Annotated in this window: 57 protein-coding genes and 1 riboswitch (2 of these 58 only partly in view); of the genes, 28 read left to right on the forward strand and 29 right to left on the reverse strand. The window is 72.8% G+C overall.

Going from position 1 to position 54,185, the window contains the following annotated elements; genetic code table 11:
• The 3 genes from ACIHFE_RS25710 to ACIHFE_RS25720 form a co-directional block, all read left to right on the forward strand.
• Window positions 1-859 carry the 3' portion of a phosphotriesterase gene (locus ACIHFE_RS25710; protein ID WP_400110046.1) on the forward strand. It extends 41 nt beyond the left edge of the window, so only the last 859 of its 900 coding nucleotides appear in the window; the start codon falls outside the window, past its left edge; it ends in the stop codon at window positions 857-859.
• 380 nt (window positions 860-1,239) lie between these two features.
• Entirely contained in the window at window positions 1,240-1,824 is a 585-nt protein-coding gene (locus ACIHFE_RS25715; protein ID WP_400110048.1) for a hypothetical protein, read from the forward strand.
• 184 nt (window positions 1,825-2,008) lie between these two features.
• Window positions 2,009-2,539, forward strand: coding sequence for a DUF4142 domain-containing protein (locus ACIHFE_RS25720; RefSeq protein ID WP_400110050.1), 531 nt, complete (start codon window positions 2,009-2,011; stop codon window positions 2,537-2,539).
• Between the two features lie 223 nt (window positions 2,540-2,762).
• On the opposite strand, the gene ACIHFE_RS25725 is transcribed toward ACIHFE_RS25720, so the two are convergent.
• The gene (locus ACIHFE_RS25725; protein ID WP_400110052.1) at window positions 2,763-4,334 is read right to left on the reverse strand and encodes an LCP family protein; all 1,572 of its coding nucleotides are present in this window, start codon (window positions 4,332-4,334) and stop codon (window positions 2,763-2,765) included.
• Entirely contained in the window at window positions 4,327-4,731 is a 405-nt protein-coding gene (locus ACIHFE_RS25730; protein ID WP_400110054.1) for a DUF6542 domain-containing protein, read from the reverse strand. The genes ACIHFE_RS25725 and ACIHFE_RS25730 overlap by 8 nt, the downstream gene beginning before the upstream one ends.
• 426 nt (window positions 4,732-5,157) lie before the next feature.
• Here ACIHFE_RS25730 and ACIHFE_RS25735 point away from each other — a divergent pair, with 426 nt between their 5' ends.
• A complete protein-coding gene (locus ACIHFE_RS25735) occupies window positions 5,158-5,403 on the forward strand; it encodes a hypothetical protein (protein WP_400110056.1) in 246 nt (81 codons plus the stop codon).
• Between the two features lie 137 nt (window positions 5,404-5,540).
• Here ACIHFE_RS25735 and tatA read toward each other — a convergent pair whose 3' ends face one another.
• Together tatA and ACIHFE_RS25745 are read right to left on the reverse strand one after the other, a co-directional pair.
• Window positions 5,541-5,819, reverse strand: a complete 279-nt coding sequence (tatA, locus tag ACIHFE_RS25740; protein WP_400110058.1) for a Sec-independent protein translocase subunit TatA — start codon at window positions 5,817-5,819, stop codon at window positions 5,541-5,543.
• A 91-nt stretch (window positions 5,820-5,910) separates the two neighbouring features.
• The gene (locus ACIHFE_RS25745) at window positions 5,911-6,288 is read right to left on the reverse strand and encodes an RNA-binding S4 domain-containing protein (RefSeq protein ID WP_400110060.1); all 378 of its coding nucleotides are present in this window, start codon (window positions 6,286-6,288) and stop codon (window positions 5,911-5,913) included.
• Between the two features lie 108 nt (window positions 6,289-6,396).
• Between ACIHFE_RS25745 and ACIHFE_RS25750 the strand changes: the two genes are divergently transcribed.
• Together ACIHFE_RS25750 and ACIHFE_RS25755 are read left to right on the forward strand one after the other, a co-directional pair.
• The gene (locus tag ACIHFE_RS25750; protein WP_400110062.1) at window positions 6,397-6,945 is read left to right on the forward strand and encodes a hypothetical protein; all 549 of its coding nucleotides are present in this window, start codon (window positions 6,397-6,399) and stop codon (window positions 6,943-6,945) included.
• Window positions 6,946-7,061: 116 nt separating this feature from the next.
• Complete coding sequence (locus ACIHFE_RS25755; protein ID WP_400110064.1) at window positions 7,062-7,544, forward strand: DUF1453 domain-containing protein; 483 nt, start codon at window positions 7,062-7,064, stop codon at window positions 7,542-7,544.
• A 48-nt stretch (window positions 7,545-7,592) separates the two neighbouring features.
• Here the strand turns inward: ACIHFE_RS25755 and ACIHFE_RS25760 are convergent, their stop codons facing one another.
• Window positions 7,593-8,576, reverse strand: coding sequence for an AraC family transcriptional regulator (locus tag ACIHFE_RS25760; protein WP_400110066.1), 984 nt, complete (start codon window positions 8,574-8,576; stop codon window positions 7,593-7,595).
• A gap of 142 nt (window positions 8,577-8,718) precedes the next feature.
• On the opposite strand from ACIHFE_RS25760, the gene ACIHFE_RS25765 reads away from it, so the two are divergent.
• Complete coding sequence (locus ACIHFE_RS25765; protein ID WP_400110068.1) at window positions 8,719-9,819, forward strand: PP2C family protein-serine/threonine phosphatase; 1,101 nt, start codon at window positions 8,719-8,721, stop codon at window positions 9,817-9,819.
• 72 nt (window positions 9,820-9,891) lie between these two features.
• Here ACIHFE_RS25765 and ACIHFE_RS25770 read toward each other — a convergent pair whose 3' ends face one another.
• A complete protein-coding gene (locus ACIHFE_RS25770) occupies window positions 9,892-10,449 on the reverse strand; it encodes a DUF1772 domain-containing protein (RefSeq protein ID WP_400110070.1) in 558 nt (185 codons plus the stop codon).
• A 123-nt stretch (window positions 10,450-10,572) separates the two neighbouring features.
• Here ACIHFE_RS25770 and ACIHFE_RS25775 point away from each other — a divergent pair, with 123 nt between their 5' ends.
• Together ACIHFE_RS25775 and ACIHFE_RS25780 are read left to right on the forward strand one after the other, a co-directional pair.
• A complete protein-coding gene (locus tag ACIHFE_RS25775) occupies window positions 10,573-12,003 on the forward strand; it encodes an MFS transporter (protein WP_400110072.1) in 1,431 nt (476 codons plus the stop codon).
• A gap of 40 nt (window positions 12,004-12,043) precedes the next feature.
• Window positions 12,044-12,511 carry a MarR family winged helix-turn-helix transcriptional regulator gene (locus ACIHFE_RS25780; RefSeq protein ID WP_400110074.1) on the forward strand — a complete coding sequence of 156 codons (468 nt, stop codon included), beginning with the start codon at window positions 12,044-12,046 and terminating at the stop codon, window positions 12,509-12,511.
• Between the two features lie 17 nt (window positions 12,512-12,528).
• On the opposite strand, the gene ACIHFE_RS25785 is transcribed toward ACIHFE_RS25780, so the two are convergent.
• Window positions 12,529-12,927: a cupin domain-containing protein gene (locus tag ACIHFE_RS25785; RefSeq protein WP_400110076.1), complete on the reverse strand. Its 399-nt coding sequence runs from the start codon at window positions 12,925-12,927 to the stop codon at window positions 12,529-12,531.
• Between the two features lie 51 nt (window positions 12,928-12,978).
• Between ACIHFE_RS25785 and ACIHFE_RS25790 the strand changes: the two genes are divergently transcribed.
• Entirely contained in the window at window positions 12,979-13,968 is a 990-nt protein-coding gene (locus ACIHFE_RS25790) for a helix-turn-helix domain-containing protein (RefSeq protein ID WP_400110078.1), read from the forward strand.
• Window positions 13,969-14,062: 94 nt separating this feature from the next.
• Here the strand turns inward: ACIHFE_RS25790 and ACIHFE_RS25795 are convergent, their stop codons facing one another.
• Window positions 14,063-15,049, reverse strand: a complete 987-nt coding sequence (locus ACIHFE_RS25795; protein ID WP_400110080.1) for an NAD-dependent epimerase/dehydratase family protein — start codon at window positions 15,047-15,049, stop codon at window positions 14,063-14,065.
• Between the two features lie 535 nt (window positions 15,050-15,584).
• Here ACIHFE_RS25795 and ACIHFE_RS25800 point away from each other — a divergent pair.
• Window positions 15,585-16,364, forward strand: a complete 780-nt coding sequence (locus tag ACIHFE_RS25800) for a hypothetical protein (protein WP_400110082.1) — start codon at window positions 15,585-15,587, stop codon at window positions 16,362-16,364.
• An 89-nt stretch (window positions 16,365-16,453) separates the two neighbouring features.
• On the opposite strand, the gene ACIHFE_RS25805 is transcribed toward ACIHFE_RS25800, so the two are convergent.
• From ACIHFE_RS25805 to ACIHFE_RS25830, 6 genes are all read right to left on the reverse strand, one after another.
• Window positions 16,454-16,690, reverse strand: a complete 237-nt coding sequence (locus ACIHFE_RS25805) for a hypothetical protein (protein ID WP_400110083.1) — start codon at window positions 16,688-16,690, stop codon at window positions 16,454-16,456.
• A 73-nt stretch (window positions 16,691-16,763) separates the two neighbouring features.
• A complete protein-coding gene (locus ACIHFE_RS25810; protein WP_400110085.1) occupies window positions 16,764-18,296 on the reverse strand; it encodes an MFS transporter in 1,533 nt (510 codons plus the stop codon).
• Window positions 18,297-18,569: 273 nt separating this feature from the next.
• Window positions 18,570-18,719, reverse strand: a complete 150-nt coding sequence (locus ACIHFE_RS25815) for a hypothetical protein (RefSeq protein WP_400110087.1) — start codon at window positions 18,717-18,719, stop codon at window positions 18,570-18,572.
• A gap of 55 nt (window positions 18,720-18,774) precedes the next feature.
• Complete coding sequence (locus ACIHFE_RS25820) at window positions 18,775-20,829, reverse strand: FUSC family protein (protein WP_400110089.1); 2,055 nt, start codon at window positions 20,827-20,829, stop codon at window positions 18,775-18,777.
• Between the two features lie 365 nt (window positions 20,830-21,194).
• Window positions 21,195-23,714 (reverse strand): phosphatidylglycerol lysyltransferase domain-containing protein, encoded by a 2,520-nt coding sequence (locus tag ACIHFE_RS25825; RefSeq protein ID WP_400110090.1) that lies wholly within the window; start codon window positions 23,712-23,714, stop codon window positions 21,195-21,197.
• Entirely contained in the window at window positions 23,711-25,036 is a 1,326-nt protein-coding gene (locus ACIHFE_RS25830; protein WP_400110092.1) for an alpha/beta hydrolase, read from the reverse strand. Before ACIHFE_RS25830 ends, ACIHFE_RS25825 begins: the two co-directional genes overlap by 4 nt.
• Window positions 25,037-25,205: 169 nt before the next feature.
• On the opposite strand from ACIHFE_RS25830, the gene ACIHFE_RS25835 reads away from it, so the two are divergent.
• Window positions 25,206-25,595, forward strand: coding sequence for a YchJ family protein (locus tag ACIHFE_RS25835; protein ID WP_400110094.1), 390 nt, complete (start codon window positions 25,206-25,208; stop codon window positions 25,593-25,595).
• Here the strand turns inward: ACIHFE_RS25835 and ACIHFE_RS25840 are convergent.
• Window positions 25,588-26,061 carry a C40 family peptidase gene (locus tag ACIHFE_RS25840; RefSeq protein WP_400110096.1) on the reverse strand — a complete coding sequence of 158 codons (474 nt, stop codon included), beginning with the start codon at window positions 26,059-26,061 and terminating at the stop codon, window positions 25,588-25,590. The genes ACIHFE_RS25835 and ACIHFE_RS25840 overlap by 8 nt on opposite strands.
• Before the next feature lie 7 nt (window positions 26,062-26,068).
• Window positions 26,069-26,245, reverse strand: a riboswitch (cyclic di-AMP (ydaO/yuaA leader).
• A gap of 388 nt (window positions 26,246-26,633) precedes the next feature.
• On the opposite strand from ACIHFE_RS25840, the gene ACIHFE_RS25845 reads away from it, so the two are divergent.
• Window positions 26,634-27,545 carry a carbohydrate-binding protein gene (locus tag ACIHFE_RS25845; protein ID WP_400110098.1) on the forward strand — a complete coding sequence of 304 codons (912 nt, stop codon included), beginning with the start codon at window positions 26,634-26,636 and terminating at the stop codon, window positions 27,543-27,545.
• 34 nt (window positions 27,546-27,579) lie between these two features.
• Here ACIHFE_RS25845 and ACIHFE_RS25850 read toward each other — a convergent pair whose 3' ends face one another.
• The gene (locus ACIHFE_RS25850; RefSeq protein ID WP_400110100.1) at window positions 27,580-28,314 is read right to left on the reverse strand and encodes a 2OG-Fe dioxygenase family protein; all 735 of its coding nucleotides are present in this window, start codon (window positions 28,312-28,314) and stop codon (window positions 27,580-27,582) included.
• Window positions 28,315-28,519: 205 nt separating this feature from the next.
• Between ACIHFE_RS25850 and ACIHFE_RS25855 the strand changes: the two genes are divergently transcribed.
• From ACIHFE_RS25855 to ACIHFE_RS25875, 5 genes are all read left to right on the forward strand, one after another.
• Window positions 28,520-29,290 (forward strand): DUF2334 domain-containing protein, encoded by a 771-nt coding sequence (locus ACIHFE_RS25855; protein WP_400110102.1) that lies wholly within the window; start codon window positions 28,520-28,522, stop codon window positions 29,288-29,290.
• A gap of 52 nt (window positions 29,291-29,342) precedes the next feature.
• Window positions 29,343-30,443, forward strand: coding sequence for a glycosyltransferase (locus ACIHFE_RS25860; protein ID WP_400110104.1), 1,101 nt, complete (start codon window positions 29,343-29,345; stop codon window positions 30,441-30,443).
• Between the two features lie 102 nt (window positions 30,444-30,545).
• Window positions 30,546-31,673 carry an alpha/beta hydrolase gene (locus ACIHFE_RS25865; protein ID WP_400110106.1) on the forward strand — a complete coding sequence of 376 codons (1,128 nt, stop codon included), beginning with the start codon at window positions 30,546-30,548 and terminating at the stop codon, window positions 31,671-31,673.
• A 110-nt stretch (window positions 31,674-31,783) separates the two neighbouring features.
• Window positions 31,784-33,103 (forward strand): protein kinase, encoded by a 1,320-nt coding sequence (locus tag ACIHFE_RS25870; protein ID WP_400110108.1) that lies wholly within the window; start codon window positions 31,784-31,786, stop codon window positions 33,101-33,103.
• 42 nt (window positions 33,104-33,145) lie between these two features.
• On the forward strand, window positions 33,146-34,507 hold the full coding sequence (locus tag ACIHFE_RS25875; protein ID WP_400110109.1) for a DUF6777 domain-containing protein: 1,362 nt from the start codon (window positions 33,146-33,148) through the stop codon (window positions 34,505-34,507).
• Between the two features lie 93 nt (window positions 34,508-34,600).
• On the opposite strand, the gene ACIHFE_RS25880 is transcribed toward ACIHFE_RS25875, so the two are convergent.
• Complete coding sequence (locus ACIHFE_RS25880; RefSeq protein WP_400110111.1) at window positions 34,601-35,539, reverse strand: AraC family transcriptional regulator; 939 nt, start codon at window positions 35,537-35,539, stop codon at window positions 34,601-34,603.
• Window positions 35,540-35,642: 103 nt separating this feature from the next.
• Here ACIHFE_RS25880 and ACIHFE_RS25885 point away from each other — a divergent pair, with 103 nt between their 5' ends.
• Window positions 35,643-36,641: a zinc-dependent alcohol dehydrogenase family protein gene (locus ACIHFE_RS25885; protein ID WP_400110113.1), complete on the forward strand. Its 999-nt coding sequence runs from the start codon at window positions 35,643-35,645 to the stop codon at window positions 36,639-36,641.
• A gap of 31 nt (window positions 36,642-36,672) precedes the next feature.
• Here the strand turns inward: ACIHFE_RS25885 and ACIHFE_RS25890 are convergent, their stop codons facing one another.
• The gene (locus ACIHFE_RS25890; RefSeq protein ID WP_400110115.1) at window positions 36,673-36,969 is read right to left on the reverse strand and encodes a hypothetical protein; all 297 of its coding nucleotides are present in this window, start codon (window positions 36,967-36,969) and stop codon (window positions 36,673-36,675) included.
• Complete coding sequence (locus ACIHFE_RS25895; RefSeq protein ID WP_400110117.1) at window positions 36,953-37,534, reverse strand: TetR/AcrR family transcriptional regulator; 582 nt, start codon at window positions 37,532-37,534, stop codon at window positions 36,953-36,955. The genes ACIHFE_RS25890 and ACIHFE_RS25895 overlap by 17 nt, the downstream gene beginning before the upstream one ends.
• Before the next feature lie 97 nt (window positions 37,535-37,631).
• Here ACIHFE_RS25895 and ACIHFE_RS25900 point away from each other — a divergent pair, with 97 nt between their 5' ends.
• A complete protein-coding gene (locus ACIHFE_RS25900) occupies window positions 37,632-38,048 on the forward strand; it encodes a nuclear transport factor 2 family protein (RefSeq protein WP_400110118.1) in 417 nt (138 codons plus the stop codon).
• A gap of 121 nt (window positions 38,049-38,169) precedes the next feature.
• Window positions 38,170-39,159 (forward strand): DUF6528 family protein, encoded by a 990-nt coding sequence (locus ACIHFE_RS25905; protein WP_400110120.1) that lies wholly within the window; start codon window positions 38,170-38,172, stop codon window positions 39,157-39,159.
• Window positions 39,160-39,252: 93 nt separating this feature from the next.
• Here ACIHFE_RS25905 and ACIHFE_RS25910 read toward each other — a convergent pair whose 3' ends face one another.
• The 3 genes from ACIHFE_RS25910 to ligD form a co-directional block, all read right to left on the reverse strand.
• Window positions 39,253-40,464 (reverse strand): hypothetical protein, encoded by a 1,212-nt coding sequence (locus ACIHFE_RS25910; protein WP_400110121.1) that lies wholly within the window; start codon window positions 40,462-40,464, stop codon window positions 39,253-39,255.
• 153 nt (window positions 40,465-40,617) lie between these two features.
• Complete coding sequence (locus ACIHFE_RS25915; protein ID WP_400110122.1) at window positions 40,618-41,034, reverse strand: SH3 domain-containing protein; 417 nt, start codon at window positions 41,032-41,034, stop codon at window positions 40,618-40,620.
• A gap of 104 nt (window positions 41,035-41,138) precedes the next feature.
• Entirely contained in the window at window positions 41,139-42,161 is a 1,023-nt protein-coding gene (gene ligD / locus ACIHFE_RS25920) for a non-homologous end-joining DNA ligase (protein WP_400110123.1), read from the reverse strand.
• Window positions 42,162-42,238: 77 nt separating this feature from the next.
• Here ligD and ACIHFE_RS25925 point away from each other — a divergent pair, with 77 nt between their 5' ends.
• On the forward strand, window positions 42,239-43,303 hold the full coding sequence (locus tag ACIHFE_RS25925) for an ATP-dependent DNA ligase (RefSeq protein ID WP_400110124.1): 1,065 nt from the start codon (window positions 42,239-42,241) through the stop codon (window positions 43,301-43,303).
• Here ACIHFE_RS25925 and ACIHFE_RS25930 read toward each other — a convergent pair.
• Window positions 43,300-43,734: a hypothetical protein gene (locus tag ACIHFE_RS25930; protein ID WP_400110126.1), complete on the reverse strand. Its 435-nt coding sequence runs from the start codon at window positions 43,732-43,734 to the stop codon at window positions 43,300-43,302. The genes ACIHFE_RS25925 and ACIHFE_RS25930 overlap by 4 nt on opposite strands.
• Window positions 43,731-44,180 carry a MarR family winged helix-turn-helix transcriptional regulator gene (locus ACIHFE_RS25935; RefSeq protein WP_400110128.1) on the reverse strand — a complete coding sequence of 150 codons (450 nt, stop codon included), beginning with the start codon at window positions 44,178-44,180 and terminating at the stop codon, window positions 43,731-43,733. Before ACIHFE_RS25935 ends, ACIHFE_RS25930 begins: the two co-directional genes overlap by 4 nt.
• Before the next feature lie 166 nt (window positions 44,181-44,346).
• On the opposite strand from ACIHFE_RS25935, the gene ACIHFE_RS25940 reads away from it, so the two are divergent.
• On the forward strand, window positions 44,347-45,447 hold the full coding sequence (locus ACIHFE_RS25940) for a glycoside hydrolase family 6 protein (protein WP_400110130.1): 1,101 nt from the start codon (window positions 44,347-44,349) through the stop codon (window positions 45,445-45,447).
• A 30-nt stretch (window positions 45,448-45,477) separates the two neighbouring features.
• Here ACIHFE_RS25940 and ACIHFE_RS25945 read toward each other — a convergent pair whose 3' ends face one another.
• Complete coding sequence (locus tag ACIHFE_RS25945; protein ID WP_400110132.1) at window positions 45,478-47,340, reverse strand: glycosyltransferase family 2 protein; 1,863 nt, start codon at window positions 47,338-47,340, stop codon at window positions 45,478-45,480.
• A 281-nt stretch (window positions 47,341-47,621) separates the two neighbouring features.
• Here ACIHFE_RS25945 and ACIHFE_RS25950 point away from each other — a divergent pair, with 281 nt between their 5' ends.
• The 4 genes from ACIHFE_RS25950 (at window position 47,622) to ACIHFE_RS25965 (ending at window position 48,968) form a co-directional block, all read left to right on the forward strand.
• Window positions 47,622-47,810 carry a hypothetical protein gene (locus ACIHFE_RS25950; RefSeq protein ID WP_400110134.1) on the forward strand — a complete coding sequence of 63 codons (189 nt, stop codon included), beginning with the start codon at window positions 47,622-47,624 and terminating at the stop codon, window positions 47,808-47,810.
• A 5-nt stretch (window positions 47,811-47,815) separates the two neighbouring features.
• Window positions 47,816-48,178, forward strand: coding sequence for an ArsR/SmtB family transcription factor (locus ACIHFE_RS25955; protein ID WP_400110209.1), 363 nt, complete (start codon window positions 47,816-47,818; stop codon window positions 48,176-48,178).
• A complete protein-coding gene (locus ACIHFE_RS25960) occupies window positions 48,175-48,303 on the forward strand; it encodes a DUF6126 family protein (protein ID WP_400110135.1) in 129 nt (42 codons plus the stop codon). Before ACIHFE_RS25955 ends, ACIHFE_RS25960 begins: the two co-directional genes overlap by 4 nt.
• 302 nt (window positions 48,304-48,605) lie before the next feature.
• The gene (locus ACIHFE_RS25965) at window positions 48,606-48,968 is read left to right on the forward strand and encodes a DUF6233 domain-containing protein (RefSeq protein WP_400110137.1); all 363 of its coding nucleotides are present in this window, start codon (window positions 48,606-48,608) and stop codon (window positions 48,966-48,968) included.
• 69 nt (window positions 48,969-49,037) lie between these two features.
• Here ACIHFE_RS25965 and ACIHFE_RS25970 read toward each other — a convergent pair whose 3' ends face one another.
• The 3 genes from ACIHFE_RS25970 to ACIHFE_RS25980 form a co-directional block, all read right to left on the reverse strand.
• A complete protein-coding gene (locus ACIHFE_RS25970) occupies window positions 49,038-49,436 on the reverse strand; it encodes a hypothetical protein (protein ID WP_400110138.1) in 399 nt (132 codons plus the stop codon).
• A gap of 110 nt (window positions 49,437-49,546) precedes the next feature.
• Window positions 49,547-49,765 carry a DUF5302 domain-containing protein gene (locus tag ACIHFE_RS25975; RefSeq protein ID WP_400110140.1) on the reverse strand — a complete coding sequence of 73 codons (219 nt, stop codon included), beginning with the start codon at window positions 49,763-49,765 and terminating at the stop codon, window positions 49,547-49,549.
• A gap of 68 nt (window positions 49,766-49,833) precedes the next feature.
• Window positions 49,834-51,264, reverse strand: a complete 1,431-nt coding sequence (locus ACIHFE_RS25980; RefSeq protein WP_400110142.1) for a HEAT repeat domain-containing protein — start codon at window positions 51,262-51,264, stop codon at window positions 49,834-49,836.
• Between the two features lie 334 nt (window positions 51,265-51,598).
• Here ACIHFE_RS25980 and ACIHFE_RS25985 point away from each other — a divergent pair, with 334 nt between their 5' ends.
• The gene (locus tag ACIHFE_RS25985) at window positions 51,599-52,903 is read left to right on the forward strand and encodes a SpoIIE family protein phosphatase (protein WP_400110144.1); all 1,305 of its coding nucleotides are present in this window, start codon (window positions 51,599-51,601) and stop codon (window positions 52,901-52,903) included.
• A 77-nt stretch (window positions 52,904-52,980) separates the two neighbouring features.
• On the opposite strand, the gene ACIHFE_RS25990 is transcribed toward ACIHFE_RS25985, so the two are convergent.
• Window positions 52,981-54,185: the 3' portion of a hypothetical protein gene (locus ACIHFE_RS25990; protein WP_400110146.1), read on the reverse strand. It continues 286 nt past the right edge of the window; the window shows 1,205 of its 1,491 coding nt (coding positions 287-1,491); its start codon lies off the right edge, out of view — the gene reads right to left on this strand; it ends in the stop codon at window positions 52,981-52,983.

Below are 54,185 nucleotides of genomic sequence, written 5' to 3' on the forward strand. Positions count from 1 at the left end.
CGAGCTGGGCGTCACCAATGCCCATGACCACCTTTTCTTCCGCAGCCCGCTGCTGCCGGGACAGGAACTCGACGATCCCCGGGCCGCGTTGGACGAGCTGCGCGCCTTCCGGGAGCTGGGGGGCCGGACGGTCGTCCAGTGGACCCCGCGCGGACTGGGCCGGCGGCTGACCGAGGCCGCCGAGGCGTCCCGGGCCTCCGGAGTGCGGGTGGTGGCCGCCACCGGACTGCACCAGGCCGCGCACTATGCGCCGGAGCGGCTGGCCCGTGAACGGGACCGGCTGGCGGAGCTGTTCATCGCGGACCTGACCACGGCGCCGGTCCGGGCCGGACTGATCAAGGTCGCCGGGGACTTCCACGGTCTCAACACCCATGCCCGCCAGGTGATGACGGCGGCCGCGCAGGCCCATCACGCCACCGGCTCCCCCATCGCCGTCCATCTGGAGCTGGGCACGGGCGCGTTGGAGGTCCTCGAGCTCCTCTGCGGCCAACTGGCCGTGCCGGCGGACCGGGTGATCCTGGGCCACCTGGGCCGTTCACCCGACACCGGGGCCCAGCGGGAGGCCGCCGGATCCGGGGCGTTCCTCGCCTTCGACGGCCCGTCCCGCGCCCATCACGCCACAGACTGGCGGCTGTTGGACGAACTGACCGCACTGGCGGAGGCCGGTTACGCGGACCGGATCCTGCTCGGTGGCGACACCACCACGGCGGCGGCCCGGGCGGCCTCCGGCGGCGGCCCAGGAATGCCCCATCTGCTGCGCAGGCTGCGGCCGCGGCTGGCGGCGGAACTGGGGTCCGGGTTTGTGGAGCAGGTCTTCGTCGCCAACCCGGCCCGGGCCTTCGCGGCCGACTGGCGCTAGGCGCTGCCCGACAGCCCACGGCGCCCCGTCAGGGACGCGGGGAACCGCGCGACCGGCCACGAACGACCCGCACCCACAACACAACGACCAGCACAGCGGACCATGAAGCGTTATATCGACACATAGATCAACTCTTGAAGTCGTCAAATCGCCAGCCTGGACAGGTGATACCGGTATCCGCGCGGCCGGAACCCGTCCGGCGTACCGCGGGTGGTGAATCGCGCCCGGGTGCCCCCGGGGCCTTGTCTGACGGCCTTACAGCTCCGATTCCGGCGGCCGGACGGTGCGTCAGTTGGCCTGCCCCGGGCCCGCTTCCGATTGCGGGGCGCATCGGCAGGACGCAGGGTGACCGGCAAGATCCCCTCCGTGAAGGAGCAGTCATGGCATCCCCCCGCAGATCCGGCCTCCGTATCGCCGCCGCCCTGTGCGCCACGCTGGCCACCATCGCCCCGGCCGCCCCGGCCACCGCCGCCGGCCCGCAGCCGGCTCCCCTGACCGCCGCCGCCCCCGGCGGCAGCCCGGATGAGCTGCGCCGCAGTTCCGGTGACGCGCTCAAGGCCATTGAGCAGGACCGGATGACCCGCCTGGCCGCCGAGGTGGCCACGGAGTGCGCGGCCGCCCATAACCGCACCGAGGAGCAGGGCCGGCAGTGCCAGGCGGTCACCGACCGGGTGACCGTCCTGGACCGGGACCGGGCGCAGCTGCGTGCCCAGTCGACGGCGGCCCGGCCGGACCGGGCGGCGATCGACGCCAGCCGGGCGGAGTCCGACCGTGCCCGCGGCGACTTCGACCGGGACGGCGGCAGCGGGCTGCTGTCGCTGGTCGGCGGTCTGCTCAACACGGTGACCGGGCTGGCCTTCAACCTGCTGGGCAGCGTCACCGGGGTGGCGACCGGGCTGGTGGACACCGCCGGCGGGCTGCTGACCAGCCTGCTGCGCACCCAGTCCGGGCTGATCGGCCGCTGAGGCCGGCGCCGGACGCAATCGGTGCTGCTCCGTTGGAGGGACTGGGACTGCCCCACGGGCAGGCGGCACACCGCCCGGGGGCAGTCATCTGCCTGCGAGGGGCGCGATGGGCGCGCCCTTCACCGCACCGGCCCGGGCCTGAGGCAGGCGTGCCGCGGGCCGACGAGGAACGGAGCGATGAACGATGCGCATGCGACGCCGGGTCACCACAGCACTGGCGGCCATCGCCCTGGCCACAGCTTCCGCCGGGACCGCGCTGGCCACCAATGACGACCACGACGAGGTGTTCCTGACGACCGTTCACCGGGGCAATCTGGCCGAGATCGCAGCGGGCCGCGACGCCCAGAGCAATGCCGTCACCCGGTGCGTCAAGGACCTCGGCCAGGTCCTGGTACGCGACCACACCAAGCTGGACCAGGACGTCAAGGCACTGGCCGACAGGTTCCGGATCACGCTGCCGCGCTCGGCCGGTGCGGATCAGGAGCAGCAGCTGAAGGAGCTGCGGAAGAAGGCCCATACGCCGCGCTATGACGACGCCTGGCTGCGGGCCCAGGACACCGGGCACGTTCTGGCCCTGGACCTGGTGGACAACGAGAAGGACCACGGCCGGGACCCGGCGGTGCGGGATGCCGCCCGCAAGGCCCGGCCGGTCATCGCCAAGCATCTGGACATGATCCGGGACTGCATGTTCGGCCACCAGGCGCACCATAAGTAGCACGGGCCGCGCGGCCCCGCCGCCCCCTGTGGTTCCTGCCCGGGCGCACGACGGGCAGCCGGGAGGACCGGGCGCACCGTTGGCGTACCGTGCCGCTTCCGCCGGGCTCAGCGCCTGGCCGGGCGGAAGCGGCGGTACGTCCGCCGGTGCGCGGGCCGCCGGGGGTGCGGCGGGGCCGCGCCATGTCCGTCGGAGAGGTACAGCCGCCGGCCTGTGATGGCCGTCAGTCGACGCAGGGGACGCCGCCCATCTTCACGGTGGGGCCCTGGAAGTCGTCCGAGGAGACGGGTGAGGGCTCGGCGGACTTGGGTTTTTCGGCGGCCTCCGGCTTGGCGGGGGCGGGGGCCTTGAAGCCGGGGCCGAGGGTGACCACCACATGTCCCGGGGGGACCGCCCGGCCGGCGCCGGCATCGACTCCCAGGGCGGCGGCGATCTGCCGGGCCGCGGCCTGGGCTCCCGGTCCGTGCAGCACCGAAGTGTGGCCGGCCGTCGGGGCGTTGGCGATCATTCCGGGCCGGTAGCCCAGCGCGGACAGCGCCTTGGATTCGGCGGCCGCGGCTCCCGGGGTGCCCGAGGCGTTGCGTACGTCCACCACCATGGTGGCGGCGTCGGCCGGTACGGGGGGTGAGGAGGACGGGGAGGGCGAGGCGGCCGAGGCATGGGCCTGCCCGATCATCGACTGGACCAGCGCCCGTACCTTCACCGGATCGACCAGGTTGACCGCCTCCCCTTTGCGGTTGGCGAACCCGGCGATGGGCAGCGTGTGGAACTCGGCGTTGCCGCCGGTGAGGTTGGGGGCCTGCTGGGCGAAGTCCAGGATGTTCCACCGGTCGTCGATGACCACGTCCTTCTTCACCACGTCGAACAGGCCCTGCAGCTTGTCCAGGTCGCTCCACACGCCCTGGGACTTGAGCTTGTGCGTCACCGAGGAGATAAACGCCTGCTGACGGTGGGTGCGGTCCAGGTCCCCGTTGGTCAGCCCGTGCCGCTGCCGGACAAAGGCCAGGGCCTGACGGGCATTCAACTCCTGTGGCCCGGCGGGGAAGTCGGCGCCCGAGTAGTGGTCGTGGACCGGGTTCTTCAGGCAGACCGGGACCGGTTGCACCACCTTGGCGATGTCATAGAAGCCCAGCAGGTTGACTTCGGCGAAGTGGTCGATGGGCACCCCGAGGAAGTCCTGCACGGTCGCCAGGGTGGCCTCGCGTCCGGCCTCCCGGCTGCGGTGCTCCAGCTCGGCGCCCTTGACGCCCTGTGCGGAGAGGGTGTCCTGGGCCTCGGCCTTGGCGATGCCATAGGCCTCCTTGATCTTGTGCTCACCCCGGCCGCCGGCCACCTGGACATAATCATCGCGCGGAATGGAGAAGGCCGTGACCTTCCCGCCGTCCGCCGGAATATGCATCAGGATAAGGGTGTTGGTGTTGTAGCCGCCGATCTCGCTTGATCCGGCGTGCAGTTCCTGCTGGACAAACTCCTTGGGCAGGTCGTTGCCGTCCATGTCCTTGCGTGAATCCAGGCCGATCAGCAGGAGGTTGACCGAGTCGTCCAGCTTTCTGGGCGCCCCCTTGCGCAGGGCGTCCAGGGCGCTGGAGGTGATCAGTCCGTTGTTCAGCCAGTGGTAGGCCAGCCAGCCGGTGCCGCTGGTCACCATGATGGCCGCGGAGGACAGGCAGACCGCGATCCGGGCGGCGGCCCCCGGTCCGGGGCGGCGGCGGCGCTGCCGCTGGGCGCCCGCCGTGCGGTCGGGGGTACGGCCCGCGGCGGGGCGGGGGCGCTGGACGCGCGGGATGTCAGGCATGGCTGGTCCTCCTGTCCCGCCCCGCCCGGGCGGCCCGGGTCACCAGCACCGTCAGCACAATGGCCTCGGCCGTCGCCATGGCCGGGAAGCTGTCATTGGCCCAGCGCAGCGCGTCCGTCATGGCGGCCGCCGTGGCGGCCTTGCCCGAGGCGCTCGCCGCGTGGGAGCCGCCCGTCAGCAGTTGGGCGCACAGCGCCACCAGGGCGACCGCCGGGGGCGGCACCGCCGGCACCCACCAGCCGCCGGGGCGGGCGCAGGCCGAGGCCAGCAGGGCGGCGGCCGCGGCGGCCCCCAGGGCGTAGATCCAGCCCAGGCCGGGGCCGGTCGCCTCGTCCACCGCGGCGCCCACCGCCAGCAGCGCTCCCGCCAGCGCCAGCGCCTGCCCGGTGGCCAGCACCGGCTGGGGCTGGGGTGGCCTGGGCGCGGGTCTGCCGGTCCGGCTGCCGCCTGGCTCCCGGGATCTGACCGGCTGGTTCGGCAATCCGGCCGAACCACGGGTCACGGAGCCACGCCCCGCACCCTCCTGCCACATCCGGTTCCCCAGGGCACCGGGTGGGCTGCCCCCCATGCGCGCTCCCCTTCTGTAGGCGGCCGCATCGCAGGGCGGCCTTCGCGACTCTTCGGCGTGCGCCCGCGACTCTCCGGGCCTTATCAGGGCGCGCGGAAACAGACCGCCAGAACCATCCCTGACTTGCTCGGTTGCGCAATATAGCAAGTATCGAGGGGTCGTCCGCCTGCCGTCTTGACATCTGTCCGCCGCCCCGGTAGCCCGCCGGGACCTCTCGGTCAACGGCGACCGCCGACCGGATCAAGGAGCCGAACCGTGTTCTTGGACGTGGGTCCGCGCAAGGCGGCGGCGCCGGCACCGGTGGTGCTGCTCTTCGGCCCGGACCGGCTGCCCGGCCGGGTCCGCGAGCGTCTGGCGGCCGACCCGCTGGGGCTCAGGGAGCCGGGCGTCGATGGCTCCACGGTCTCCTCCGATGCACCGTCCAACGCCCCCGCTCCTCCTCGCGGATCAGCCTCGCTCGCGGCGGGCGGTCCCCCGCCGTTCGACCTCGACGCCGCCTGACCCATGGGCGCGGGCGGCGGCCCCGGGAGCCGGAGCAACTTTCAGCCCGTCAACGAGCCGCGGCCGGGTACGGTGACGGCCACGCACGGATGAGTGCGTGGCCGTACCGTCCCGGCCGGAACGGGGTGTGTCTGAGGTCAGCGAGACGAACTGGTGTCGTTCTCGTGCACCGGGCGGGCGGACGCCACATCGCCGGGCGCCGCCTGGATGGTGTGCGGCTTCGCCTCCGTCTGGGCCTGCCCCTGAGGGGCGGCCGACGAGCTCTCCTCCTTCATCGCCCGGGTCTCGCTCTTCAGGATCCGCAAGGACTTCCCCAGCGCCCTGGCCGTGTCCGGAAGGCGCTTCGAGCCGAAGACAACGAGCACCACGATGGCCACGACGAGCAGGTGCCAGGGCTCCAAGCCATTACGCAGCATGTCGTCTCACCTCTTCCCCTCGGTCGCCGTGGCCGCTGCCAGGCGAAGGTCTCCGGCCACCATACCTTCCCGGCTCAGTACCCGAACCCGCTTACGAACGACCGCGGAGCTCCTCGATCTCCCGGCGGTCCCGCTTGGTGGGCCGTCCGGCGCCCCGTTCGCGCAGGCCCACCGCAGCGAGCACCTCGCGCGGGGGCGGCGGGGGGCTGTTGTCGACATAGCACTCCGCGGCCACCGGCGCCCCCACCCGCTTATGGACCAGGCGCGAGATCACCACGATCCGCTCCCGCCCCGCATGGAACAGCCGTACCTCGTCACCCGGGCGTACCGCCTGGGCGGGCTTGACGCGCTCCCCGTTGACCCGGACATGCCCCGCCCGACAGGCCGTGGCAGCCAGCGAACGGGTCTTGGTCAGGCGTACGGACCAGATCCAGCTGTCCACCCGCACGCTCCCCTGTTCTGCAACCATGCCCCGACTGTAGGCCAGCGGGCAGTCGCTGTTGACTTCTTCGGCGCCGCATGCGATCCCATGACGTGTCCACATCAGGTCTGTATCGGGTCTGAAGGGAGAGCGGCGATGAACACCACCAAGAGGCCGAACCGCCGGCGGACGGCGGCGGGCGCCGCGGCCGTCGCCCTGCTGGCGACCGCGGGCATCGGGCTGGCCGCCCCGTCGGCCGTGGCCGGCGGCACGGACACCGTGTCCGTCGGCTACACCTGCACCGGTCCGGGCGCGCCCAGCGGCGTCAACCCCATCCAGCTCACCGTGACCGCGCCGGCCAGTGTCCCCCAGGCCGGCAGCGCGAACCTCACGGTGAGCGCCACCACCCAGATGACCGCGCCCATCGATCTGCCGGCGAACACCGTGACGGCCGAGATGAACCTGACGGTCGGCGGGGCGAACTCCGGCAGCGTCCAGGTAACCGGGGCCACCAATGACAGCGCGGTGTCCAGCGGCTCCACGGTGTCGGTGACCGGAGGCACCGCCTCGGTCGAACTGGACAGCGCGGGCACCACCACCTTCACCCCGGGTGACATAGCGGTGCACGTCTTCGGGGTGACGGTGAGCTGCTCGGTCTCCGGTGACTCTCCGGTCGCCGCGAGCACGGAGGTCACCGCGTCCTGACGGCACCGAGACCACCGCCCGCCCCGGTCCGGCCCGGGGCGGGCGGTGTTGTTCCGTCCGGCACCGGTGGGCTAACCTTTTTTTATCGCAAGGTGGTGCTAAATAAGGGGGATGCGATGAACGCGCTGCTGGTGGCGCTGGTGGTCCTGGTCGTGGTGGCGGTGATCGTCAAACGGCTCAAGGGGGAACCACTCAACCTCCGCGATCTGGCCGTGCCGCCCGTGGTCCTCACCGTCATCGGCGGCACGGCCCTGGCCAAGGCCCATGGTCTGACCGCCGCCGATCTCGGCTGGACGGCGGCCGGCGCCCTGCTGGCCGTCGCCCTGGGCGCCCTGCGCGGCACCACCGTGCGGATCTTCGCCAGGGACGGGGTGCTCTGGCAGCGCTACACCGGCCGGACCTTTCTGGTGCTGCTGGTGTCCCTGCTGCTCGGCGCCGGGTACGGGCTGCTCGCCGAGCGGCTGGGCATGCACCGCGCTGCCCGCCCGGCGCAGCTCTCCATCGGCCTGGGCTTTCTCGGCGAGGCCCTGGTCCTGGGCTGCCGGGGGCTGCGCAGCGGGCTGCCCTTCGCACCGGAGCGGGTCCGGCGGCGCGGGTGACGCTCCGGGCGCACGGCCGGCGGCCGGCACGTCCGGCGCGGTCCGCCGCTACCGCGCGAGACCGCCCGCGCCATCCGCGCCCGGCCGGCCGCCGTCGGCCGGCAGGGCGTCCCGGTACCGGCTGGGGCTCACGCCGCGGACCCGTTTGAAGGCGGCGCTCAGCGCGAAGGCGCTGCCGTAGCCGACCTGCCGGGCCACCGCCTCCAGGGTGGCGTCCGGCTCGCGCAGCAGGTCGGCGGCGAGGGCGAGGCGCCACTGGGTGAGATAGGCCATCGGCGGTTCGCCGACCAGGGTGGTGAAGCGGCGGGCCAGGGCGGCCCGGGAGACGCCCACCTCGGCCGCGAGCCCGGCCACCGTCCAGGGCCGGGCCGGGTGCGTATGCAGCAGCCGCATGGCCGGGCCGGCCACCGGGTCGTGCTGGGCTCGGTACCAGGCGGGCGCGCCGCTGCCCGCCTCGGCCAGCCAGGAGCGCACCACGCTGACCAGCAGCAGGTCCAGGATCCGGTCCAGTACCGCCGCCTGCCCGGGTTCCGCCCGGCCGATCTCCTCGGCGAGCAGCGTGACCAGGGTGGCGGGCGCGGTGTGCGCCGGACGGACCAGCAGGGCCGGCAAGGCGTCCAGCAGCCGGCGGCCGATCTCATGGCGCAGCTGATAGGTGCCGGTGAGCAGGACCACCGGACCGTCGGGGTGGTTGCCCCAGGTGCGGACGCCCAGCGCCATGCCCTCGGACACATCCTGGCCGTCACCGGTACTGCACATCTGCCCGGGCCCGATGATCACCTGGACCGGGGTCGTGGGATCGTCGGAGACGGTGTACGGCTCGGGGCCGCGGATCAGGGCGACCGCTCCTGGCTCCAGCCGCACCGGCTCGCCGTCGCCGGGAGTGATCCAGGCATGTCCGCGCACCACGGTGAGCAGGCACAGCGGCGCCCGGTCGGCTATCCGCAGCGACCAGGGCGGGCTCAGCACCGACCGCAGCAGAAAGGCCCCCCGGGCCTTGGGCCCGTCCAGCAGACCGGTCAAGGTGTCCACCGGGTGAGTGTAGGGGCGGGCGGCCGTTGCCGGGTTGCGGCCGCCGGGGCGGCCCCTAGGGTTGAGGTCGAGGGGGTCGGGACCGGCCCTGAAACCCCATGAAGTCCCCTGAAGTCTCCCGAAGCCAGATCCCGGCGGGACCATGAAGCGAGACCCCGGCGGAGAGAGCCTCTCCGGTCCGCCTGCCTCTCCCGGCCATGTGCGGGGGCTGGTGCTGACCGCCTATGGGCTGCTCACCATCGCGGTGGCCACCGATGTGGTCAGCAATCCCCGGCTGACCTTCTCCCCCGTGCTCTCCACCGCGCCGGCGCTGGCCGGCATCGGTGCCCGCAGGGCCCGGGTGCCGTTGCTGGCGGGTCTGGTGGCGCTGGCGGCGGTCCCGCTGCTGATCGCGGCCAATCCGGGCGTCTCCCTGGCCGTCCATCTGACGTCCGGCTTCGCCGTGCTGGCGGTGACCTGTGTCAGCACCGCCAATGTGGTGCTGATGGCCACCAGGGAGCGGGAACTGCTCAGTTCGCGCTCGGTGGCCGAGGCGGCGCAGCTGGCACTGCTGCGGCCGGTGCCGGAGCGGATCGGCGGGCTGCGGGTGGCGGTGCGGTATCTGGCGGCGGCCACCGACGCCCGGGTGGGCGGCGACCTCTATGAGGTGCTTGCCACCCCGTACGGGATCCGGGTGCTGCTCGGCGATGTCCGGGGCAAGGGCCTGTCCGCGGTGGAGACCGCGTCCGATGTGCTGGGCACCTTCCGGGAGGCGGCCCAGGTGGAGCCCGAGCTGGGGGCGGTGGCCGGGCGGCTGGACGCCACGGTGCGGCGGCGGGGCCTGGGCGAGGAGTTCGTCACCGCCGCCCTGCTCGGCCTGCCGCCGGACGGCGCCCGGGCCGAACTGGTCAACTGCGGCCATCTGCCACCGCTGTTGCGGCGTCCCGACGGGACGGTGTCCGAGATCGGGGTACCGGCAGAGGCGGCCGATCCGCCACTGGCCCTGCGGAACCTGGTCGGTGGCGAGTACCACACCGAGCGCTTCGCCTTCCGCCGGGGCGATCTCCTGCTGCTCTTCACGGATGGTGTGACGGAGGCCCGGGATGCCGCCGGCCGCTTCTACCCGCTGCAACAGCGGCTGCCCCGGCTGCCGGAGGGCCCTCCGGACGCGGTCCTGGACGGCCTGGTGGCGGACCTGCTGGCGTACGCGGGCGGGTCACTGTCCGACGACGCCGCACTGCTGGCGGTGCGCCGGGAGCGCTGACCGTACCCCTAAGGGGCGCGGGGCGGCTGCGTCATACGGCTCCGCCGTGTCCCCGCCGGCTGCCCCCGGCCCTCAAAGCGCCCGCGAACGGACGGCCCGCACCCGCTCCCCGGCGGGGGGTCGCGGGCATCCCCGCCCATGCAGCACCAGCGCCCTGCCCAGGCACCCCAGCGCGGCGGTGCAGGACAAGGTCCTTGCCGCGTTGGCCAGTTGCCAGGTGCCGGTGAACCGGTGGTGGATGTCGGCCAGTTGGGCGGCCGAGGCATGGTCGCCGAGCCGGGCCAGCTCATCGTTGAGCGGGATGTTGACGCCGAAGGTGACGGCCAGCGCCACGGCGTAGAGCACGGCCGAGGCCGCCGCCCAGCGGGCCGCGGAGCGGCGGCCGAGCCGGTGCTGCAGCACCGCGGCGGCCGCCGCGGCCGGCAGCGCACCGCAGAAGACAAGCCCGAACACCCCGTTCTGGATGGCCTGGTTGACGGCGCGCATGGCCTCGGCGAAGGCCCGGTCGTCGCCACGGTTCAGGCCGGGCATCACCGCCACATCGAAGGCGAAGAAGAGGCCCGCCATCAGTCCCGTTCCCACCGTGGCCGCCATCAGTACGGGCCCGGCCACTGTCCGCTGGTTTGTCATGCGTCCAGCCAACCGGAGGACCGGTGCGCGGAGCCATGATCCAGCGGCTCGCCTCCATATGTGAGCGTCCAAGAAATGCAGGCAATCTTGCAAGGCTTCCTGTTTAACAGTTAGCCTTCCTTTATGGGGTTTCTTTCGCAAGGCACAGGAGAAGAAGAGACATCATCCGGCGGAGCGTCCCCACCGACGGGACCGGGCGATGGCTTCGGCGCCCGGTTTGTGGCCCCGGTGGTGATCGGCTCCATGCTCAACCCGGTCAACTCCACGATGATCTCCACCGCTCTGGTGCCCATCGGCCGGTCCTTCCAGGCCGGCGCCTCGGCCACCGTCTGGCTGATCGCCGGGCTGTATATGGCCAGTTCGGTGGCCCAGCCGGCCATGGGCCGGGTGGCCGACCGGCTGGGCGCCCGGCGGGTCTACCTGGCCGGACTGGTCATGGTGGGCCTGGCCGGCGCCGCCGGACTGCTGGCCCGCTCGCTGGGCGAGCTGATCGCCGTCCGGGTACTGATAGGCATCGGCACCTCGGCCGCCCACCCGGCCGCCATGGCCATGATCCGCGCCCAGTCGGTCCGGCTGGGAGGCGAGACGCCGGGCCGGGTGCTGGGCGCGCTGACCATCGCCGGGCTCTCCAGCGCCGCCCTCGGCCCGGTACTGGGCGGGCTGCTGGTGGGGCTGGCCGGCTGGCGGGCGGTCTTCGGGGTGAACCTGCCACTGGCGGCCACCGGACTGGCCCTCACCCTGCTCTGGCTGCCCAAGGATGAACCCAGGCGCGCGGAACCCGGCCGGGGCGGCACCTGGACCGCGTTGGATCCACTGGGCCTGCTGCTGTTCACCGGCGCCCTGCTCCCGGTGATGTTCTTTCTGATGCGGCTGCGTCAACACCCTTGGCCGCTGGCGGCGTTGGGTGCCGTGCTGACCGTGGCCCTGATTCTCTGGGAGCGCCGGGCCCGGCAGCCGTTCATCGATGTGCGGATGCTGGCCGCCAACGGTCCGTTGGTACGCACCTATCTGCGCTGCGGGGCCACCTACCTGGTCATCTACTGCATCCTCTATGGCTACACCCAGTGGCTGGAGGAGGCACGCGCCTACTCGGCCCTGGCCACCGGGATGCTGATGCTGCCCATGTGCGCGATGGCGGCGCTGTGTTCGGGGATGGTGGCCCGACGGCGCGGAGTGCGGCGCCCACTGCTGGCGGGGACGGCCGCCATGGTGGCGGCCTCGGCGGCGCTCGCCTTCACCGGGCCGGGCACGCCCGTCTGGCTGCTGGTGGCCATCGGCCTGGTCTTCGGCCTGCCCAATGGGCTGAATTCGGTGGGCAACCAGGCGGCGATGTACGCCCAGACGCCGGCCGAGCAGACCGGCACCGCCGCCGGGCTCTTCCGCACCGCCCAGTACCTCGGCGCCATCGCCTCATCCAGCCTGATCGGACTGCTCTACGGGCAGCGGGCGAGCACCGGCGGACTGCACACCATCGCGATCGCACTGAGCGCGCTGGCCACGGTCCTGCTGCTGGCCACGCTGGCCGACCGGGGCCTGGCCCGGGACGGGGGATGACGGCGCGATGGGCGCTCCGCTTGGAAGGTACCCTTTCCATGTGAGGCCCCAAGAGCAACAACCCGCCGTTTCCGCCGACCAGACGGACCTGGGCGAGGCCGCATCCAAACTGCGCGCGCTGTCCGGTCAGTTGACCCGTCGGCTGCGCGCGGCCTCCGAAGGGGACGGGGTGACCATGTCCCAGGCCGCCGTCCTCAGCAGGCTCAACCGCCAGGGCCCGGCCACCACGGTGGAACTGGCCCGCGCGGAGCGGGTGCGCCCGCAGTCCATGGGGGCCACGCTCAGCGCCCTGGAGGAGGCCGGGCTGGTACAGCGCTCGCCCCACCCCAGCGACCGCCGCCAGATGATCATGTCTCTCACCGAACAGGGACACCGCAAGATCGCGGAAGGCCGGCGGATCAAGGAGAGCTGGATCGTGCAGGCGCTGCGCGACCAGTTGGACGACCGGGAGCGGGCGGTCGTGATCGAGGCGATCGAGCTGCTGGGGCGGCTCACCGAGGACAACTGAGGTCCATACCCGACGGGCTACAGGGCGTGCCCCGTCGTGGCGTCCACATGGTCCGGCACCTCATCGTGCCGGTCCCCCACCGTCAGGGTGCCCCTGGGCTCGAACAACAGCAGTTGGGCCCCCTCGGCCGAGGACGGCTTGTGCTCGGTCCCGCGCGGGACGACAAAGACCGAGCCCTTGGTCAGCACCACCTCCCGCTCCTCGCCCCGCTCCCGCAGCGCGATCCGCAGCTCCCCCGCCAGCACCAGGAAGAACTCGTCCGTGTTCTCGTGCACATGCCAGATGTGCTCCCCCGCCACCTTGGCCAGCCGCACATCGTAGTCGTTCACCCGGGTGACGATGCGCGGGCTCCACAGTGCGTCAAAGCTGTCCAGAGCGGCCCGCAGGTTCACCGGTTCATTGCCTTCGTTGATCATGCGGCCATCCTCGCCCTGGCCGGGCGCCCGCGACAGTGCTAGGAATCGCATATGCCGCAAGGATCCTCGCAACCAGCCGCCGCCCGCCCGCACCGGGTGGCCATGATCGTGGACGAGGGTTCCAACCCCTTCGAACTGGGCGTGGCCACCGAGCTGTTCGGGCTGCGCCGCCCCGAACTGGGGCGGGAGTGGTACGACTTCACCCTCTGCTCGGCCACCCCCTCGATACGGATGCACTCCGGGTTCTTCACCCTCTCCGGGGTGGCCGGCCTGGAAGCGGTGGACACCGCGGACACCGTGATCGCCCCCAACCGCCCGGACCCGCTGGCGGCGCCGGAACCGGCCGTGCTGGACGCGGTGGCGCGCGCCGCCCGGCGCGGCGCGCGGATGATGAGCTTCTGCAGTGGCGCCTTCGTCCTGGCCGCGGCCGGCGTCCTGGACGGCCGGCGGGCCACCACCCACTGGCGGTGGAGCGAGGAGTTCGCCGAGCGCTATCCCAGGGTCCGGCTGGAGCCGGATGTGCTGTTCGTGGACGACGGCACGGTGCTCACCGCGGCGGGCAGCGCGGCGGCACTCGACCTCGGCCTGTATGTGATCAGCCGGGACCACGGTGCGGAGGTGGCCAATGCGGTCAGCCGCCGGCTGGTCTTCGCCGCCCATCGCGACGGCGGCCAGCGGCAGTTCGTGGAACAGCCGCTTCCGGTGCTGCCGGACACCTCGCTGGCGCCGGTGCTGGACTGGGCCCGGCAGCGGCTGGACCAGCCGCTGGGGGTCGGCGAGCTGGCGGCGCGGGCGGCGGTCAGCCCGGCCACCCTGCACCGCCGCTTCCGCACCGAGCTGGGCACCACCCCGCTGGCCTGGCTGACCACCGAACGGACCGTGCTGGCCCGCCGGTTGATCGAGCTCGGTGAGCTGCCGCTGGACGCGGTGGCCCGGGCCAGCGGCCTGGGGACCGCCGCCAACCTCCGGACCCAGCTGCGCCGCCGTACCGGGCTGAGCCCCTCCGCCTACCGCCAGCGGTTCGGCCGGGGCGCCCCATAAGGGGCGCGGGACGGCTGCGTCATGCGGCACCGCCGCGTGGGCGCGACCAGCCACAAGCAGCCCGCACCCAACGATCCAGACCCCGGCGGAGCGCCTACGCTCCGCGCAGAATTGCCGCTTCCACCTCCGGGTCCAGCCCCACCGCAGGCCGGTCCGTGCGCTGCGGCGGCGGTCCGTCCAGCCCCCGCAGCCACTGCCAGGTGTCGGCCACCGTCTCCCCGACCGGACGGCAACGCAGCCCGGCGGCCAGCGCCTTGTCCACGCTGCCGCCGTGGATGGTGTCGTGCAGTTCGCCCGGCGGCAGCCAGACCGGCAGGTCGGTCCAGGGCTGGACGCCGGCCGCGAGCACGCTCTCCGGGTCCGTCCAGCACAGTTCGGCGTCCGAGCCGGTGACCTCGGCGCAGGCCCGCAGCAGCTCGCCCATGGTGGAGTGCCCGGGCGGGCCGACCAGGTTGTAGGGGCCACCCAGCCCCCGCTCGGCCGCGTCCAGTGTCCAGGTGGCCAGGTCACGGACGTCGATGTACTGGATGCCGCTGTTCTCGGGGCCGGGTGCCAGCACCTTGCCGCCGCGTGCCATGCGCAGCAGCCACCAGGGCAGGCGCCCGATGTTCTCCCATGGGCCGAGGATCAGCCCGGCCCGCACCAGCAGGGCCCGGTCGCCGAAGGACTCCTCCGCGGCCAGTTCCCCGCCCCGCTTGGCCTGGGCGTACTCCACTTCGCCCAGGTCGGGGGCGGCGTCCACCAGCGGCGCGTGCTCGGTCTGGTCCGTGGGCCCGGGGTCGCGGTAGACGGAGCGGCTGGAGACATAGACATAGCGGCCCGCCCGTCCGGCCAGCAGCCTGGCCGCCGCCCGCACCGCGGAGGGCGCGCCGGACCAGGTGTCGACGACCAGGTCCCACTCCCCCGTTTCCAGCGCGGCCAGTCCGCCGGCCTCCAGCCGGTCGCCGTGCAACGCTGTGACACCGGGCGGCGGTTGATGCCGCCCCCGGTGAAAGACCGTCACCTGCCAGTCGCGCGCCAGCGCCTCATCCGTGAGGGCGCGGCCGACGAATTCCGTTCCGCCCAGTATCAACAGCTTCATAGGATCGATCTTGCGTGTTGTGAAGCGGGTTGGGAACGGCCGCATGCTCTGGGCGTAATTCCATGGACCCTGCTGCTGTCCGGGGCGGACCGGCGGGCGGCACCCGTCGACCGGCTGGCGGCGGACCTGCGGATCCGGCGCGAACCCGGCGCACCACCCGAGCGGGTCTGGGTGGCCGGGGTGGGGACCGGGATCCGCATTCCCTTCTCCAACCACCTGCGGAACGTGGCGCGTCAAGCCGCCCGGGTGGGCGCGGAGATCGCCCGGCTGTGAGACGGGGCGTGCGGCTGGCGGGATCCGGTTCTTGCCGGGGCGGGGGCCGGGCGTTGGATACTGCCTGAGTCGGAGGAGATGACCCATGGCGATGGTGCGGACGCGACACGGCAGCGGGGGGCTCAATCTTCCCCGGACGGCCACCGGATTCGACCAGGTCTTTCACGCACTACGGGCCAGGAAGCCGCGGCGGGCACCGGAATTGCCGGGTGAGCCGCGCTGGCGCAGCGAGTATGTGGCCCCTGAATTCACTGGCCCCCGGGTGACATTGCAGGAATTCGGATACGCCTCGCGGGAGCTGTGGCGGGCGTCCGGCAGGATCGATGACACGGCACTGGTGGGACCGTTCCGGATGCTGACCGAGGAAGGGCTGGACTGTCTGGCCGAGGTGTGCGACCGGCTGGAACCGGCCGCGGGCGACAGCGGGTTCATCGCCACCCGGCGGCTGCGCAGTGCGGATCTGATGTCGCCGTTCATCAACAACATGATCCGGGACCGGTCCTTTCTGCTGGCCTGTTCCCGGCTGGTGGGCGTGCCGCTCATTCCGCATCCGCTGCGGATTCCCACCGCGCAGATCAACTACTTCGAGAGCCAGAGCCGTCCGGAGATCGTGCGCTGGCATCGCGACGGCATGGACTATGTGTTTACGGTCCAGCTGAGCGGGTTCGACGAGTACGAGGGCGGGCGTTTCCTCTATTTCCAGGGCCGCACCGGGGAGTTCGAGGACGTACAGGAAGGCGATGCCCGCATCATGGAGGCCCCTTGCGGGGAACGCGGGGCATCGCTGTTCCTGCACGGCAGCCGGATCTTCCATGCGGTCACCCCGGTGACCAAGGGGCGGCGGGTGACCCTGGTGATTTCCCTGTTCTGCCCCTATTTCGCGGGGCGGGACTCCAATACCTTCTGGCATCTGGCCGGGGACGACGGGGTGTTGGCCACGCTGCCGTGCTGGGTGCGGCTGAAGTGGCCGGTGCGGGATGTGGCGATGGACTTCAGTATGCGGGCGGCCAGTCCGGTGATCACTTGGGAGGATCTGCGGTAGGGCGCGGCGCGCCGCCGGTTCTGGCCGGCCGGAGGGCGGGCCCGACCCTTCGGGGTGCGGTTCCGCCCACTGGGCGAGGGCCCGTCGGCTCAGGCTCCGCGCAGGAATCCATCCCCATGACTGGCGATATGGGCCTCCAGTGCGGAGAGGGCGGCCTGGGTGGCCTCCGCCGATCCACCGCCCCGCCGCTCGGCGTAGTACGCCGCACCGAGCTTCTTCAGCAGATCGTTGCCGGCGCGCTGCTGCTGCACCTCATCCACCTTCTGCTTGCCCTGGTTCAGGGCGTTCTGGGCCTGCTCCTTGGCCCGGTCGAGAAAGCCTGCCATGACTGCCTCCGATCGTTTCCAGGGCATCACTTCCCTCCTCCGCATCACGCATGCTTATGACGGACGGCCAATCTCAGTGCCCACCCGTCACCCGGAAACCCCGCGGCACCAGCCACACCGCCAGCACCGTGACGGCGGCCACCATCCCCGCCGAGACACATGAGCTTGTGGTCAGGGCGGAGTCAAAGGCCCGGCGGGCGGTGGCCAGGATCTGGTGGCCGGTGGTGCCGCCCGTCCGGTCGGCGATCTCCACGGCGCCGCCCACCGAGCCCTGGGCGGTGGTCAAGTCGCCGCCGGACAGCGGCAGTCCGGTCATCCGGTCGGTGAAGACGGCGCCGTGGATGCTGCCCAGCAGGGCGACGCCCAGGCCCACGCCCAGTTCGTAACAGGTCTCGGAGACCGCTCCGGCCTGGCCCGCCCGTTGGGGCGGCACCGAGGACACCAGCACGGAGGCCGAGGCGGTGACCGCCAGGCCGTCGCCCAGGCCCAGCAGGGCCAGCACCACGGCGACCACCGGGTAGCCGGTGGGCTGGGGGGTCAGGGCGAGCAGCAGGAAGCCCGCGGCCAGGGCGCTCAGGCCCACCGCGAGCACGGTGCGTACCCCCGCGTGGTGCATCGCCCAGGGCGAGGCGAGCGCGCCGGCCAGCGTGGCCAGCGCGGACGGCAGGGTGCGCAGGCCCGCCTGGGAGGGCGAGTAGCCATGGACGTACTGCAGCCACAGGGAGAGCAGGAACAGCGCGGCGCCGATGGCCAGCATCGCCAGCAGGGTGGCCAGGGCCGCAGCCAGGAACGGGCCGTGGCCGAAGAGGCGTACGTCCAGCAGCGGGTCCGCCAGGCCGAGTTGGCGGCGGGCGAACAGGGCCAGCAGCAGTACGCCCAGCAGCAGCGCGGCCAGGTCCTCCGGTGCCGTGCCGCCCTTGGCGATGTGTTTGATGCCCCAGGCCAGGGCGACGACGCCGACGATGGACAGGCCGGCACCCGGCCAGTCCAGCCCGCCGGCCTGCGGGGCCCGGTACTCCGGCAGCAGCCGTAGCCCCACCACGACCGTGACCACCACCACGGGTACGTTCACCCAGAACGCGGCCGCCCAGCCGAAGCGTTCCACCAGTACCCCGCCAACTAGTGGCCCCACACAGGCGCCGGCGCCGGCCACCGCGGCCCAGATGCCGATGGCCAGGGCGCGTTCCCTGGCGTCGGTGAAGATATTGCGGATCAGGGAGAGGGTGGAGGGCATCACCATGGCACCGCCGATGCCCAGCAGCACCCGGCCGCTGATCAGCTGCCAGGAGCTGTGCGCGGTGGCGGCCAGCACCGAGGCCACCCCGAAGAGGACGAAGCCGCCCAGGAACAGCAGCTTGCGGCCATAGCGGTCGCTGAGCGCTCCGCTGGTGACCAGCAGTCCGCCGAGCACCAGACCGTAGATGTCGATGATCCACAGCTGTTCCAGCGGGCCGGGGCGCAGGTCCTTGATCAGCGAGGGGAGGGCGACATTGAGGATGGTGGCGTCCATGGCCACCAGCAGCAGGCTGGCGCACAGCACGGCAAGCATGGCCCACCGGCTCGCCGGGGCGGGCGCCTCCGGGGAAGGGGAGGAGGTCGGCGCCATGGGGTCACCCCCTTCGAGTGCCGATTGCCCCAGTATGGGCGGAATCGTGGCCCGGGGTGCAACCGGGGACGATGCCTCGGCTGATTTTCCGGCGCCGGGCACGGACGGCGGTTCCTGGCCCGGCGGGGGACTGGCATGGCGCGCAGCCGTGCCCGGTGCCCGTGGTCCGGCCGGGTCTGGCGGGCCTGCCGGCCATCGGGTCCGCCGGGTCCACCGTCCGGGGCTCGGCGAGCCGGCACTGTCTCAGGTACTCCCGGTATCCGGCGCCCGTCGTCAGGCCGGGCCCGCCGGGTCTACCGGGTCCACCGGATCCACCGGATCCACCGGATCCACCGGGTCCACCGGATCCACCGGGTCCACCGGATCCACCGGGTCCACCGGGTCCACCGGGTCCACCGGATCCACGGGGTCCACGGGATCCACGGGGTCCACGGGATCCGCGGAGCCCACCGGGCACGGCCCGTGAGTCCGGCGCACATCACGGCCCGTGAGTCCGGCGCACATCATGGACCACCCCCGTGAGCCACGCCTCCGCATCGGCCACCGCCAGGATCCGGCCCGGGCCGGGGTCCTGTCGTCGGACCTCGCAGAGCGCGTCCGGCAGCGGGGCGGCGCCGGGGTCGGGTGCGGGATGGCCGGCGCGCAGTGCCTGGGACAGTTCCCGGCAGGCGGCGGCGACCCGGTCGGCCAGGGCGGTCAGTGGCCCGGCGGCCGGTGGCGGCAGCGGGGTGCCCGTCCGGTGCCGTTCCAGCAGTGATTCGGCGCCGATGACCAGGTGATAGCCGACGGCCATGGCGGGGCCCCAGTCCGGTTCCGGGGCCGGGTGCCGCTGGTGTTCGGTGCGGTACTGGAGGTAGCAGGTCTCCGCGAGCAGCAGGGCGCGGTGGGCCGGCTCCAGGGGGTCGGGCGTACCGGCCCGGCCCTGGCACAGCAGGGCGGTCACCGTGCGGCAGGCCGTGGCGCTCTCGGCGATGAAGTCGGAGGTGGCGCACCGGAGTTGGCCGTGTCCGCCGCGCGGCCAGGCCAGCAGGCCGGCCAGGGCGCCGATGGAGCCGCCGATCAGCACATCGACCAACCGGACTTCGGGCAGGTGCCAGTTGGGCACCGCGAGCTGGCTGAAGACCAGCAGGAAGGCGAGGGTGAGCACCAGTTGGGTCCAGGCCGGCCCCAGCCGTCCGGCCAGGGCGAAGCCCACCAGGATGACCACGGGCGTGGCGGCCGCGTAGAAGACGGGGACATCGCCGACGGTGTAGAGCAGTGCGGCCGAGAGTGCGGCGCCGGCCATCGTGCCCAGGAAGGCGGGGCCCAGGGCGCTGCGGGTGTCCGCCGCCGAGGTGCGCATCAGGCTCAGGGTGGCCAGCAGCGTCCAGAAGCCGTGAGCCAGGGCCAGTTCACCGACGACCAGCCGGGCCACGGCCAGGGCGACGGCCAGCCGGACGGCGTTCTGCAGCAGCACCGAGTGCGGGGTGAGGTGCAGGCGCAGCCGTTCCCACCAGCGCGTCCAGGCGGGGGTGGCGGCGTAGCGGAAGGGTTCTCGCGCCTGCCGGCCGGATCCGCCGACGGCCAGCCGGGCGGCCTCGGTGGCCAGCCAGGCGCTCTCCGCCGCCGCGCGGACCACCGCGTCGGTGCGCAGCCGCTCCACCGTGGCGGCGGGCAGCTCCATGGCCCGTGTCGCGTCGAATTCCTCGATGGCGTCGGCGAGTTGGCGGATTTCGACGGACGGGGCGGCGGTGTGCAGGGCGTGGGCCGCGGACCGCAGGGTGGCGGCGGCCCGGTGCAGCAGTTCGGTGGCGGCGGGGCCGGGCGGTTCGGCCGTGGTGGACAGCCGCTCCAGCTGGCTGTACAGGTGCCGTAGCGCCTCACGGGTGTGATTGAGCGCCCGGTCGCGCACCGAGGGGGAGGTGGGGCGCTCGGCGGGCGGCATCCGGGAGAGCCGGGCCGCCTCCAGGGCGGGGCGGGCGGCGGCCGGCCCGCTGCCCGCCTCGGCGCACTCCGCCAGGGCCTCGGCCGCCGCCGCCAGCACCACCCGGAAGGGGACGGGCGGCGGCTGGGGCCGGATGAACCGTTCGGCCAGGACGGTCAGCAGGATGCCGGTGCACAGTCCGGCCAGCCGGGCGCCGAGGGTCTGCGGGGCGTAGGGCGGGAAGCAGGGCAGCACGTAGTACAGCTGGAAGGCGATGGACAGGGCGGCCAGCCGGGGGCCGAAGGCGGCGCCGAAGGACACCAGGAAGCCGACCAGCAGCATGCCGAGGGCTGCCGCCCAGGAACGCACCGCCAGCAGGGTGCCGGCGGTGACCAGGAACGTTCCCACCGGCAGCGCGGCCAGCAGAGTCCGGGTGCGCTCCCGGGCACTGCCCGGAACCTCGCAGAACAGCACCAACGGGAGGGCACCGAACATGGCGTACAGGGCCGTCACCGGCCGGTGGAACCCGTAGAGCAGCACATAGAACCCAGTGCATCCGGCCATGACGGCCCAGACGGCGCGCCGCGGGGCGGACGGGCCGCGGGGCGGGGGCGGCGGCCGGGGCGTCATGGCGGCTCCACCCTTGACCAGGCCACGGGCTGCGGCAAGCGGGGTTCCGCCGGTTGGGGGTGCTGTGGCGGCAGGCGGCAGGCGGATGGGCTGCCCCGGATGGTGGCGCGCTTCAGCCGGCCTGCCCTCGCGGGCCGCGCCACACCCTGATCACGAGTCGGTCGGGACAGCCGGGCCGCCGGCCTCGTGCAGCTGGCCGACAACGCGCACAACAGCCACCGGCCGCTCGTCGGCCGGCTGCGGCCGTCCGCCGCCGGCCACATGCTTTCCGATTGCGGGGCCCGGCCGCGTGCTGGTGCGCGCGCGATGGCCGAGTCGATGGCGACCGCTCACGCCAAGTCCTGGGCGGCGCTCGATTGACGGCCTCAGCCCGAGAACTGCCGCATCAGCCGCACCCATTGAGCCGCCGTCAGATGGGGCAGATAAGCCTTGCCGATGGCCCGGGTGATCGCCGGCAGTGCCGCGGGATCGGGGTAGGTCATATACAGCGGGTGATACTCCGGCTGGAACTTGGCCTTGAAGTTCAGCAGGGAGCGGAAGCCATAGACCGGTTCCAGCATTTTGCCCGCATAGTCCAGCATCCGTTGCAGCGTGGCCGGCGGGCGTTGGGTGGCGGTGCGGGCCAGGGGGGCGCCGGAGAGGCTGAGGAAGCGGGCGTTCTCCTCCTTGAAGCCCAGGGCGGCGGAGGCGATCAGGAACTCCATCACCCCGCGGAAGCCATCGGTGCGCCGGCGCATGAAGTCCAGGGTCCAGCCGACCGGTTGGCCCGCCTCATGGACCGGCATCCAGCTGGTGATGCCGTGCACCGTCTGCTCGGCGTCCACGGCGATCAGACAGCGCACCGCGGGGTCGTCGAGTTCGTCGAGTCCGCCGAGGGTGAAGCCCATCTCGGGCAGTCCCTTGTCGGCGACCCACTCCTCGGAGATGGACCGCACCTGGTCGGTGAGGGCCACCGGCGCGTCGGGGAAGGACCACCACTCGGCGACGATCCCCTCTTTGCGGGCCTTGTTGAGCGCGGTGCGCACGTCCTGCCACTTCTTGCCGGTGAAGGCCAGGCCCGGCAGCGGTACCACGGCCTCCTCGGCCACCTGGACCGAGCGCCAGCCCAACTCCTCGGCGGTGGCCCGGGTTTGTCCGGTCACGCTGTAGAAGCAGGGGGTCCAGCCGCGTTCGTCGCAGTGGCGGGCGAATCCGGCCACCGCGGGCGCCCGTGCCTCCGGGGCGCCGAAGGGGTCGCCGGTGGTCAGTGCCACGGTGGCGATCACCCGGTAGGCCACGGCGGCCCGCCCGGCGGGGTCGGACCAGTAGTAGTTGCCGTCCCAGGTGGTCAGGTAGGCGAGATTCGATCCGCCGTGGCGGACCAGCAGTTCGCGGGCCCGGACCGCCGCGTCGGCGTCGGTGTGCAGCCGGGGCCGCCGGAAGGTGACCAGCAGGGCGGCCAGAGTCACCGCCCAGAACAGCAGCCCGCAGTACTGGTAGAGAATCTGGGCGGTGCCGCCCACCGGCACCGGCCAGTCGGCGAAGTAGCCCAGGAAGGCGGGCGGCAGGAACTCCGAGACCAGGCCGGCGGCCAGCCGGGGCAGGGTGGCCCGAGGATCGTACTGGTCGCGCACCGCATAGCCGATGCCCACCGAGGCGGCGCAGGCCAGCAGGAGCGCGCCGCCCGTCACCAGCGCCAGGCCGCGCAGCGCCGGGCGCGGCAGCAGCAGCGGAAAGCGGGCCCGGGTGACCAGCAGGAGCACCAGCACCAGGACCGGCAGCAGCATCTGTTCGGCCAGGGCCTGGAGATAGCCGGTGTGTTCGGCGGGGGCGGTGATGTAGTCCGCGGGTGAGCCCAGGAAGTCGTGCAGCCACTCGGCGAACAGTGCCATCCAGGCCAGTTGCACCAGCACGGCCAGGGCCCAGGCCAGCCGCAGGCCGCGGCGCAGCCCTTCGGCGAGGACGAGCAGCAGCACGGGGACCAGTACGGCCAGCACGGTGGCGGGCGAGTGGTAGAAGTTCTGCACCGCGTGCACGGCGTGGCAGAACCGGGCGGAGACGGCGCAGGAGTCGCGGACCTCCGCGGCGGTGGGCTGGACGCTGACATACAGGTCGCTGAAGGAGTTCAGGGGCCCATCGGCGTCCTTGTAGAGGATGGCCACCATGGGCCCGATGGCGGAGGCGGCGACCACCAGGGCCACCAGCACCCGGGCCTCGGTGTGCGAGGCGGGCCGCAGCCGCAGCGGTCCCCGCCGGCGGTACAGCACGGCCCCGCCGATCAGGCCCACCGCGGCACCGCCCAGTCGCAGGACGCCCTGGAGGTGGCCGACATAGAGGGCCATCACCAGGGCGAAGGCAATGACGCCCAGCCGCATCCGGCGGCGCCACAGGGCGGAGAGCCGGTAGCTGAGCGCGGCGCCCACCGCCAGCGCGCCCACGCTGGGGGTGACGGTCAGGTCCCCGGTGAGGCTGTCCAGCCACTGCTCGCCCGCCACCGAGCCGAGCTGGACGGCGCCGACGCCCAGCAGGGTGCCCAGGATCTGCCCGCCCAGCAGGGTGCCGGCGGTGCGGGCCACGCCCAGGCGCCGTTCGGAGGGCACCACCAGCAGCAGGACCAGGGCGGTGGCGCCCAGATAGCCGCCGAGGCCCGGGCACCACAGCAGGGAGCTGGCCGGTGTCCACCAGCGGCCCTCGGCCAGCGCGGGCACTCCCACCGCGATGCGCTCCATCCGGCGCGGGCCAGGACCGGAGCCTATGCTTCCGGTGACCGCGCCGACGATCCACAGCACCGCCAGGAATGCCAGGGTGAAGGGGGCGTGCCGGATGGGGACCCGCAGCCGGTCCAGGGTGGTGCGCCAGGCTGTGCGGCTGTCACCGACCCTGGGCGCGGGTGCCGGTGCGCTCATGGGGTCAGCCCCGTCTGCCGGGCGATCCAGGGGAGCTGTCGCTCCAGGCCGGGCCGCCAGACCTGCCAGCTGTGGCCGCCGGGCAGCAGCACCCACTCGGCGCGCATCCCGGCCCGTACCGCGGCCTCGTACACCTTGCGCTGCTGCGGCCGGTAGGTGTGGTCGCCGCTGCCCGCGACAAAGGCGGCGCTGGTGTCCGGAAAGCGCTGACGGGCCATCACATCAAGCGGGTTGACCCGGGCGAAGGCGGCGGTGTCACCGCCGAAGGCGGCCCGGACGGTCTTGGCGGGGTTGCCCAGGGTCGGGGTGTCCTGGCCGGAGATGTCGTTGATCACCCCGTACACCTGTGGTGCGTTGACGCCCAGCTGGAGGGAGCAGGTGCCGCCGAAGGAGACGCCGGAGACGGTCCAGGCGGTGCGGGCGGTGGCCACCTGGAGATGGGCATGGATCCAGTCGGGGACATCGGTGGCCAGATAGGTCTGCACCTGGCCCAGCCGGGAGTCCATACAGAGGGTGTTGGCGAACTGGGAGCCCAGCGGGTCCACGACCACCACCACCGGCGCCAGCCCCCGGTGCCCGGCGGCGAAGGAGTTCATCATCGCCACCAGGCGGCCGGAGTTGATCCAGTCATCGGGCGAGCCCGGCTGACCGGCCATCAGCACGATCACCGGCAGCAGCGGGCGGGGGCTGGAGCGGTAGGCGGGCGGCAGATAGACATAGGCGTCCCGGGCCCTGAACCCCGAACGGGCCCCGGGGATGGGCGTCCTGGATATGGTGCCGTCCCCGGGAAGACCGGGCGGCGGCCGCCAGACGTCCGAAATCGCCTTGCCGGGCGGGACGTTGAGCGTGGGCGCGGTGGTTCCGGTGGCCTCGGTGAGCCGAGTGGTCTTCTGCAGCCAGGTGTTGAGGGCGGAACGCGCGGTGGGGTACTGGTCGAAGTGCCGGTTGACCTGGGAGGCGCCCAGCAGGACGACCAGCAGTCCGGCGAGCGCGGCCGGGGCCCAGTAGCGGGGGCGCAGCAAGGGGATCCGGAACAGGGCCAGGCAGATGCCCAGCACGGCGACGCCCGTCCAGAGCACCACATCGAGGGGCAGCGGGTCGGGGAAGGGCTGGATCCAGTCATCGACGGCGGTGCGCAGCAGCCAGGTGAGCAGGGCGGCGAGCAGGACCGCCACCGGGCCCCAGCGGGTGAGCCAGCTGCGGCGCCGCGAGAACAGCAGCGCCACCAGGGCGCCCAGGCCCAGCACCAGGATGGTGAGCGGGATCCAGCCGCTCACCAGGGACCAGTCCAGCGGGCCCGCTGCGAGAGGTGTCCGTCGCACCACGCCCCCAGGGGAGTAGGGCGAACGGGTCGCGCTGCTTTGAGCTACGGCCTCATGGCGGGGCCGGATGGGCGTACCGCGCCATCTACCCGTTCACCGCTAAATGCTACGGACCGGGGCGAAAGCGGCAACTCGGGAGTGCGGAGCAGCCGGCAGGCACAATCATGGGGTGACCCTGAACGACTCCGCCCCTTGCCCCTGCGGCCGTGCCGCCACCTATGGAGAGTGCTGCGGCCCCCTGCACCGGGGGCAGCGGCACGCCGCCACCGCCGAGCGCCTGATGCGCTCCCGCTACAGCGCCTTTGTCCTGCGTGACGCGGGATATCTGCTGCGCTCCTGGCACTCCGGCACCCGCCCGCCGGCCATCGACTTCGATCCCGGCATCCGCTGGACCGGGCTGGACATCCTCGCCACCGAGGGCGGCACGGCCTTCCACAACGAGGGGACGGTGGAGTTCCGCGCCCGCTACCGGGCGCAGGGGCACGAGGATGACCAGCATGAGCTGAGCCGGTTCGTCCGGGAGGACGGGAACTGGGTCTACCTGGACGCGGTCACCTGACCCGGCCGTACCAGACGCTATTGGTCCAGATCTTCTCCAGGCGGACCGACTTCCCGGTGCCGGGGGCGTGCCAGATCCGGCCGCCGCCGGCGTAGATGCCCACGTGGTACACATAGCTGCCGGAGTGGAAGAACACCAGGTCACCCGGCGTGCGGGCGCCGGCCGACAGGTGCCGGGTGGCGTTGTACTGGTCGGCGGCCACCCGGGGCAGCTTCTTGCCGGCCTTCTTGAAGGAGTAGAGGGTCAGGCCCGAGCAGTCGAAGCGGTACGGGCCGGTGGCGCCCCACTGGTAGGGGGAGCCCTTCTTGGCGGCCGCCACCTTCAGCGCCTTGGCGGCGGGGGTCGCCGCCTGGGCGTCGGCTGCCATTCCCGGCAGGAGGACCGAGGCCGCGACCGTGGCGGCGGTGAGGGCCGATGCGGTGGAGGCCCGGGAGACCAACTTGGGTATTCGAGGCAACGCAGACATGCCGAAGCAACCCTTCGTCATCCGCCTGCGAAAGATGACCTGTCGGGTTCGGGCTGGCGAAGTTGCCCGGCCACACTGTGGCTTCACCCCTAGAACCACCGCCTTCGTGGTTCGTCTTGCCTGGGTCTCCCGCTCCTGCCGATCCGCGAACTCGATTCCGTATCCGGAGCGGCGGCAGGACTCGGCGTCCGCCCGGATCGACCCGCCTCGGTGACGGGTGCTGTTGTTCGGTGGACGATCCTGCACCATCAACGGGCGGATTTCAGAGCCGAACTGGCTGTCTGTGAGGTTCTTCACGTCCAGCGGAACCTGTTTTCCGCCCTGCTTTCCGCCCTGGTGGGGGCCTGTTCCACCGGGTCCGGCGCGGGTGGTTCGCGCTGTTGGGCGAGCGTCCGGCGGCTTGAACCAGACTGCGCCTGACTGCTTCAAGTGCGGGCCGTCGGTGGCTGGTCACGCAGTTCCCCGCGCCCCCGAGCGGCGCCCCGCTCTTGACCCGCACCCACCTGTCATGGACATTGCGACTGTTGGTCCGGACCAACCCCCCACCGAAATCTCTCGTCCGGAGGAGTCGGATGAACAGACACCGGCCCGTCCTGCTCGGCCTGTTGCTGCTGGCGCTCGCCGCCCTGGGCGTCACCCCGGCCGCCGCGCAGCGCCCCAACGCCGCCGGCCCCGATCCCGATGCCCCGCACCGGGGCGTGGTCACCACCACCCGTCCCACCGTCCACTCCCCCGGCCGGGACCGAGCGGTACGCGCCTTCGCGGACGGGCGCCGCGCCCGGCGCGGGCAACTCGCCCGGCGGCCCGCCGCCGAGCTCACCCACAACTGGTGGGGCGTCTTCCCCCAGCCGGGCACCCATGACGGCCTGCTGGCCACCCACACCGTGGACCCCTCCTACCGGGTCTCCAACGCGGACAACTTCACCTACGCCCCCACCACCAAGGCCCAGAACTCCTGTATGGAGGTGGTCACCGCCTACTGGAACAGCGGCGACGAGATATGGGCCTGGGACTGGTGCAGTTCGCCCGGCGGCCCGGCCAGAACCCTGCCGGTCGACTCCGACTTCCTGGCGAAGTACACCACCCAGAGCGGCGGACACCCGGCCTACACCGTGCAGTTGGTGCGCGACGACGCCTCGGCCAACACCTGGTCCTCCTACCTGTACAACTACCGCACCGCCGGCTGGGATCTGCTGTTCCGGCAGTCCGGAGCCGACCAGAGCGGGCTGGACCATGGCTGGGACATGTTCGAGATCTACGCCGGCGTCGACCCGGCCACCGGCACCGGCTACTACTGCACCGAGGCCCGGAACACCGTCTTCGACAGCAGCGCCATCCAGCTGCATCACAACGGCAGTTGGCAGCCCGCCAGCCCGGCCGACTCGCCATGGACCGAGACCGCTCCCGACGGCGGCGCCTTCCTCTGCCCGCAGCTGAGGTTCCTCCAGGCCGGCGAGGACGACCACTGGACCGTCCGGCAGTGATTCCCAGGGGGTGCCCCTGGGGGCACCCCCGCCCTCACTCCCCCTCGGCCCCCGGGAAGAAGTCGACCAGCAGCATGTCGCGCACTCCCCGGCGCACCCCGGGGGCCGGCCGCACCGGTGTGACGCCATGCAGCACCCGCCGGTCGTCCAGCACAATGCTCTCCCACGGCCGCTCCAGCACCGCCCGGTGCAGCGGTGTGCGGCGCAGGTCGTAGAGGGTGGACTCGGCGCCCCGCACATCCCGGCGGCCGATCAGCACCTGGGCCACATAGCTGTGCCCGTCCTGGTGGACGCCCTCGGGCGCCGGGTGTCCCACGGCGTCCGAGGTGGCCACCACCCGTATCTGGTGCACCCCACAGGTGTCGATGCCGGCCCGGGGCCCGGGCAGCCGGTCGAGGAGGGTACGGACCACGGTGCGCAGCACCGCGCCGGAGGCCGGGCCGGCGTCCAGCGGGGCGAACAGGCGGTCCACCCCGCCATGCACCCGGTTGACACCGCGGTCCTGGAAGAAGGGCCGGTGCGGCAGCGGTTCCAGCCCGCCGGGCCGGATGCGGAACCTGCTGTAGCGGCGGAAGCGGTAGGGCTCCGGGGCGTCCAGGTGGGCATCGGCGGGCAGCTGCTCCCAGGAGGCGGTGAACGCGGCGACCTCGGCGGTGGGCAGCCGGGCCAGTGCGGCGGTCAGCACCCCGGCGTCGACATGGGCGAACGCGGGCCGTTCCCGGCCGGCCGGGCGTCTGGTGGGCACATCGAGCGATACGGGATGCAACATGGCCTCCTCACCTGGTGGCAGCCCGAGTTGGGCACCGCTTCCGGCGTCGAGCCTACGCAGCGGGCCCCGTTCGCAGGACCTGTTTACCAACTCCCGTAACCCATTACTCATTTGTCCCGCCCGTCACAGACGGCATTGGACGCTCCGGCGGCTCGGGTACTGTCGGCACACTGGCTCGGGAACGGCTGGCCGAGGGAGTGTGCCCGTGCGCGGTGGCAGCGGCAGTGCCTTTGTGGTCTCCGTTCACGATGTGGCCTCCTGGAGCTTCGATCAGACCCGGCACTGGGTGGACGAACTGGACGCCCGCCGGGTGCCCGCCACCCTGCTGCTGGTGCCGGGCCCCTGGCGCGGACCGTGTCTGGCGGACGATCCGGCCCTGGCGAGCTGGGCCCGTGAGGCGGGCCGGCGCGGGCATGAGACGGCCCTGCACGGCTGGACCCACCAGGCGGTGCCGGGCGGCGGGCCGGGGCGCCGCCGGCTGAACGCGGTACTGGCCCGTGGCTGTGCCGAGTTCTGCGCCCTGGAGCGGCGAGCCGCGCAGGACCGGCTGGAACGCGGCCTGGACGCCCTGGACTCGGTGGGCCTCGCTCCCTGCGGCTTCACCCCGCCCGGCTGGCTGGCCTCCCGGGGCACCATGGCGGCCCTGCGGGCGCTGGGCCTGGAGTACACCACCAGCCACCTGGCCGTGCACGATCTGCGCACCTCGGCGGTGCACCGGATGGTGGCGCTCTCCCACCGGCCCGGCGGTCCGGGCGAACGGGCCGGGGCCCGCCTGATGACCGCGGCGGTACGCCACTGGTCGGCGCGCGGCACTCCGTTCCGGATCGCCCTGCACCCCGCCGATCTGGCCCGGCCGGGGCTGCGCGAGTGCGCCCTGCGGGCCGTGGACACCGCGCTGGAGGCCGGCGCCCGGCCGTACACCTACGCGGAGTTGGTACGCGCCCGGCGGGCGGCCGCCGCCGAAGGCCGCCGGTGAGGACCGTCCCCTGGGCACCGCCCGATGAGGACCGACCGTTGAGGGCCGCCTCATGAGGATCGTCCAGCTCGCCAACTTCTACGCCCCGGCCTCCGGCGGGCTGCGCACCACCCTGGACGCGCTCGGCCGGGGCTACACCGCGGCCGGGCACCAGCGCGTCCTGGTGGTGCCGGGCCGCGGCTATGCCCGGGTGTGCGACGGGGACACCGGAGTGCGGCTGACGCTGCCGGGGGTGCCGGTGGGCGGCGGCTACCGGATGGTGCTCTCCCGGGCCCGGCTGCACCGGCTGCTGGACCGGCTGGCACCGGACTCCCTGGAGGTCTCCGACAAGCTCACCCTGGTGCACACCGCGCACTGGGCCCGCCAACGGGGCGTGCGGGCCGTGCTGTTCTCGCATGAGCGGCTGGACGCCATCCTCGCTCCCCGGCTGCCCGGCCGGCTGCCGCTGCGGCGCCCGGCCGACGCCTGGAACCGCCGGCTGGCCACGGCCTTCGACGCGGTGGTGGTCGCCTCGGCGTTCGCCCGCGCGGAGTTCGAGCGGGTGGCGGCGCCCCGGCTGCACCAGGTGCCGCTGGGCGTCGACCTCTCGGTGTTCGCTCCCCGGCCGGCGGCCCGGCTGCCCTCGCCCGCCGTCCGGCTGGTGTATTGCGGGCGGCTGTCCGCCGAGAAGTGTCCGCACCTCGCCATCGAGGTGCTGCGCGAACTGACCCGGCGGGGCATGGCGGCGCGGCTGCACATGCTGGGGGACGGCCCGCAGCGCCGCGGCCTGGAGCGCCGGGCCGCCGGACTCGCGGTGCGCTTCCACGGCCACCTCGCCGACCGCCGCGCGGTGGCCGCCCTGACCGCGGCGGCCGATGTGGCCCTGGTGCCCTGTCCGGTGGAGGCGTTCGGCCTGTCGGCGCTGGAGGCGCTGGCCTGTGGCACCCCGGTGGTCACCGCCGACCGGGGCGCGGCCCATGAGCTGCTGGTGTCCGGCGCCGGGCTCGCGGCACCGGCCTCGGGTCCCGCGCTGGCCGGCGCGGTGGTCCAACTGCTGGCCGGACCCGAGCCGTTACGGCGTACGGCCGCCCGTCGCCGCGCCGAGGAGTTCCCCTGGTCGGCGGCGGTGTCCCGGATGCTGGCGGTGCACCGGGGCCAACCACCGCCCGCATAGCGTGAGATCGCGGAACAGCGTGAGATTACGGGACAAAGGAGCAACCCGCCCCATCCGTCTGCCCTCTCTCCAGGCGAGAGACCCGGCAGAACGGAGCGACGCGTGGAGCTGACTTCCCCAACTCTTCTCTGGTTCCTGGTGGTTGCCGCCCTGGCGGCCTGCGCCCTGGTGCTGTGGCTATGGCCCCGGGTGGCCCGGCGAGGGCCCCTGGCGCTGGCCGCCCGGCTGGGTCTGCTGGTGCTGCTGCAGTGCATGGTGATGGCCGCGCTGCTGGTCAAGGCCAATGATGACCTCGGCTTCTACTCCACCTGGGACGAGCTGCTGGGCCGTGCCTCCACCCGCCAGGCGCTCCAGCCGGGCCCCGGCGGCGGCAAGCGGCCGCCCGCGCTGGTGATCAAGGGACCGGAGTCCATCGGTCTGAAGGGCGCCCGGGACAAGGCCGGACAGGTGGACCGGATAGAGATCCGGGGACCGGTCACCGGGCTGAGCATGGACGGCTATGCCTATCTCCCGCCCCAGTACTTCCAGCGGGGCCATGAGAAGGACCGGTTCCCGGTCATTGTGGCGATCACCGGCCAGCCCGGGGTCTCCAGGAACCTCATCACCCAGATCAAGGTCCCGCAGGCGGCCTCGGCCGAGGTGATGGCCAAGCGGACCAGACCCATGATCGTGCTGATGGTGCGCCCCTCGGTGGTGCCCGGCCGCGACACCAACTGCACCGATGTGCCCGGCGGTCCGCAGGCGCTCACCTTCTTCAGCCAGGACCTGCCGATCGCCGTCAACGATGTCTACCGCGCCGACAACGGCCGGGGCGCCTGGGGCGCGGTGGGCAACTCCACCGGCGGCTACTGCGCGTTGAAGCTGGCCATGACCAATCCCGCCCGCTATGGCGCCGGCGCCGGGCTGTCCGCCGACTACTTCGCCCGCCAGGACAATGACACCGGCGACCTCTACGCCGGCAACGCCCAGCTGAAGAAGGAGGCCGACCTGACCTGGCGGCTGGCCCACCTGCCCCCGCCGCCCGCCGCCCTGCTGGTGTCCACCAGCAAGTCCGGCAAGGAGTACCAGCGCAACTACCGGCCCACCATGAAGTTCGTCCAGCAGGTCAAGGCGCCCGCCCGGGTCACCACACTCGTCCGTGACCAGGGCAGTCACAACTTCCAGACCTGGCGCGAGGAGTACCCCCTGGTACTGCGCTGGCTCGACAGGGAGCTCTCGGCCGGTCACTGAGCGCCCCCCGGCGGCCGAGTGCGGGAACGGGATCCTGGGCAGTCTCGTCTCAGCCGGTGTGGCCCGAATGCGTACGGTTCGTGCGTGCGCAGGGGGAAGGGGCGTACGGCATGGACACCATGAGCGCGGAGCGGCGCCAGCCGCTGCTGGCCGGGCGCTACCGACTGCTCGCGCCGCTGGGCAGCGGGGGCATGGGGGTGGTCTGGCGGGCCTTCGACGAACTCCTGGGCCGGGAGGTGGCGGCAAAGGAGGTCCGGGCCCCCGAGCAGATGAGCGAGGCCGAGGTCCGGGTGCTCTATGCCCGGCTGATGCAGGAGGCCCGGGCGGCGGCCCGGGTCAGCCACCCCTGTGTGATCACCGTGCACGATGTGGTGGAGCAGGAGGGGCGCCCATGGATAGTGATGGAGCTGGTGCGGGGGCGTTCGCTCGCCGATGTACTGGCTCAGGAGGGCGCCCTGGACCCCAAGGAGACGGCCAGGATCGGCTCCTCGGTACTCCAGGCGCTGCGCAGCGCGCATGCGGCCGGGGTGCTGCACCGTGATGTCAAACCGGCGAATGTGCTGCTGGAGTCCGGTGGCCGGGTGATCCTCACCGACTTCGGCATCGCCCAGGTCGAGGGGGCGGGCACCTTCACCCGCACCGGGGACCTGATCGGCTCGCCCGACTACCTGGCGCCGGAACGGGCGTTGGGGCGGCACCCGGGCACCCCGTCCGACCTGTGGTCGCTGGGCGCCACCCTGTACGCCACCGTGGAAGGGACCTCTCCCTTCCGCCGCTCCTCGGCGCTGAGCACCCTGCAGGCCGTGGTCCAGGACGAGGCGCCGGAGCCCCGGCGGGCCGGTCCGCTGGTTCCGGTGCTGTGGGGGCTGTTGCGCAAGGACCCCCAGGAGCGGATGGGTTCGGAGGAGGCACAGCGGCTGCTGGACGCGGTGGCGGCGGGGCAGCCGGCCCGGCCGGCGCCCAGGGCGGCCGATATGGCCCATGCGCCGACCGTCCCCTCCCCCGGCCCGTCCCCCGCCTACGCGTCCTACGCGCACCCCGTGCCGCCACCCGCCGCGTATCCGGTGCCCGCTGCGGTCCCGGCTCCGGCTCCGGTGCCCGCTCCGGCCCCGGCTCCGGTACGCCGCCGCAAACTGCTGCTGATCGGGCCGCTGTTGGCCCTGCTGGTCCTCGGCGGAGGCGTCGCCGCCGTGGTGCTCGAGCAGCAGCACGAGTCGGCGCCGCCCGCCAACAGCACGGACCGCACGGCCGGTTCATCCACGTCCCCGGCCACGCCGAGCACCTCACCGGGCCCGTCGGGGTCCCCGGAGTCCCAGGCACCGCCCGGCTATCCGGGCTCATCGAGTCCTTCGGGCTATCCGGAGCAGCCGCCGCGGACTCCGTCCACCACCTGCGGCGGCGGCTGGGTGACGGCCTGCGGTTACGGGTGAACCACGCATAACCACGCAGCTGAACCACGGGGGGAGCAAGGGATGCGGCAGGCACACATCCTGATAGCGGCCGGAGTACTGACGGCGGTCGTCGCCACGGCGGCGGGGTGTTCGTCCCCGTCCGAGGCGCCCAGGAGCGCCAAGGTGGCGCTGGAAGGGGTCGGGGTGGTGGGCGACAAGCCCTTCCTCAGGGATCCGCGGAGCGATCTGCGGGGCGTCACCTCCCTCCCCGGGGGCGGCGAGACGGCCGGTGACGCACGCGGCGCGTTCGGCGGGACCCGCCGCACCAGCCAGTGCGACAAGGCCCAGTTGATCGGGCAGCTCACCGCCGACCCCGTGAAGGCGAAGGCATGGGCTCACCTCCGCGGCATCGACGACCGGACGATCGGGCCGTACATACGCGGCCTGACCTCGGTGGTGCTGCTCCATGACACCCTGGTCAAGAACCACAACTACGAGGGCGACGGCCGTACTTACGCCTATCTGTCGGTGCTCCAGGCCGGAGTGGCGGTGCTGGTCGACCCCTATGGCAGCCCTGCGGTCAAGTGCAACTGCGGCAATCCGCTGGGCCGGCCGGACACCCCGGCGAAGCCGTCGTACCAGGGCGTGCGCTGGGAGGGCTTCCAGGGCGCCACGGTCACCGTGATCCGGCCCCGGCCCACGGAGCAGGGACCGCTGGCCAGCATTCCGCTGGTGGATCCCTATGAAAAGAGCCGGGCCTTCGACCGGACGGTGGGCAATGACGGCACACACGACTCCAAGCCGTTCTCCTGGACACCGCCGACGGTGACACCGCCGGGTTCCCCCGCTCCGTCGCGGGGTACGCCGGCCGCGCCCCCGACCGGCTCGCCGGAGGTGACCGGCTCCCCCTCACGGGGCGCGGTCACCTCGCCGGGCGGGGCGACGGAGGGCCTGCGGACGCCCGGTTCGCCGGGCACGCCCGGGCCGGGGTCCGCCGCGACCCCGGAGAGCCCGGCCGCCCAGCCGTCGGCAAGCCAACGAGATTCCGTTCCCTCCCCGTCCCGGAGCGCACCGAAGTCGGTGGTGCCGCCGACGCGGGAGGCGTCCCGCTCACCCCGGGCCGCCACCCCGCACCCGCCCGGCGAGGACTCCGGCCCACCCCGCCATAGCGCGCCGCGCACACCCGAGTTGACGCCATCATCGGCCCACACCACCCCTGCACTGCCAACCGCCCCGGCACCCACACACAACACTTCCGGCCCCACCCGGCCCGTCACCCCCCACACACCCGAGCACCACGCACAACCACCACCGCACACGCCGTCCAATCCCAGCCGGCCAGTCACCCCGCACTCCCCGGAAGACGCGCCACCACCGGTCCACAAAGCACCCGCACCGCCCAGCGCGCCGGCAGGCCCCGCAGAACCGACTCCACCCGGCTGAGGGGCGTGGAGCGGCTGCCTGACGCGGCTCCGCCGCATGGGCGCGACGGGGTGGGAACGCGGGCGAGGTGCCCGCGACACCAAGCCCCGCCGCTCACTCAAGGACAGCCGCCCCCTGCGCACCCTGCTCGCGCCGGTACCGTCCCGGTGCCACTCCGAACTCCCGCTTGAACGCCTTGGCGAAGGCGAACTCCGAGGAGTAGCCGGCGCGTTGGGCGATCACCCGCAACGGTGCGTCGCCCGTGGCCAGCAAGCGGCCGGCGGTGGTCATGCGCCACCAGGTCAGATAGCCCAGCGGCGGCTGTCCCACCACCGCGGTGAACCGCCGGGCGAAGGCCGCGCGGGACAGGCCGGCGTGGGCGCCGAGTTCCTCCACGGTCCATGGGTGGCCGGGGTCGCGGTGCACGGCGTGCAGCGCGTCCGCAACGGCCGGATCGGCCAGGGCGGCGGCCCAGCCGGTGGGCGCCTGCCCGGCCCGGTCCTGCAGCCAGGCACGCAGGATATAGAGCAGCAGCGTGTCCAGCAGGGCCGGCACCACCGCGTCGGAGCCCGGGCCCGGTCGCTCCAGTTCGCCGCCCAGCAGATCGACGGCCGCGCGCAGCGCCGGGTGCGAACCGATCCGGGCGGGCAGGTGTACGACATCGGGCAGCCCGGTGAGCAGCGGGTGCGCCCGGGCCCGGTTGAGCTGGTACGCACCGCAGAGCATCAGCGTGCCGGGGCCGTTCCCCGGTGGCACGTCCTCGTTCAGCTGCCAGCCGCCGTCCGGCGCCCGGACCACATCGACCAGCGGGGTCGCCGGGTCGTCGGCGATGGCATGCCCGCGCCCGTGCGCCAGGAACACCACATCGCCGGGGGCCAGGGCGACCGGTTCCCCGGCCGGCGGGATCAGCCAGCAGGCCCCTTGGAGCACCACATGGAAGCCCGCCCCCTCGGAGGCGGCGAACCGCAGCCCCCAGGGCGCGGACTTGAGGGTGCGGGAGGAGTGGGGCACCCCGGTCCGCATGGCGGCTATCGCATCGCTGAGCACATCCATGACAGGGAAGCCTACTCATCGATCCATCACACAAGACGTCTGGACAAAGATGGAAGACTTCAGGACATGGGGAGTCTCGCTCATGCTCGATAGCGTCCTTTGCATGACAACTTCCGCACATGCAGTGCTCTTCCATCGGACCGGCGGTCCCGAGGTACTGGAGATCGAGGAGGTCCGGCTGGACGCCCCGGGGCCGGGCGAGGTCCTGATCCGGGTGGACGCCATCGGCCTCAACCGCGCCGAGGCGCTCTTCCGCTCGGGCGGCTACTACTACCAGCCGGTCCTGCCCGGCTCCCGGCTCGGCTATGAGGCGGCGGGCGTGGTGGAGGCCGTCGGTGAGGGGGTCACCGAATTCACCCCGGGTGACGAGGTGCTGACCGGCCCCGGCATCGAGATGAGCGCCCAGGGCGTCTACGGTGACCGGATCGTGCTCCCGGCCCGGTCGGTGGTGCCGCGCCTGGCCTCGGTGGACGCGGTGACCGGGGCGGCCACCTGGCTGTCCTATGCAACCGCCTACGGCGGGCTGTTGGAGACCGGCGGGCTCCGCCCCGGGGACCATGTCCTGATCACCGCCGCCTCCAGCGGCGTCGGCATCGCGGCCCTGCAGACCGCGGCCCGGATGGGAGCCGTCCCCATTGCCGTCACCCGCACCGGCGCCAAACGGCAACGGCTGCTGGCGGCCGGGGCGGCCCATGTCATCGCCTCCCAGGAGGAGGACGTGGCCGAGGAGGTCGGACGGCTGACCGGCGGCAAGGGCGCCGAGCTGATCTTCGATGCCGTCGGCGGCCCCGGTCTGCCCGACCTGGCCCGGGCGGCGGCGGTCGCGGGCACGGTGGTGGTCTACGGCTGGCTCGGCGGCAGTCCCACCCTGATGCCCGTCAACTGGCCGCTGACCGTGCACGGTTACGCCAACCAGCATCTGTCGGCCACCGCCGAGGGACGGGCCCGCATCAACCGCTTTGTCGAGGCGGGCCTGCGGGACGGCACGCTGCGCCCGGAGATCGGGAAGGTCTTCCATGGACTGGACCGGATCGTGGACGCCCACCGGCTGATGGAATCCAGTGCGCACACCGGGAAGATCGTGGTCACGGTGGAGCACTGAGTTGTGCCCGGCGGATCCCGGGCCGCGCCCCTTACGGGGCGCACCCGGTTCCCCAGGCGCCCTCCCGCCACAAGGACCCTATGCCGCGGGCGACTTCACGGGCGTCCGCATCGGTGATGCCGTCCGGGTCGCCCCCCGCCGCGGCCAGGGCCGCGAGGAAACGTTCCACTCCTGGGCGCCCCACCCGCGCCAGCGTGGCCTGGTGGTAGAGCCGGACCCGGCCCGTGGCCCGCAACTCCCCTTCCGTACGGCCTGTGATCCGCATGGACAACGCCACAAAGCCGGGGAACTCCCGTTCCCTGGCAACCGGTTCACCGTCTGTCGGCATCCGCCGCCCCTCCCCCGCCGTGCGCCAGCAACACCCGTGCCGCCTCCCGGGCTTCCCGGGCCACCGCCGCGTCACCGGAGACGGCGGCGGTGGTGATGGCCCCTTCGGCGAGCAACGCAATCTGCCCGGCCACCGGCGCCGGTACGCCCGCCTCCGCCACCAGTTCCGTCAGATACCGCCGGACGGCGGCCTTGTGGGAGCGGGCGGCCGCGGTCACTCCCGGGTGCGCGGGGCCCAGTTCGCCGTAGGAGTTGACAAAGGCACAGCCCCGGAAGCCCGGCCGGGCGAACCAGTGATGCAGCCAGTCGAAGACCGCCAGCACCCGCTCCCCGCCGGCCGGGCGGGCCGCTGCGTAGTGGGCCAGTTCCGCGCGCCAGCGCTGGTCGCGGCGCAGCAGATATGCCTCCACCAGCGCGTCCTTGGAGGGGAAGAGCTGGTAGAGGCGCTTGAGCGAGACCCCGGAGGCGGTGCGGATGGCGTCCATGCCGACCGCCTGCAGCCCTCTGGCGTAGAAGAGTTCCTCGGCCGCGTCCAGCACTCGCGCTTCCTGCGCCTGGGGCTCCATGTCATCCGCTCCTTGCCCTGAGAACGATCGTTCTCCTACGCTACCGCAGAGCGAGGAGAACGATCGTTCTCATCCATGGTCACCGAAGGAGCCAGCCGTGCGCCCGTTTCCGCCCTTCACCGCCGAAACCGCCCTGCGGAAGGTCAAGTCGGCCGAGGATGCCTGGAACAGCCATGACCCGGAACGGGTTTCGCTGGCCTACACCGAGGATTCCGAGTGGCGCAACCGCGATGAGTTCCTCACCGGCCGCCCGGCCATCGTGGCCTTTCTGCGCGCCAAGTGGGAGCGCGAACTCGGCTACCGGCTGCGCAAGGAGCTATGGGCGTACACGGATGACCGGATCGCCGTCCGCTTCGCGTACGAGTGGCATGACACCGAGGGCCAGTGGTACCGCAGTTACGGCAATGAGAACTGGGAGTTCGATGCCAACGGCCTGATGCGGCGGCGCTACGCGAGCATCAACGACCTGCGCATCGCCGCCCGGGACCGGCGCATCGCGACTCCGTCCGGCTGAGTGTCACGCGTGGCACCACCGGGGCGCCGGTGGTGCTGCCCGATGCTGTCGGCGCGTACCGCGTCCCGACAGCGAAGGAGTTCCGCGTGGCCCACCCGAACCTCCCCGGCCGGACGGTGAGATGACCGGCCCATGGCCGGCCGTGCTGGCCGCCGTCCTCGCCCTGGCGCTCAGCCCACCGGCCTCGGCGAACGCCCCGGCGGACCCGGCCCGCGCCTGGCTGGCGCGCTCCTCCCCGATCGTGGCCGCCGACCAGGCCGGGCGCTCGGTGCATGTACTGCGCGGGGACCAGTCACGCTGGGACGCCGACGGCGAGGACCGGGGTGTGCTGTGGTCCTGGAGCGCGGACGGACAGGATGAACTCTCCGATCTGGACCCCGACTCCACCTGGACCAATCCCAGCGAGGCCAAGCTCCGTGAACGGGGCGGGCGCCGCTATCTGCTGGCCACCGCCTCCGGCGGCCTGGCGGCGGTGATCGGCTACCCGGACCGCCGGGTGTACTGGGCGGCCGACACCGGCTCCGGCAACACCCACAGCATCGAGCTGCTGCCGGACGGCAATGTGGCGGTGGCCGCCAGCACCGGCGGCTATGTACGGCTGTACGCCGCCTCCCTCGGCTCCCGGGCCACCGAGCACACCCAGCTGGACCTGCCGGGGGCGCACGGGGTGCACTGGGATCCGCACACCCGGCTGCTGTGGGCGCTGGGCAGCCGGGAACTGGTCGCCCTGCGGGTGGACGGCCCGTCCGACGACCCCGGCCTGACCGTGCTGCACCGCATCACACTGCCCACCCGCCAGGGGCATGACCTGGCGGCGGTGGCCGGCTCCCCGGGGCGGCTGTGGGTGACCACCGCCTCCGCGGTGTATCAGTTCGCCACCAAGCAGCGGCGGTTCGTCAGCTATCCGCTGCAGTCGCGGGTCAGCGCCCCGGACGTCAAGAGCATCGGGGACGACCCGGTCACCGGGCAGATCCTGGTCGCCCGCCCGGAACCGGGGCACGCCTGCGCCTGGTGCACCTCGACGCTGACGCTGTACCAGCCGGACGGCAGGCGCACCCTGCTGCACGGCGCCATGTACAAGGCCCGGTGGTGGGCCGTCGGCGCCCGGTAGGAGGCACGAGCGGCTGCCTGAAGGGGCTCCGCCGGGTGGGCGCGAGCAGCCACTTACCGCCCGCGGCCGCGGTACCGCACCTCCGGCGGAGCGCTACCGCGGCGCCCCGGCCGCCAGCCGGGACCGGACGTCGGCCGCCGCGTCCATGCTGTCCGGCACCTGCTCCCACAGCGCCAGCAGCGCCGGGGCCAGCGGCCCCGCCCGCTCCCCGCTGTGCTGCCAGCAGTAATGGGCCCGTTTCAGCGCGGCCACCGCCTCGCTGTCGGTGGGGCCGCCACGGGCCAGCCGGCCCGCGGCGGCCGACATCCACAGCTCGGCGGCGCGCGGATGGTCCCCGGCCAGCCGGGCCAGGTCGGCCCGTACCTCGACCCACAGCCCGGCCTCCGGGCTCTGCGGCCCATGCCGGCGCAGCACCTGCTGTTCCCAGGCGGCGGCCATGGCGGCGGCCTCGTTGTGCCGCCCGGCGTTGGCGGCGGCCAGGATGTGCGGCAGCGGATCGTCCTCGGGCGCCGGGGCGGGCTCGGGCCGGTCCGCGTTCCCCGCCGCCGGGGCGCCGGCCGGGGCCGGGGCGGCCGGCACCTGCGCGGCGGCGGCCCGGGTCTGCGCGGGACGGGCCGGGGCGTGCGCCGGGTTGGCCAGCACCGGTCCGGCCGTGCCGTACTGCAGGGCCAGCAGGCCCTCCGGCAAGGTCGCCTGCCCCAGGGCGAGATGGTGCAGCAGCGCGGGGTCCAGCACCGGCCCAGCGGTGGGGTGGCCGACACTGAGCGCGGTGAGGAAGGCGCGAGTGTAGGGGCCGGCCTCCACCGGCGGCCGCTCCGGGCGCGGGGTGACCACCCCGCACACCGCCAGCCCGCCGGCCAGCCGCCCGTCCTGGGCAGCGGCGGCCACATACGGCCAGGCGGCCCGGTCCGCCTCCACATCCACCAGCAGCAGCGTCGGGCCGGTGTGCGCGGCCAGGGCGTCCAGCAGCCACTGCCAGGGCAGCCCGTTGTAGCGGACGGTGGCGGGGCCCGACTCCCGCAGGGCCAGGTGCAGTTCTCTGCCGCGCCGGGACGGGACCATCAGCTGCCCGGTGACCCAGACCAGCAGCGGGCCCGGCACCGCGGCGGCGTGCCGCAGATAGGACAGCACGCTCTGCGGACCGGCCATGGCGGGCAGTTGCACCACATCCACCTGTCCGGCGGCGAGCAGGGTGCGCGGGCCGGCGCCGGCGATGGCGTGTGCGGTCGGGTTCGGCAGGGTGCCCCGCCGCTGGTCAGGGGTGCCGTCCAGCAGCAGAACACAACCATGGGTCAGGTGGTCCAACGCGTTCTTCCTTCCGGCGTCCATGACGTACGTGAAGCAACTGTAGGCGCCGCCAACGGAGTCGAGACCGGTAATCCCCCTGTCCGGGGCCCAGCTCGCGGGCCCCGTCCGGATTGTCCGGACGGGGCCCGCGAGGAGGTGCGCCAGGCGTCCTCACCCCATGGCGTGGCGGGACTCCACACTCTGGTCCATGGCGCTGCGGTTGAGGCTGCGGCAGCGCGGGATCTCGCCGTTGGCCTCCACATACCTCGCCGTGACCCAGGTCTCCCGGTCGCGCAGCTGGTACCAGATGTTGTTGCCGTTGATGTCCTGGGCCCGGACCTTGCACCGCAGCGCCAGCTGGGTGCGGTGTCTGGAGACACCGCGCGAGGTGGAATCGATGCTTGGGTGGGCGCGCTCATTGACGCCGGTGAGGGCGGTGATGGTGCCGTACGGCTTGACGGGCGCCGGCACCGGGGACCCGGCCGCCGCACCGGCGGGCACCGCGGCCAGCACCGAGCCACCGAGCGCGGCGGCCGCGATCAAGGCTGCCGTCGCCTTTCCGCCACGACGCGTGAGTGTCCTGAGCATGACGAACTTCCCTTGCTGAGAGGTGGATAACGCATTGCCCAGGTTCCACTTGGAAAAAATCCATAAACGCAAATGAATGCTGAGTAATTCCCGTTTAGCCGGAATCATCCACTTTCGCCAGACGGTCGGCGTGCCCTGCTGGGCTGCACCCGTTTGGGCTCGCCCTTCATCTTGGGGTGCTCCGGCGGATAGGGCAGATCGCCCAGCCCATGGTCCCGCTCGTCCTTGGCCGCCAGTTCCAGCGCGGCGTCCAGCCCGCAGGGCCGCTCGTCCATCGGCGCGTGCACATCGCCCCGTTCCGCGTAACGGGCGGGCATGGTGCGCAGGTCGAAGTCCTCCGGCACCGCGTCGGCCAGCTCGTCCCACAACAGCGGTGCCGAGACCGGGGCATGCGGCCGGGGGCGCAGCGAGTAGGCGCTGGCGATGGTGCGGTCCCGGGCGGTCTGGTTGTAGTCGACGAACACCTTGGCGCCGCGCTCCTCCTTCCACCAGGCGGTGGTGACCCGCTCCGGCATCCGGCGCTCCAGTTCCCGGGCCACCGCGATGGCGGCCCGCCGCACCTGGACGAAGGTCCACCACGGGGAGGTGGGGACGAAGACATGCAGCCCCCGGCCGCCGGAGGTCTTCGGCCAGCCGGTCAGGCCCAGTTGGTCCAGGACCGCGCGCAGTTCCAGGGCGGCGCGCACCGCGTCCGGGTAGCCGGTGCCGGGCTGGGGGTCGAGGTCGATGCGCAGTTCGTCCGGGTGGTCGGTGTCGGAACGGCGCACCGGCCAGGGGTGGAAGGTGAGACAGCCCAGATTGGCGGCCCAGAGCACGGCGGCGGGCTCGGTGGGACAGATCTCGTCGGCGTAACGGCCGCTGGGGAAGGCGATACGGCCGGTCGGGATCCACTCGGGCAGGTTCTTGGGGGCGCGCTTCTGGAAGAAGGACTCGCCCTCCACCCCGTCCGGGTAGCGCTCCAGGGTCGTCGGCCGGTCCCGCAGCGCCCGCAGAATGCCATCGGCGACGCTCAGGTAGTAGCGGGCGACGTCGTACTTGGTGATCCCCAGCCGGGGGAAGTAGACCTTGTCCGGGTTGGACAGCCGTACCGTCCGCTCACCGACGGTGAGTTCCAGAGCCTGTGCCATGCGGCCACGCTAGGCGGCGGCCGCCATGACCGCCCGCCGGCGGGCGGGGGCGGTCGGGTGCCCGCACAATCACCACCATGGACCTTCCGGTGACGCCGCCCCTGCGGCCGATGCTGGCCAAGCCGGCGGCGGAGATTCCACCCGGGATGCTCTACGAGGCCAAGTGGGACGGTTTCCGGTGCATCGTCTTCCGCGACGGCGAGCGGATCGAGCTGGGCAGCCGCTCCGGCAGGCCGCTGACCCGCTACTTCCCCGAGCTCACCCGGGCCCTGCTGGAACAACTGCCGCCGCGCTGTGTCCTGGACGGCGAGATCGTCATTGTGCGGGGCCGGCGGCTGGACTTCGACGCGCTGCTGGAGCGCATCCACCCGGCCGCCTCCCGGGTCCGTCACCTGGCCGAGGTCACCCCGGCCTCCTTTATCGCCTTCGACCTGCTGGCACTGGGCGAGCGGTCCCTGCTGGACACCGAGCAGCGGGCCCGCCGGGAAGCGCTCACCGAGGCGCTGCGCCAGGCCCATGACCCGGTGTTCACCGCACCCGCCACCTATGACCTGGCCCTGGCCCGACGCTGGTTCGAACACTTCGAGGGGGCGGGCCTGGACGGAGTGGTGGCCAAACCGCCCCGGCTGCCCTACCGGCCGGGCGAGCGGGTGATGATCAAGGTCAAGCACGAGCGGACCGCCGACTGTGTGGTCGCCGGACTGCGGCCGCACAAGAGCGGCCCGGTGGTCGGCTCGCTGCTGCTGGGCCTGCACGACGGGGCGGGGCGGCTGCAGCATGTGGGCGTGTGCGCGGCGTTCTCCATGCCGCGCCGCCGGGAGCTGATGGCCGAACTGGAACCGCTGCGGATGCCCTCGGCCCAGGGGCATCCCTGGCAGGACTGGGCCGACCCGGAGGCCCAGGCGGCCGGCCGGCTGCCCGGCGGGCCCAGCCGCTGGACGGGCAAGAAGGACCTGTCCTGGATCCCGCTGCGCCCCGAGCGGGTGTGCGAGGTGGCCTATGACCATATGCAGGGCGACCGCTTCCGGCACACCACGCAGTTCCGCCGCTGGCGGCCCGACCGGGAGCCGGAGCAGTGCACCTATGCGCAGTTGGAGGAGCCGGTGCGTTATGACTTGGGCGAGGTGTTGGGCCGCGGCTAGTTTCCGGCCGCGGGCCGGTGGTGGCCGGTCGCGCCGCTGATGGGGAACTCCCGGGGAAAGGGAGCGAGGTCCGGCTCGACCCAGCCGGCCCTGGCCGCGTCGGCGGCCAGCGTCCCCGGCCGGTAGAAGCGGCCGAGCAGCTCCTTGTCGAGCAGCTCCGGGTGGCGCGCGGCGAAGGTCTCGAAGTCATCGTCGTCCACCGCGTGGTGTCCCACCAGCTCCACCCAGGCCCGGCTCATCGTCATATGGAACTTCTCCGGCGCCCCCGCCCCGGCGGCGGTGCGCCGGATGCCCTCACTGACCAGGTCCACGGCCGCGGCGGTGCCATACCGGCGGACCGCCAGCCAGGTCAGCCGGACATGCTGGCGGTGTCCGAAGCGGTCTTCTCCGGCCATCGCCTCGCGCATCAGCTCGGTGAACGCGGAATTCATGCGGATACCTCGGTCAGGGCTCGGAGGACGGCGTGGAAGCCGGCCACTTCGGTGGCGGAGAGGCCGCTCAGGGCGCGCTTCTCCAGGGCGGTCAGGGTCTGCCGGATGGTCTCGGCGGCCCGCCGGCCGGCGGGCGTCAGCTCGATCAGCACCGAGCGCCGGTCTCCCACGCGGGTGCCTCGGGTGATGTGGCCGCGCCGCTCCAGGCGGTCCAGCACCCCGGTCAGGGTGGTGGGCCTGGTGCCGGTCCCGGTGCCGAGCTCGGAGACGGTACGGGCGCGCCCGTCGGCCAGGTTGGCCAGGGCATTGGTCTCGGAGGCGGTCAGCTCGAGGCCGGCGAGCTCGGCGGCGATCAGCTGGAGCGTGGCATGGGTCGCGCGCTGCAGGGCAAGCAGCGCGGACCGCTCCGGCGGGCCGGGCTCGGACTGCACAGATGCGGACTTCACGATTCCGGATAGTACGGTTTCGTAATATCGGCCCGCAAACGCCCCACCCGGCCGGACCAACCTGCGCCCGTACGGCCCCCCGCGGTGCAGCACCACCCGGCCCGGCGTGGCATCAGACCCCAGACCCGGAAGACACCCCGCGGACCCCGGGTGAAGGGATGGAGCCATGCCGGCCAGGAGCGGCACCCTGCTGCTGACCTGTACGGGCCTGGTATGCGCGGGCCTGGCCTGTGCCGGCTTCGCCTCGCTGCCGGCCCCGGCGGCCCGGGCGGACGCCCCGGGCGGCGGTTCGCCGTTCTGGGTGGAGCCGCTGAGCCGGGCCACCAAGCAGGTGCTCACCTGGCGGGAACGCGGCCGTGAGCAGGACGCGGAGGCGGTCCTGCGGATCGCCGGGCAGCCAACCGCCGTATGGCTCACCGGAGATGACCCCTACCGACAGGCGGCGGAGGTCACCGGGGCCGCCGCCGCGGCCGGGCGGGTCCCTCTGCTGGTGGCGTATGGCATCCCGCACCGCGACTGCGGCCAGTACTCCTCCGGCGGCGCCCGGGACGCGGCCGCCTACCGCGCCTGGGTGGCGCGCGCGGCGCAGGGGATCGGCGACCGCCGGGCCTGGGTGGTCCTGGAGCCGGACGCGGTGGCGCAGTGGGTGTCCGGCTGTGTACCGGCCGCCGCGGCGGAGGAACGCCCCGCCCTGCTGGCGGAGGCGGTACGGACGTTCCGGGCGCACCCCGGCACCTCCGTCTATCTGGACGCGGGCAACGCGGGCTGGATCGCCGACCAGCACGCGCTGGCCTCGGCGTTGAAGCGGGCCGGGGTGGAGCGGGCCAGTGGCTTTGCCCTCAATGTGGCCAACTTCCACAGCACACCGGTCACTCGGGCCTATGGCGACGCCCTGTCCCAACTGCTGGGCGGCGCCCACTACATCATCGACACCAGCCGCAACGGCAATGGCCCGCTGCCTCCGGGCGGCACCGAGGAGAGCTGGTGCAATCCGCCCGGCCGCGCCCTGGGCACTCCGCCGACGACCGCCACCGGCGATGCCCGGGTGGACGCCCTGCTCTGGGTCAAGCGGCCCGGGGAGTCAGACGGCACCTGCCGGGGCGCGCCACCGGCGGGTGAGTGGTGGCCCGAGTACGCGCTCGGGCTGGCCACCACGCCACCGGTGCAGCCACCGGAGCAGCCGCCGTTCGCCGCCCGGCCGCCGGCTCCGGTTCCGGCCCCGGGCCCGGCGGCACCTCCGGGTCCCTCGCCGGCCAAGCTGGGTTGAGCCGGCTCACCGCCCCTCGGCCGGCGGCACTCACACCGGGCTGCGCTGGCTGACCGTACGGGCCGGATCCTCCCCGGCGGCGACCGCCATCGGCAGCACCGCGCCCGTCTCCCGTCTCAGCCCCGCCCGCCACACCACCAGCGGCAGCAGCGCGGTGCCGAGCGCCAGCAGTGCCCACACCCGCATGGCCGTATGGGCATGGCCGAACAGCGCCGAGGCGGCCAGCGACACGATGAAGGCGCCCGCCCACACCAGATGGGTCCGGAAGGTGGCCATCCGGTCCGGGCTGGCGGAGTCGCCCTTGGGCGTCACCACAAACCGGGAGCGGCGCCGCAGCAGGGCCTCCAGCAGCGACCGGGCGTACAGCGGCGCGGCGAGCGCGGACATCAGCATGCCCGCCGCCCCGGAGGACCCGGCCGGCTCGTGCGGGCTCACATTGTGCCGCCGGTTCCAGAGGTAGAGCCCGATCTGCAGGGCCGCCGCGTCGGCGTAGAGCATCAGCCACACCCGGGATTCCACATTGATGCCGGAGGCGCCCAGTCCCAGGAAGAGCACACAGGACAGGCCGCCCAGCACCCAGTTCAGCGCCGCCATCGGGTAGTAGGCCACCATCAGCGAGTAGTTGAGCACCCGCCCCGGGGTCAGCTGCCACATCGCCCGCCAGTACTGGCGCAGCAGCGCCTCATAGGTGCCGCGCGACCAGCGCAACTGCTGGGAGAAGAAGTCCGTCCAGGACGAGGGCCCCTCGCCCACCGCCAGTACATCCGGGGTGTACACCGAGCGCCAGCGGCGGCCGGTGGCCGGGTTGCGGCGGCGGTGGATCTCCAGGCCGGTAGCCATGTCCTCGGTGATGGAGTCGTACAGGCCGCCGATCTGCCGGAGCACGGTGGTGCGTACGCAGTTGCTGGTGCCCACGAACATCGGTGAGCCATAGGCGTTTCCGGCCCGCTGGATCAGGGCGTGGAAGAGGAACTGCTGGCTCTCGGCCGCCTTGGTCACGGCCGCCGTGTAGTTGCCGTAGACCTGGGGTCCCACCACAAAGGCCACATCCGGATCACGGAAGTAACCCAGCATCCGCTCCAGGAAGTTGGGCAGCGGCACATGGTCGGTGTCCACACAGGCCATGAACTCGTAGCCGGCGCCATGGGCGTCCAGCCAGGCGTTGTAGTTGCCGTGTTTGGTGCGCGCCCGGAAGCAGCCGGCGGGCCGGTTCCAGCGCTCGACTCCCTTACGGGTGAAGTGCTTTACTCCCAGCCGCTTGCAGAGCCCCTTGACCTCGGCGTCATCGCCCTCGTCCAGCAGCCAGACGTCCAGCGTCCCGTCGTGCACGATACGGACCGCTCCCTCCAGGGTGGCCCGCACCATGGAGAAGGGCTCCTTGCCCGGCACATAGGTGGTCAGAAAGGCCACCCGGGTGCCCGGCTGGGGCCGTACCGGCACCGGGTCGCGGGCCATCCAGGTGGCATGGGCGTTGGAGATCACATTGACCAGCCGGAAGCTCTCGACCAGGCCGATCGAGAGGGTCACCACGGTGTCGGCGGCATGCTCCCAGGCGGTGGCATAGGGCCGGTCCACCCAGTGCTCCGGCCGCATCAGCCACACCACCAGCACCAAGGACACCAGGGGTGCGGCCACCGACAGCAGACCGGCCCCCAGCCGGCGTCCGGCACCACCGCCGATCAGCCGGCGGTAGCGCACCCGGTACGGCCCGTCGGGCGGTTCCGTCAGCTCCCCCGCCAGCCGGCTGTACCGGTCGTAGTCATAGTCCTCCGCGAGCCCCGGACCGTGCCGGCCGCCGTTCTCCGCCCCTTCCGCTCCCCCCGCCCCGCAGGCCGGGCTCCCGGGGTGCCCTTGGGCCGCCGGGAGCGGGGATTCACTCGGCGAAACCGCCACCTCTGCACCCCCAGCCGCACAACGAACACGGGAGACACCTCGCGAGCCTGGTGAATAAAACCTAACAAAAGGTACCTAAGGTCATGTGACCACCGCATGAGATACCCCCGCTTCCGCGCCCACACGGGTGAATGACCCCGGTCGTCGGCCGCCTGGGGCCGGGAGCCCCGCCGATGTGCACCCGGTGGGGAGCGGCAGCCTCCGGCCGTTCTACAATTGCAGAGTTCTTCAATTCACCAGTTGTACGAGCGGCCGTACCAGGCCGGGCGGGGGGGGCAGCGGTGAGCGCGTTCGCCGAGGCGATGCGGGAACGGGTGCGCGCGGCGCGTTCGGCCCTCGCCGCCGCGCGGGCGGCCGGGGATGCCTACGCGGCGGCCCTGGCGGAGGACGAACTGGAGGACGCGCTGCGCATCGCGGCCGAACACGGCGTCGACACCGACGACAAGACGGAAGGACGGAACGGAAGTTGATCGGGGTGCGGGTGCCGCTGTACCAGGCCAAGGCCGAGTTCTTCCGTATGCTCGGACATCCGGTGCGCATCCGGGTGCTGGAGCTGCTGCAGGACGGGCCCAAGCCGGTGCGGGACCTGCTGGCCGCGATCGGCATCGAACCGTCCAGCCTCTCCCAGCAGTTGGCCGTGCTGCGCCGCTCGGGCATTGTGACCGCCGCCCGCGAGGGCTCCACCGTGGTCTACGCCCTGGCCGGCGATGAGGTGGCCCAGCTGCTGGCGACCGCCCGGCGCATCCTGGCCCAGGTGCTGACCGGCCAGGAGGAACTGCTGACGGAGCTGCGGAGCGCGGCGGCGGACGGGCCGGGCACCACGGGAGAAGAACAGTGAGCGAGAACGAGAACTACGCGGAAAAGGCGATCGGCTGGCGGGTGCTGATCTACATCGTGCTGGGTCACCTGCTCGCCGGCTTTATCTGGCTGCTGTTCTACCTCGGTTCCCACGCCTCGAAGTGACGGCCGCCAACTCCCCCGCCACCGCGGGACGATGGCGTCCGTCAGGGTGCGTTCACGAGGAAAGGTGATACCCGGGAACGCCAAGAACCGGTAATCGGGGAGCTGTCCGGCGCCCGGGGGAATACACCGGCGTCCTATGCCAACTCCCCTGCGCGCGGCGGGAGCTGCGCCATCCTTCGCACGCCGCCGCCGGGGGCCGTCCAGGCGAACGGTACCCTCTGGTCAACCCGCAGGTCAGCACAGTCCCGTGATCGCCCGGAACCCGGGCCGCGGGAAGCTGTGCGCTGCTACTGTCCGGCGTCATGGAGCAGCTCTTCTCCCCCGACGAACTCGTCCGTATTGAGGCCGCCGCCCGGGAGGCGGGTCATTCGGCGCGTGACTGGGTGCGCGCCCTGGTACTCAAACGGATCTCCGGCGACTCCGAACGCACCCATATCTCCCATCGCAGGCCCGCCCGGCCCGATTTCGAGGACGCGGTCTGGCCCATCACCGTGCACCGCCGGTCCGGTGGGGTGCTCCAGGAGCTGCACCATGCGGGGTGCTGGGTACCCAAGGGCGGCGAGGCCACGCTGACCACCGCCGAGGCCCGGATGCGGATCGCCGGCCATGATGTGCGTCCCTGTGACGCCTGCCAGCCGGAGCGCTTCCTCACGCCCTACGCCTGAGCACCGGACCGGGCGGACGGCCGAGGCCGCCGCCGCGGACGCGACGACGGCCTCGGGCGGAGCGCCGGGTCAGGAACGGCGCCGGAACGCCTTGCGCACAAAGTGCACGATCAGCCAGATCACCAGGATGATGAAGAGGATCACGATGATCAGGATGATCAGCAGGGCCTTGCCCAGCTTGGCGAAGAATCCCTTCTTCTTTTTCTTCGCCACCTGCTGGTGCGCGGCGCTGATGTGCTGATGGTGCGAGACCGCCCGGACGGCGTGCTGCCCCGCGGCCGTTGCCCCGTGGCCCGAGCCGCTCTCCGCCGCGACGGTCTGCTGGACGACCCGGGTGGCGGAGTAGGTGCTCGCGGCCGACGCGGGCGTGGCCAGCAGAGCGGTACCCAGCAGCAGGGCCACGACGGCGGCTATCCGGCGGGCCGCCCCTCCCCGGTGCCTGCCCTCATGCGTGTGCCGGCTCTTCATCGACGCCCCCTGTTTTCTGTGCTGATGTTCTGTCGGGCACCGCGGCGGTGACCGCGGCGCCTCTATTATCGGCACATTCGCTCCGCGCCCAGCAGGGCGCCTTCGCTTGGTCAGCCGCTCTTGCGACGGAAGGAGCGCTGGCCCCCGGCCTTGCCATGGGTGCCATGGATCTTCGAGCCTTCGGCTCCGCGCCCGCCGGCACCGGCGCCGGCCGCCCGGCCCCGCTTACGGTCCAGCGCCTCCCGGAACTTGCGCCTGACCTCGTCCTGATCCTGTTCCTGTTCCTGCTCCTGGTCCGCGTCCGCGCCCTGCGGTTCCGTCTGGGTCATCAATGCCTCCTGGCCTTACCGGTTTTCGCCACAGCTTGACACAAGCCGCCCACCACACATCCCACGCCTCACACCGCCGTGGCATCCGGGCCGAAACGGCTGCGGACGGCGGTCTGCACCTCCGCCTCCTCGGCGGGGTCCACAGCCAGGCGGCGCAGTTGCTGCACCACCCGGGCATCGGCGGTGGCGGCGTGGTGATGGGCCGCCAGTTCCCGGGTGGACTCCTCACAGTCCCACAGACACTCCACCGCGAAGCCGGCCGCGAACGAGGGGTCGGTGGCCGCCAGCGCCCGGGCGGCCCGGCCGCGCAGATGGGAGGAGGAGGTCTCGCGGTAGACATGGCGCAGCACCGGGGCAGCACAGCGGATGGCCAGCCGTCCGGCGCCGTCCACCAGGTCCCAGAGCATGGGGGCGTCCGGCCCCTCGGCCCGCACCGTGCGGCGCAGCGCGCCCAGCACCAGCGGGGCGTCGTACTCCGCACCCCGGCAGGCGAGCATTCCGGCGGCGGCGGCGCCCAGGGCATCGTCCCGGTGCACCCAGGCCCGGGCGCGCTCCAGGGCGGCGGCGCCGCGCATCCGGTCAAAGGCGTTGACCGCGGCCTCGGCCACCAGTTCCACCGGGTCGCCGGCGGCCGTCTCAATCAGGTCCAGGGCCTGCGGGTCGTCATGCTCTGCCAGGTAGCGCAGGGCGGTGGCACGGGCGGCTTCGAGGCCGAAGGCGGCCGCCTCGACGATCTCCAGCCGGTCCTCGGGGCCGGCCACCGCGGTCAGACAGCGGGCGGCGGCCACATGACGCTGCTGGACGGGGTACAGGGACAGGCCCTCCTGGGCCCAGTCCAGCACCTGGCGCACGCCCCAGCCCGGGCGCGGGCCGGAGGAGCGCAGCTGGCGCTGCCAGCGGTCGAAGCTGCTCTGCTCCCAGGCGGCGCGCATCCGGGCGGCGGTGGCGGGGGCCTGCTGCTCATCCGCCCAGATCCGCCAGGGCCTGGGCTCAAAGGCGTCGCGCACCGCGGCGGCCAGCGCCGCGTCCCCCTCCGGACCGGCCGGGAAGCGGGCCAGTACGGCCTCGCCCAGAGCGGCCAGAGCGGTGTCCTCGTCGCGCAGGGCCAGCTCGTCCAGGGCCCAGCTCCAGTTGGTGCCGGTGGCGGCGTAGCGGCGCAGCAAGGCCAGGGCGTCCCGCCGGCCGTAGGAGGCCAGGTGGCCCAGGACGGCCAGGGCCAGGCCGGTGCGTTCCTCGGCGGTGTCCAGCAGGTCGTCCGCCTGGAAGAGGTGCTGCTCGAGCTCGTCCAGCCCGCCGTCGAGGTCCAGATAGAGCCGCGCGTAGTAAAGCGAGCGGTTCTCCACCTGCCAGTCGCGGCGGGGGTCCTCGCGCACACAGCGGTTGAGCGCCGCGAGCGCCTCGGCCCGCGGCGCCGCGAGGGCGTGCAGGGTCCCGTCGCCGCGGCCTCGCTGGAGGAGGCCGAGCAGGGTGCCGCTGGGCGCTATGTCTGGATCGAACATGGGGTCAGCATCCGGTGCGGGTGGTCGGCTGGCAACGGGATTTCCGTCGTCCGGCATTCTTGCCGGTGTCCACCGGGGCTATGCCTGGGTGAACGGAGCGGTCTCGGGGCGTCCGAGCGCCCGCAGCCTACCCGGAGCTGGAGATTCCGCCGAGTCCCGCCCGATATGCCCGCCACCACACCGGCATATGCCCGGCGCACGACCGCACCGGGTATTGCAAAACCGGTTACGAGCCGTCGCGGACTGTGCGACAGTCGTTACCGCACCACCCGGCCGTCCCCCACGGACCCCTCCGGAGTCAAAGGCCGCGCTTCCGCCCGTATCGGAGTCCACGATGCCGTCCTCCCTCTCCGCGGACCGTTCCGCCGCCGAGCCACCCGAGCCCGAGGCGCTGGAGGCACTGATCTGCCAGGCCCGGCGGCTGCGCGGCGGGATCGACGCGGTGCGCCGGGCCACCGGGGACGCCGGGCCGCGCTCCCGCTGGGAGCGGGCGCTGTGCGAGCTGGCCGCCAGCCAGCTGGAGGATCTCGGCCGGCAGCTGGGCCAGCTCCGCGACGGCCCGCCGGCTCCGCCGGACACCGGGCCGGTGGGCAGCGCCGAGTGGGATCTGCTCACCGACGAGGTCACCTGGTCCGAGGAGGTCTACCAGCTCTTCGGCCGGGACCCGGCGGACGGCGCGCTCACCCTGGACGAGTTGCCCTCCTGGGTGCTGGACGAGGACCGTGAGCAGTTGACCGCACTGGTCACCGGCTGCCTGGTGGACGGCCGGCCGGCCGAGGGCGAGTTCCGCCTCCGGCGCGGCGACGGCACGGTGCGCACCGTCCAGTTGAGGGCGGAGCCGGTGCTGGACGCGGACGGCTGCGCGGCCGCCATGTGGGCCGTGCTGCGGGACGTCGGCGAGCTGAGCCGCGGCCGGGAGGCGGTGCGGCTCAGCCATGACGCCCTGCACCACCAGCGGCACCGGCTGGCAGCGGAGCTCCGGGAGGCCGTGCTGCCGTCCTGGCGGAGCGAGACGGGCAACGGGCTGGAGCTCGCCACCCACCACGTCCCCGGCACCACCGGCGGCCTGCCCGGCGGCGACTGGTGTGATGCGCTGCCGCTGCCGGACGGGCGCACCCTGCTGAGCGTGGGCGCGCTGACCGGGCAGGGCATGGCCACCGCCTCCGCGCTGGCCATGCTGCTCGGAGCGGTGCGCGGCATGGCCGTCACCGGCACCGAGCCGGGCCCGCTGCTGGGCTGGCTCAACCAGTTACTGGACCACTCCGCCCAGCCCGCCCTGGGCAGCGCCCTGTGCTGCCGCTATGAGCCACACACCCGCACCCTGCGCTGGGCCGGCGCGGACCATCCCGCCCCCCTGCTGTTCCGCGCCGGAACCGGGCGGGTGTTGCCCGGCGAGCGTGGCATGCCGCTGGGAGTGGTCAGGGGTGCCGGCTACACCCAGGCCGAGGAGCGCCTGCTACCCGGTGATGTCCTCCTGCTGCACACCGAGGCGCTGCCCGCCGAGCGCCTGCTGGCGCCCGCCGCACGGCTGACCACGGCACACAGCGCCCAGGACTGCGTACGGATCCTGATGGCGGAATGCGGCGGCCGGTCCCGTCAGGACGACGCGCGCATGCTGGTCGCCCGGATCAGTGCCTGAACGGCACTCCTGAACGGCACCACCGAAGGACAACGACGGCAGAACGGCCCGGCGGCTGAACGGCAGAACGGCCGGGGTCAGATCGCCGCCAGCTTGCCCTTACCGCCGCCCGGACCCTTGGGGAAGGCGTGCTGGATCTCCTGGCGCAGATCGGAGATCCGGGCGAAGCCCGCGTACTTCCCGGTCAGCCGGTACATCTCACGCAGCCGGTCCCAGGTGCGGTGCGAGGAGGTCTCACCGATGCTCACCAGGGCCAACCGGGCATAGGTATCGGCCTGTTCGGGATCGTCACTGATGAAGCACGCGGAGGCCAGGGAGAGGTAATCGAAGATCATCGACCGCTGGTGGCCGCTGCCCCGCAGCCGCAGCGCCTCCTTGGCGTGCCGCTGGGCGATCACCGCCGCCGAGGGATCGTGCTCCGCCAGGGTGCGATAGGCCAGCGCCTGCATACCGTGCAGATCCGCCTCGTCGAACATCTGCATCCAACTCGGCGGCGGCACATCACCCTTGTCCCCGACGAACAGCTCCTCGGCCTCGCCCAGCTTGCGCCGCATGGCCTGGCCGTGGCCCATGGACGCCTGCGCCCAGGCCTCAATGGTGTAGAGCATGGCCCGGGTCCTCGGCAAAGCCTCCTCACCGGCACCGGAGTTGGCGAGCTTCATCAGGTCCAGTGCGTCGTCGGGGCGGCCCAGGTGCACCATCTGACGGGCCGCCCGGGACAGCGCCTCGCCCGCCCGTGGCCGGTCCCCGCCCTCCCGGGCGGCGTGCGCGGCGATGACGAAGTACTTCTGGGCGGTGGGTTCCAGGCCCACATCGTGGGACATCCAGCCGGCCAGCACTGCCAGGTTGGCCGCCACCCCCCACAGCCTCCGCTGGAGGTGGTCGGGGTGGTGGTAGGCGAGCATCCCGCCCACCTCATTGAGCTGGCCGACCACCGCCTTGCGCTGCAGCCCGCCGCCGCGGGCCGCGTCCCAGGCGCGGAAGACATCGACCGAGCGTTCCAGTTCCTCGATCTCGGTGGAGCCCACCGGGACCGCCTCATAGCGGTCGTACCCGGCGGGTTCGGCGTGCAGGGTGTCCCGCAGCGGGTCGTCCAGCCGGGGGCCGTCGGAGGCGAGGACGGGGTCGGCGTGCAGCCAGTCGTGCATCGCCGAGCTGAGTACTGATCCTGCGGCGAGCGCGGCGCCCGCGCCCACCAAGCCGCGTCGGTTGAGCATGAGGTCCATTCCCGTGAATTCGGTGAGGACCGCGGCGGTCCGCTCGGGCGGCCAGGGCAGCCCGT

Origin of the sequence: Streptomyces sp. NPDC052396, from assembly GCF_044593195.1 — a bacterium.
Classification (GTDB): Bacteria; Actinomycetota; Actinomycetes; order Streptomycetales; family Streptomycetaceae; genus Streptomyces.

Bases quoted from the DNA above. Each gene is read 5' to 3' on its own strand.
- ACIHFE_RS25715 (WP_400110048.1), top strand. From the start codon at position 1,240: ATGGCATCCCCCCGCAGATCCGGCCTCCGTATCGCCGCCGCCCTGTGC.
- ACIHFE_RS25720 (WP_400110050.1), top strand. From the start codon at position 2,009: ATGCGCATGCGACGCCGGGTCACCACAGCACTGGCGGCCATCGCCCTG.
- ACIHFE_RS25725 (WP_400110052.1), bottom strand. From the start codon at position 4,334: ATGCCTGACATCCCGCGCGTCCAGCGCCCCCGCCCCGCCGCGGGCCGT.
- tatA (WP_400110058.1), bottom strand. From the start codon at position 5,819: ATGCTGCGTAATGGCTTGGAGCCCTGGCACCTGCTCGTCGTGGCCATC.
- ACIHFE_RS25745 (WP_400110060.1), bottom strand. From the start codon at position 6,288: ATGGTTGCAGAACAGGGGAGCGTGCGGGTGGACAGCTGGATCTGGTCC.
- ACIHFE_RS25750 (WP_400110062.1), top strand. From the start codon at position 6,397: ATGAACACCACCAAGAGGCCGAACCGCCGGCGGACGGCGGCGGGCGCC.
- ACIHFE_RS25755 (WP_400110064.1), top strand. From the start codon at position 7,062: ATGAACGCGCTGCTGGTGGCGCTGGTGGTCCTGGTCGTGGTGGCGGTG.
- ACIHFE_RS25765 (WP_400110068.1), top strand. From the start codon at position 8,719: ATGAAGCGAGACCCCGGCGGAGAGAGCCTCTCCGGTCCGCCTGCCTCT.
- ACIHFE_RS25770 (WP_400110070.1), bottom strand. From the start codon at position 10,449: ATGACAAACCAGCGGACAGTGGCCGGGCCCGTACTGATGGCGGCCACG.
- ACIHFE_RS25775 (WP_400110072.1), top strand. From the start codon at position 10,573: ATGGGGTTTCTTTCGCAAGGCACAGGAGAAGAAGAGACATCATCCGGC.
- ACIHFE_RS25785 (WP_400110076.1), bottom strand. From the start codon at position 12,927: ATGATCAACGAAGGCAATGAACCGGTGAACCTGCGGGCCGCTCTGGAC.
- ACIHFE_RS25790 (WP_400110078.1), top strand. From the start codon at position 12,979: ATGCCGCAAGGATCCTCGCAACCAGCCGCCGCCCGCCCGCACCGGGTG.
- ACIHFE_RS25795 (WP_400110080.1), bottom strand. From the start codon at position 15,049: ATGAAGCTGTTGATACTGGGCGGAACGGAATTCGTCGGCCGCGCCCTC.
- ACIHFE_RS25805 (WP_400110083.1), bottom strand. From the start codon at position 16,690: ATGGCAGGCTTTCTCGACCGGGCCAAGGAGCAGGCCCAGAACGCCCTG.
- ACIHFE_RS25810 (WP_400110085.1), bottom strand. From the start codon at position 18,296: ATGGCGCCGACCTCCTCCCCTTCCCCGGAGGCGCCCGCCCCGGCGAGC.
- ACIHFE_RS25820 (WP_400110089.1), bottom strand. From the start codon at position 20,829: ATGACGCCCCGGCCGCCGCCCCCGCCCCGCGGCCCGTCCGCCCCGCGG.
- ACIHFE_RS25825 (WP_400110090.1), bottom strand. From the start codon at position 23,714: ATGAGCGCACCGGCACCCGCGCCCAGGGTCGGTGACAGCCGCACAGCC.
- ACIHFE_RS25840 (WP_400110096.1), bottom strand. From the start codon at position 26,061: ATGTCTGCGTTGCCTCGAATACCCAAGTTGGTCTCCCGGGCCTCCACC.
- ACIHFE_RS25845 (WP_400110098.1), top strand. From the start codon at position 26,634: ATGAACAGACACCGGCCCGTCCTGCTCGGCCTGTTGCTGCTGGCGCTC.
- ACIHFE_RS25850 (WP_400110100.1), bottom strand. From the start codon at position 28,314: ATGTTGCATCCCGTATCGCTCGATGTGCCCACCAGACGCCCGGCCGGC.
- ACIHFE_RS25860 (WP_400110104.1), top strand. From the start codon at position 29,343: ATGAGGATCGTCCAGCTCGCCAACTTCTACGCCCCGGCCTCCGGCGGG.
- ACIHFE_RS25870 (WP_400110108.1), top strand. From the start codon at position 31,784: ATGGACACCATGAGCGCGGAGCGGCGCCAGCCGCTGCTGGCCGGGCGC.
- ACIHFE_RS25875 (WP_400110109.1), top strand. From the start codon at position 33,146: ATGCGGCAGGCACACATCCTGATAGCGGCCGGAGTACTGACGGCGGTC.
- ACIHFE_RS25880 (WP_400110111.1), bottom strand. From the start codon at position 35,539: ATGGATGTGCTCAGCGATGCGATAGCCGCCATGCGGACCGGGGTGCCC.
- ACIHFE_RS25885 (WP_400110113.1), top strand. From the start codon at position 35,643: ATGACAACTTCCGCACATGCAGTGCTCTTCCATCGGACCGGCGGTCCC.
- ACIHFE_RS25890 (WP_400110115.1), bottom strand. From the start codon at position 36,969: ATGCCGACAGACGGTGAACCGGTTGCCAGGGAACGGGAGTTCCCCGGC.
- ACIHFE_RS25895 (WP_400110117.1), bottom strand. From the start codon at position 37,534: ATGGAGCCCCAGGCGCAGGAAGCGCGAGTGCTGGACGCGGCCGAGGAA.
- ACIHFE_RS25905 (WP_400110120.1), top strand. From the start codon at position 38,170: ATGACCGGCCCATGGCCGGCCGTGCTGGCCGCCGTCCTCGCCCTGGCG.
- ACIHFE_RS25915 (WP_400110122.1), bottom strand. From the start codon at position 41,034: ATGCTCAGGACACTCACGCGTCGTGGCGGAAAGGCGACGGCAGCCTTG.
- ligD (WP_400110123.1), bottom strand. From the start codon at position 42,161: ATGGCACAGGCTCTGGAACTCACCGTCGGTGAGCGGACGGTACGGCTG.
- ACIHFE_RS25925 (WP_400110124.1), top strand. From the start codon at position 42,239: ATGGACCTTCCGGTGACGCCGCCCCTGCGGCCGATGCTGGCCAAGCCG.
- ACIHFE_RS25930 (WP_400110126.1), bottom strand. From the start codon at position 43,734: ATGAATTCCGCGTTCACCGAGCTGATGCGCGAGGCGATGGCCGGAGAA.
- ACIHFE_RS25940 (WP_400110130.1), top strand. From the start codon at position 44,347: ATGCCGGCCAGGAGCGGCACCCTGCTGCTGACCTGTACGGGCCTGGTA.
- ACIHFE_RS25965 (WP_400110137.1), top strand. From the start codon at position 48,606: ATGGAGCAGCTCTTCTCCCCCGACGAACTCGTCCGTATTGAGGCCGCC.
- ACIHFE_RS25970 (WP_400110138.1), bottom strand. From the start codon at position 49,436: ATGAAGAGCCGGCACACGCATGAGGGCAGGCACCGGGGAGGGGCGGCC.
- ACIHFE_RS25975 (WP_400110140.1), bottom strand. From the start codon at position 49,765: ATGACCCAGACGGAACCGCAGGGCGCGGACGCGGACCAGGAGCAGGAA.
- ACIHFE_RS25980 (WP_400110142.1), bottom strand. From the start codon at position 51,264: ATGTTCGATCCAGACATAGCGCCCAGCGGCACCCTGCTCGGCCTCCTC.
- ACIHFE_RS25985 (WP_400110144.1), top strand. From the start codon at position 51,599: ATGCCGTCCTCCCTCTCCGCGGACCGTTCCGCCGCCGAGCCACCCGAG.